Source organism: Idiomarina sp. ST20R2A10 (genome assembly GCF_051842345.1).
Classification (GTDB): domain Bacteria; phylum Pseudomonadota; class Gammaproteobacteria; order Enterobacterales; family Alteromonadaceae; genus Idiomarina; species Idiomarina loihiensis.
In genome coordinates, this window is sequence record NZ_JBNIEY010000005.1 from 172,772 (window position 1) to 230,442 (window position 57,671).

Genomic DNA, 57,671 nt, shown 5'->3' on the forward strand with positions numbered 1-57,671 from the left:
GAAGTGGCTATGAATAACGTTCACGACATGCCGGGATTACAAGAGCAACGTTATGGTCGTCTGCCATTGTATGGTAAGTGTTTAACTCAGGCTGATATGAACCCGCTTATTGGGGCAGCCGAGCAGGCTGGCCGTGGTGATGTTGCACAACAATTCCAAAGCCGAGTCGGTAATTGCGAGGGTTTTGCTACATCTACTGCCTGGGGTTACCGCACTCGCTTCCAGTTTGAATATTCAAACGTTTGGCAGGGCTGGGGTTTAAACCCAACTATTCAGTTTAACCATGACGTAAACGGCTACTCAACTAACAGTAACTTTATTGAAGGTCGTAAGTCATTAGGTTTGAATTTGGTAGCCGACTACCTGTCAACCTACAAGGTTAGCTTAGGTTACACCATGTATTCTGATGAAGAACTCGATCCGCTTTCTGACCGCGATTATGCGTCAGTCAGCTTCTCATACGCGTTCTAATACATTGATTCACACCGTGAATCACGATAAAACCGTCTCTACTGAGGCGGTTTTTTTATTATGTAGCCTGACATTTATGTCAGGAACAATATCTCACCTGACATAAATGTCAGGCTACATCACGGCAGGTTACATTTTCCGGGAGAACAACAATGAAAAAATGGATAATAACAGCGGCGGCGCTGATGCTTTCGGGCACAGCGGTAGCCCAGGAAAAACTCCAGTTAGAAGACATCTTTACGCTGGAATACGCATCATCACCGACTATTCACCCCAGCGGCGAATGGACGGTATTTGTCCGCCAGTCTATGGACATAAACAACGACCGCAAAGTGGGGCGCTTATGGGCCAGCCTGCCTGACGGCGATATTCGGCCGTTAACCGGTAGTCAGGGCAGTGAAAGCCAGCCGGTCTGGTCACCCAGTGGTGACCGCTTAGCGTACGTCTCAACCGAAACCGGCTCCCCGCAAGTGCATATTTACTGGGTCGATTCCGGTGACAGCGCGGCAGTTACTCAGCTAACACAAGCGCCGTCTGGCTTAAGCTGGTCACCCGACGGCAGCCAAATTGCGTTTTCCATGTTTACACCTAAATCGCAACCGGCACCGGTCAGCTTACCGGGCAAACCCGAAGGTGCCGACTGGACTGCTGCGCCTAAGTATATCGATAAAGGCAACTACCGTTATGACGGCGGTGGTTATGCCAAAGACGGACACCAGCAAATCTATGTTATTCCGGCGACCGGTGGCTCTCCGCGTCAGCTAACAGACGAAGAATTTAATCACGGTGGGCAACTATCGTGGTCGCCGGACAGTAAGCATATTTTCTTTTCGGCAAACCGCCGTGACGACGCTTTTCGCCAGCCGGTTAACAGCGAAATTTATCGTTTAACGCTGAATAATAAAGGAATCACTGCTATTACTGACCGCGACGGCCCCGATGGTTCGCCAAAAGTTTCACCTAATGGTGAACGTATTGCGTTTACCGGTTATGACGACACTAAAATGAGCTTTCAGGCCTCTAATTTGTATGTCATGGACTTAGACGGTTCCGACGTAGAACTGCTGACTGAAGACTTAGACCGTGATGTTACAGGGTTTGAGTGGGACAGCGATAGCGAAGGCATTTACTTTTCCTACGACAACAATGGGATCGGACAGCTGGCGCGAACCGACTTAGACGGAGATCATACCCAACTGACCAACAGAGTCGGCGGTCTGTCTTATGCCCGTCCTTATGGAGGCGGCGACTTCAGCGTAGCCAAAAACGACCGTATCGCTTTTACTATTTCAAACCCAATGCGCCCGGCTGAACTGGCCTTGTGGAATGACGGTAATGTGCAGCAGTTAACACGCTTGAACGAGGACGCACTGGCGCATAAAGAACTCGCTAAAGTGGAAGAAATTAACTATAAGTCCAGCGTCGATGGACTCGACTTACAAGGTTGGATTGCTTATCCACCGGGTTTCGATAAAGACAAAGACTACCCGTTAATGTTGGAAATTCATGGCGGTCCGCACACCAACTATGGCCCACGCTTTGCCGCTGAGATTCAGTTGTTTGCTGCGGCTGGCTACGTTGTGTTGTATGCCAACCCGCGCGGCAGCACCAGCTATGGTTCTGACTTTGCTAATGAAATTCACCACAACTACCCAAGTAATGACTACAACGACTTAATGGACGGAGTTATTAACAAAGGCTTTATCGATAAAGATGAGCTTTACGTTACCGGCGGTAGTGGTGGCGGCGTGTTAACCGCGTGGATAGTCGGCCATACTGACCGTTTCAAAGCGGCAGTGGTAGCGAAGCCGGTTATTAACTGGTACAGCTTTGTGCTAACAGCCGACATGTACAATTTCTTCTATCAGTACTGGTTCCCGGGTCTGCCGTGGGACAATATGGAACATTACATGAAGTATTCGCCTATCAGCTACGTCGGCAATGTGACGACGCCAACCATGCTACTGACCGGTGAAAACGACTACAGAACGCCAATGTCAGAAACCGAGCAGTACTATCAGGCACTGAAATTGAAAGGTGTGGACACCGCCATGGTTCGTATTCAGGACTCAGGCCACGGTATTTACGCGCGGCCCAGTAACCTGATGAACAAAGTAGCTTATATTCTGCATTGGTTTGAAAAATACAAAGGAAAGACAAAGTAGCCTGACATTCATGTCAGGTGGAATGCCGTTCCTGACGTAAACGTCAGGCTACGCGTCTGATAATATTATTCAGAAAAAATGACTACCGGAGGCTCATTGCAGGTTGTTCTGTAGTGAGCCTCTTAACTACCCATCAATTGCGTCGCTAGCAAAAACCGTGTTTAATACGCATATATTTTCCATATCCTTTTCTGCGTACACACAGCTTAAAAGTGTATCCAAAAACACTCATCTATAAAGAAAAAGCATTGCATGAATTACAAAACCTTTTTGATTAATTTAGATCGCTCTAGGCAACGGCTGTCCGACGCTAAAGCACAGCTTGATGCTTTAAATATTCCATTTGAACGTGTCAGTGCCGCTGATGGAAGTAAACTGACGGAATCTGAGCGAGCCTGTTTTGATAAATCAACGGCTCAGCAGCGTTATCATTATGATCTGACATGGGGCGAAGTCGGTTGTTATTTAAGCCATATTCGCTGTTGGCAGAAAATTGTCGATGAGAAGCTCGATTACGCCGTCATTTTGGAAGATGATCTGCATCTCAATGAGGATTTCGTTAAAATCCATGGCGTTTTGGAACAACTGGAATACCCCTGGTCATTTATTAAACTAGGCAATCCGTTTAAGTCTCGACAGGAAACCCCCGTTGAAAAGCAGGGCGGATTTAGTCTGGTGAGTTACGACAAAGCGCCATCCGGAACGTGCGCCCAAGTGGTCAGCTATGAAGCCGCCAAACGTTTGCTGGCTTCAAGATCAAATTTCTTCCGTCCCGTCGACGTGGATTTACAATGGCAATGGGAAGTACCGATTAAAGTGCTGGGACTAACCCCTTATGTTGCAGGGCATAATCTAAGTTTCGCAAGCGAAATTCAGCAAATTGAGCAACGTAAAGACAAGCAAAAAAGGCGCTGGGTGCGCCTGCGAGAGCAATTGAGATTTTATTACCATTCAAAATTACGCGGAGAATAGTATGCAGGCTCTTATTCATGTTATCCCTACATTAAGTAGTGGAGGAGCGGAAAAGGTTTGTATGCGCTTACACCAAACCGCGCTTGAACAGGGGTATTCGTCGCACTTAATCGTGCTAAGTGAAATTTGTACATATGATATTAAGGACATACCCAATATTCATCGTTTACCGTTGAGTAACGCAAAAAACCTTGATTTTATTTGGAAGCAAAAAAAAGCTCTGCGACTGTTATCCTCACGAATTCAACGTATTGAGCAGGAAGAAGGGGTTTTGGCTGTATTCGGTCACCTAGACGAAGCTAGTATGTTACTTCAGAAACTCGCTATTGATGCCCCCGTTTTACATATCATCCATACATCAATCGCGAAAGAATTGGCCAGTTACCGTCGTATGAGCTGGTTGAAATTTATACGTCTCAAGCGCAAGAAAAAAGCTCTTGTCGGCCAGCACCTCATTACGGTTTCACCGTCGTTAAAAGCTGAAACAGAACAAGAATCATGGCTTAAGCCATTGAGTATAAAGGCTATATTTAATCCTTTTGATATTCAAGAAATTCGCTCTCTTGCGAAAGTGGATAAAAAGCCACCCGTAGCTGAGCCCTATATTATTCATGTAGGTCGATACGCTAAGGCTAAGCGCCATGATATTTTGTTTGATGCATTCCAACTGATTTTACGTAAAACCCCGAGCCTGAAGTTAGTGCTGTTATGCCGTGTGTCAAAAAAGTTAAAAAAGGAATTGGCACGCCGTGATCTCACAGATAATGTCATTCTTCCCGGACAGGTAGACAACCCGTATTACTGGATGAAACATGCCAAATTACTTTTACTGAGTTCCGACTATGAAGGGTTATCAAATGTGCTTGTTGAAGCGTTAGCCTGTGAAACTCCCGTTGTGTCAACGGACTGCCCTTCAGGGCCAAGTGATGTTTTACTGGGGTTTCATGAAGATTGGTTAGTGCCTTGCCGCGATGCTACTTCATTAGCCGAACGCGCCAATGAGCTCATTGAGACTGCTCCGGAAGTTGATTTACAGGCTTGGCCATTACGTGAGGAAATAGAGCCCAAACGGGTACTGGAGCACTATATTGCAGCCGCAAAGACAGCAGGGGCTAGCGTATGAAAATAGTACATGCCATTTTGACACACAGCTTCGCTGGTAGTGAACGGCATGCGGTAGAACTGGCTAATCTGCAGGCGGAGGTCGGGCATGATGTCAGTATGATCTTGCATCGCCGGGGTACTGAGCAACGCGACAATGCCATTATCCAGCATATTAATAAGAACGTTACTATTCATGTAGTGAGTGGTTGGCGTTGGTTGGCAACCTATCGGTGCCGTCAGCTCATAAAAAAGATTAGCCCCGACGTTGCACATGCGCATTTAAGTGCGGCCTGTAAAGCATTGAAAGGTCTGCAAAGCCGGTGCTTAAGGGTTTCAACCTTACATATTCACTATAAGCCTCAACAACACGCTCATCTAGATGCTCTTATTGCTATTGCACCCTGGCAACTTGAGGCGATTCCTACAACTTTGCGACAGCATTGCACCCAGATAGATAACTGGAGCAAGCCCGTGGCCGCCAGCGTTGATGCACGCCAGCGGTTGCGCAGAGAGCACGGCATCGCCGATGATGCGATAGTTTTTGGTGCGCTAGGCCGTGTTGTCGCCAGTAAAGGACACGAAACGCTAGTTGATGCTTTTAACTTAGCTGAGGTGCCTAATAGCCGTCTGGTAATTGTTGGTGATGGAAAAAACTGGCAGTCTATTAGAGATAAAGCTGACGATAGCATTATTATGCCGGGGTTTTCTCAACAGCCGCAGGACTGGCTGGCGTGTTTTGATGTCTTTGTGAGTGCAGCCAACAGCGAACCTTTCGGATTGGTTTTCCTTGAGGCAATGCATGCTGAGCTTCCGGTTGTCGCAACCGCTTCAGAGGGCGGAAAGTATTTACAATCATATTTCGGCTATCCGTTAAGTGAAATTGGTAACGTGCAACAACTGGCAACTCAAATGCGTCAGGCGGCTGAGAACTCTTCTCCGGTAAGCTATGATATGAGTAATTTCGAACCGCAGGCTAAATGTGCAGAAGTTATTAGCTTTTATCAGCAGCAGTTGAAGCGGTTAGTACAACATCGGTAAGTTAGTTAGAATAAATAACACCAGTTATCAAGCGGACGGCTATGTCACAAATTTTAGTTACCGGAGGCGCGGGTTATATTGGTTCTCATACCGTGGCTGAATTACTCACTGCAGGGCACCAGGTGGTTGTGCTGGATAACTTAGTTAACAGCTCTGAGCAGAGTCTGAGGCGAGTGCAGGAAATTACGGGCAAGCCGCTGACCTTTATTCAGGGCGATGTGCGCGATACCGTTAAAGTAGCGGAAATTTTAGCAACTCACGAAATCGACAGCGTTATCCATTTTGCCGGACTAAAAGCCGTAGCCGAGAGCGTGAACAAGCCTCTGGAGTACTACGATACGAATGTAAACGGAACTTTGTCTTTATGTTCGGCAATGCATAAGTCTGGAGTGAAAAGCATCATTTTTAGTTCATCAGCAACGGTTTATGGCGCTGAAGCGCCTGTGCCTTATGTTGAATCTATGCCGCGAGGCAGTACGTCCAACCCTTATGGGGAGAGCAAAGCCATAGTGGAGCGTATACTCACCGACTTAGCTCATGCAGACCCGGACTGGTCGGTCAGCTTACTTCGCTATTTTAATCCTATTGGCGCGCACCCCAGCGGACTCATTGGTGAAGACCCAAAAGGTATTCCTAATAATTTGTTGCCCTTTATCACACAGGTAGCCATAGGGCGAAGAGACAAGTTATCCATTTTTGGAAACGACTACCCGACCGAGGATGGTACCTGCGAGCGTGATTATCTTCATGTAGTCGATTTAGCTAAAGGCCACCAGGTGGCTGCTGAGAAATGTGCGCAGCACTCGGGAGTACATACCTACAATTTAGGAACCGGTCAGCCAGTGTCGGTGCTGAACATGGTTAAGGCCTTCGAGAAGGCGAATAATGTGTCAGTACCTTTTACCTTTGAAACGAGAAGACAGGGTGACTTAGCGGCATTCTGGGCAGATACCGCGAAAATTCAGCAAGAACTAAACTGGACGGCACAACACAGCCTGGAAGATATGGTGAGAGACGCGTGGCGGTGGCAACGCCAAAACCCTAATGGTTATGAAACGTAATTAATTGTAGCCTGACACAAAACAAAGGAATAGGACCATGCCCTGGAGCACTCTTTTAGCCGAAGAAAAGCAGAAGCCTTATTTTCAGCAACTGTGGCAGCGCGTAGAGCAAGCGCGGCAGGAAACCGTGGTGTACCCGCCCAAAGAAGACGTATTCAACGCGCTTAAGCTGACCGACCCGGAAAACATTAAAGTGGTTATTCTGGGGCAGGACCCATACCACGGCCCCGGTCAGGCGCATGGTTTGAGTTTTTCGGTACCCGAAGGCGTAAAGTTTCCGCCGTCGCTGCGCAACATGTTTAAAGCCATAGCCACAGACTACCCCGACACCGTCTTACCGCAGCATGGCGATTTAACCGAATGGGCTCAGCAAGGCGTGCTCCTATTGAATACGGTACTTACCGTAGAGCAGGGCAATGCACACAGTCATGCCAGCTGGGGTTGGGAAACCTTCACTGATACGGTTATCAGCAAGGTGTCAGCGGCTACCGATCATGTGGTGTTTTTGCTCTGGGGGGCGCACGCGCAGAAGAAGATACCGCTTATTGACGGCAACAAGCATTGCATACTGACTGCTCCGCACCCATCGCCGCTGTCAGCGCATCGCGGTTTTTTCGACGCTAACCATTTCCGCAAAACCAACGATTACTTGCAGGAACACGGGCGTCAGCCCATTCGGTGGGTGTAGCTCACGTAACATTAAACAAACCGCTGCAGCAGCTTGGCGACCATGGGGTGTTCGAACGGGCGCTTCAGGGTTATGGCGTAAAAATGCTCGAACACATTGGGCAGGGTTAAATAGCGTTTCAACTGCCCGCTGGTCAGCTCGTCCCGCACCACAACGTCCGGAATCACCGCCAGTGCGCCGGTATCCCTGGCTAACAGGCGCAGCATCGCCATATCGTCGGCCTCGGCCAGCACCCGTGGCTGCCAGTTGTATTCCGCACTGAGCATATCGAATGCCGCCCGCAGCGGCATATTCTCCGGCGGCAACACCCAGTTATTATTACGTAAAGCCACATCGGTTAACTGCTCAATGCCACGCCCGGGCGGTCCAATAACAGACACCGGCTGCCGCGCCAGTAAACGGCTCTGCCACAGCTGCTTGTCGCTGCCGCGCACACTGGTATTGGCCAGCGCAATATCAATTTGATGATCCGCCAGCTCATTGAATAGCTGGTCCGGCGTCATCGAATGCAGCCGGTACTGAACATCCTGCTGGTGTATCAGCTCATGAATAAAAGCTTCCACAAAGTTACGCGACATAGTCGAGGCATGACCAATACGCACAACCAAATCACTGCCGTCCATGCCTTGTTTTAGCTGGTTAACCAGGTTTTCACCTTCGTGAAAAATGCGGTCGGCATACTGGCGCGCAATGTATCCGGCCTGAGTCAGCACTAACTTACGCCCTGTGCGCTCAAACAGTGGGGTACCCAGCCACTCTTCCAATTGTTTTATTTGCGCCGACAACGCCGACTGCGACACATGAAGCTTCTGCGCGGTTTGGGTTAAATGCCCGTTTTCTGCCACGTGCCAAAAATAATAAAGGTGTTTATAATTCATCGGGCTTACCAACCGTTCACTTAAAACGAATGAAATTATAGTTTATATCTATTTTACTTAACATCAAGCCAGCCTCCATAATTACTCCAAATAAGACACACGAGGCGCATTCATGGCAGAATGGTTGACACTATCGGGCATACGACCGGTTTTACTGGTGCTGGTTGCAGTATTAGCGTGGGTCGTTACGCGCTACGCCTTCAGAAATTTCCGGCTGGATCCGCGCCGCCGCTCATTCGTCACCAAGCTGGTTGGCTGCCTTACAGCGGTCTTCATTCTTATTGTCAGCAATAACCTTATTGTCTTTTTCGCCGCCTGGATGGCAATAAGCCTGCAGTTGCACAGCCTGCTTATGTTCTACCCTGAACGCGACCGCGCCGTACTGGCTGCGCACAAAAAATTCATTCTGGCACGCTGCTCCGAAACCTTTCTGGGCACGGCGTTTATTATTATGTACTTAACCACCGGCAGTCTGCAGCTGGACACGGTTTTGCAGCAGTTCGGCACTGCCCCCACGCACCTTTCTCAGCACATTGCCGCGTTGTGTCTGGTTATGGCGGCTCTCATTAAATGCGCCCAGCTACCCTTGCACGGCTGGCTCATTCAGGTGGTTGAAGCACCAACCCCGGTTTCTGCTTTACTGCATGCCGGCATTATTAACCTGGGCGGTTTTTTGCTGCTGGCAACCGTACCACTATGGAGTAACAGCGCGCCGGCCGTATGGCTGCTGTGTCTGGTGTCGGCGGCGTCGTGCTGCTTTGCCGCCCTTATTATGGCCACCCGCATTAGCATAAAAGTGCGTTTAGCCTGGTCTACCAGCGCGCAAATGGGGCTTATGCTGCTGGAAATTGGTCTGGGTTATTATGACTTAGCCCTACTGCACCTGGTGGCGCACTCAGTGTATAAAGCCCATGCGTTTTTGTCGGTAAGCGAGGTCGCAATAATAAAGCAGCCTCAGGCCCGGTCGTTGTGGCGTATTGGTGTTGTCTTTATAGCGTTTCAGGGAATTATTGCCGCCGCCTGCTGGTGGTTTCTCGGTAACCCTAAATGGCTTCCGTCGGCGTTACTCGCCATGGCGCTAACTACCTTATGGATGAACCTGCATCAGAAGCTGCTGCGAATTGCGGTGTCGGCGTTAACTGTCGTAGTTTACCTTTTGCTGGGTGCGTTGGCGCATCAGATTATTGAGCCGCAGCCACCATTCAGTAACGTCTGGCTGGAACCCGCGGTAACCCTTATGTTTAACGCCTTCGCCTTTACCTACTGGCTGGTGCATCACACGCCGTCGCACCGGCTTAGCCAGCGCTGGTTCATTACCTTAAACGCCGGGTTGTATCTAGACGAATGGTTAACGCGGCTGGTGCTGTGGCTCTGGCCCAGTCACCCCATTCACTATTACCAGCGGCAGGGTCGCATTCAGCAGGAGAAACACTCATGAGCGCAGCGAATCGTTTAGCGACTATTGCCGAACAAGTGAGTAAAGCCATTGCGCCGCAGTGGCCGTTGTCTCAGTGGATAGCGGTTAACCCCTTCTGGCATTACCGCCAACAGCCGGTAGCCGGTGTTGCTGCGCACTGGCGTTACAGCGCCGGAACGCGTTTGCTCATGAGCCCGGACTTTTACTGGCAACAATGGCAGCAAAACCGAATAGACGCAGCGCTGGTCACCAACAAAATGGTAAACGAGCTGGAGCAGCGGTCCCTGCTAAAAGCGCAACTGCCGCAGTGGCGTAACCTAAGCCAGTTGGTGGACAAATACACGCGGCGTCGCCGCAAAATGCGCTGGAACGACGAGGTGGTGCTGCAAATTAGCCAAACCTGTGGCTTATTTATGCAGTTTCCAACCCGCTTTCAGCAGGCCGGTAAAGACAGCTCGTTGTATCAGCATTGGCTGACTATTTCGCGTGCCGATCGCGGCATTGAAACCTTAATGGACGAGGCTGAACTCACCGAATTGTTCGCACAATTGCCGGATGACCCACACAAGCTTATTCAAGTGTGCCATGACAACTTTTTAAGTGACGCGTCAGATTACGCTCTACGCTGTTACAGCCAGGCGCTTATCAGTGACTTATGGGGTTGGGCTGCCGCATTTGCGTATCAGGACGCCCGTCAGGACAGCCAGTGGGTATTCGAGTTGTTGTGCATTCGGCTGGCCTGGGAATATATTCTGTGGCAGCTGGCCGAGCGCACCAATACTAAGGTTTACCAGCAGCTGCAGCAGGCTTTAAGCGCACAAATTGAAAATTGTGAAGGGCAGGTGGCTCATATTGAGCAGCACAATAGCTTATTGTGGCAGTGGCAGGCAGCTTACGAACGCTCGCAGCTAAGCAGGTTGCAGTTTAAACCCGACACGGCAGAAGAGAACAACACGCCGGACGTGCAAGCGGTGTTCTGCATTGATGTGCGCTCAGAGCGTTACCGCCGTGCGCTTGAGCAGGCCGGAAAAAGCCTGGGTAGCTACGTACAAAGTAAAGGCTTTGCCGGATTCTTCGGTGTGCCGCTGGCCATTCAGCGCAAAGGCCGCGATGTTCCTCATGTACCGGGGTTACTGCAACCGGCGTACTACATTAAAGCACCAGCGCGTAAGCAATCGGTTGGTTCCTTATTAAGCAATATGTTCAATGCGCCGGTCTCCATGTTCAGCGGCGTTGAAGCACTGGGCTTAAGTAAACTGAAGTCCTTACTCACCGGAGTGCCCGGACAACTGGCTACAGCTAATAATGCGTACATTGCCGATGGCAGCATTTGTGAGCACAGCGGTGAAGCGTCAATAGAATCGCTGGTGAATATATGTCAGCAGGCTCTGGCGGGAATGCAGTTTGAGCGTTTTGCGCAGCATATTGTGCTGGTCGGGCATGGCTCGCATCACAGCAACAATGCTCAACGAGCAGGACTTAACTGTGGCGCCTGCGGTGGTCAAACCGGTGCGTTAAGTGCCCGGGTGCTAGTACGGCTGCTTAATAATCAGAATATTCGTGAGCATTTACGCGAGCAGGGCGTTGCTATTCCTGAAGCTACCCAGTTTCATTCCGCTCTGCACGAAACCGTCACCGACAAGGTTATCTGGTTATCTAATAACGTGCCGGACAGCGTCAAACAAGTGTTCCGCGCAGCAACAGAAAAGCTAACCCAGGCCTGCGGCGAGTCAGAAAAAGACCGTAAAAAACGTTCCGGCCATTGGGCTGAACTACGCCCGGAGTGGGGGCTGGCTGACAACAATATCTTATTTTTCGGACAGGCTGAGCGGCTAACCTCTGCTGAAACTATCGGCAGTAACTTTCTGCACGACTACAACAGTATCAATGACCCTGACGGAGAGCTGCTGGCTCAGCTCATGAGCGCGCCGGGGCTGGTCGCTAACTGGATAAACTGGCAGTACTACTGCTCAGTAACCGAGCCCAAACAACTGGGTAGCGGTAATAAGTTGCTGCATAACCGGGTAGCTAACGACATTGGCGTTTTTGAAGGCAACGGTGGCGACTTGCGCCAGGGGCTGGCCTGGCAGTCGGTGCATAACGGTAGTGATTTTGTGCACCGGCCCATGCGCCTGCAGGTTATTGTCGAAGCCGACGAAGCCACCATTCAGCGGGCGCTGGCCAAGGCTGTCGCTTTTAACGAACTTTTTGAACAACAGTGGATCAATCTGCATCGACTGAACGCGCGAGGTGAACTATGTCCAGTGACAACACCAATAACAGCAAAATGACAGCGACAACCTGCCATACCCTGAAAGCCTTTTATGACTGCGTGCGCTCGCGACCGTTTAACCAGCCCTTCGCCCTGCGCTACAACGACGGCAGCATCGACCAGGGGCTAAACTCCGAAGAAGCCGCCAAAGAAAGCCTCCGCGCCCACCACAACCCCTACCTCGAACAACCCGTTGTTGTTGAGTGGTAATAGCCTGGCATGTCTATCCTATTACCAATGCCGACTTATCTATGGAGTATATTAAAACGTAAATTTTAAAATTTGCGTTTTCTTTGTTTTTTTACTATATTTAAATTCAATTGTTCGCTTTGGATAACAGTAATGGCAAGGGTTAGAGTACCACCTTCTATGGAAAAACTATTTTCAGAATTTCCACCTGAGGCGGTTTTTAAAGCAATGAAAACTTATAGTATCACCAACTCGAAAGGTGAGTACTTACCGTGGGACAAATTCAAGTGGCGGGTTAAAAAAAGCGATAACGCAGAGCTCGCATGGTTAGCAACCAAAATTGCCAGAACCAATGTGAGTCGCAATTTGCTAGAATTATGCATTATCAATGACGCATCTTGCTTTAAAGCCTGTATCCCCGACTCTCTACAGGCAAAACTCCATTATATTGATAAGCTGACCGGAGGTTCGCAAAGCGTTTCCGATCATCCTTTCTTCGGAAAGCAGGAAAAGAATGCCTATTTAGTCCAAAGTTTATTGATGGAAGAGGCTATTACGTCTTCGCAACTGGAAGGAGCGTCGACAACGCGCAAAGTTGCGAAAGAGATGCTTGAATCGGAGCGTCAGCCACAGAACAAATCCGAACAAATGATCGCTAATAACTATCGTTTAATGAAGCGGGCGGTCAGTCTGAAAAGTGATGAATTAAACATTCCTCTTATTTTGGAGTTACATGAGATAGCGACCCATAATGCTATCGATAATGACGCGGTTCCGGGTGAGTTCAGAACGAGCGACGATATTGATATACGCGACCAATATAACGACGTAGCGCATGTGCCGCCGAAAGCGAGTAGCCTACAGGAACGTATGGAAAAGCTGTGTCAGTTTGCCAATGAAGAGCACGGACAACTTAACTCGGATAATTTCATTCATCCTTTAGTCAAAGCTATCATTCTGCACTTTATGGTGGCCTATATTCACCCGTTTGGCGATGGCAACGGACGTACTGCAAGAGCTTTGTTTTATTGGTTTATGCTGAAGTCGGGCTACTGGCTGTTCGAGTATGTGTCCATTAGTAAACTGATTCAGGAAAAACGTACCGACTATGATCAGGCGTTTTTATACACCGAAACTGACGATAATGACCTAACGTACTTTCTGTATCATCAGGTCGGCATTGTGGTGAAGGCCGTTGATGCGCTACGCGACTACATAGAGCGCAAACAAAAAGAAATATTCGAGTTCATGAATTGGGTTGAAAAAAGCTCTGTTGCCAAAGCTCTAAAAAGGGGGCAACTGGACATATTAAAAGAAGCGGTGAAGAACCCGGGGCGGGTATTCACCGTGAAAACCGTGGCAAACAACCTTGGATGTAATGAGAATACCGCACGGACCTATTTAAACGACCTCGCCAAGCGAGACTTGCTATTGGTGGGTAAAGCCAGCAAAGGCAAAGCCATGCGTTACATTGCGCCCGCTGATCTTGCCGAACGGCTGTAGTCGTACTCCTGACGTAATTACGTCAGGTGCGGTATCTATTCAACAAAGTAGCTAACAGGAAGGTTAAAATATCCGGCAAAGCCTTTCGCTTGGTTTAGGTTGACAGTGCGCTTGCCGTTTAATAGCTCGCTTATTACGCTTTGAGGCGCTATATTCGCTAAGTCTTTTTGCTTTATAGAGCGCGCTTTCATAAGCATTTTTAGCTTATCGGCAACTGGAACCGTAGGCATTTCCATTTGATTTTCAAATTCTTCGATGCGATCAGAAATTGCGTTAGCAAACACTAGCACAATATCGTTTTCGTGCTGAGCCAAATCCATTAAGTAGTCCATAACAGCGGCTCTATCAATAAGCTCTTTTTCAGACTGAATGGGTGTATAAGTGTAATGAAAAAGTTCAACGGCAGTTCCAGCAAACTCCGTTGCTGTAGCACTTATTGCAGAAGCTACTTGCCCTAGTGCGACCATTTCGTCCTGTTGAGCGTTCATAGTCATTACCTTTTTAATTTGGTTGTAAGAATGCGCATTAAGAGAGCTTTGACTAAAAATATGACACCATAAATCTAACCCTGCTTGCCACTGAGGGTATTGAAGCATGGCATTTTTTACTCGCTTCTTTGTGATAATTCTCAAAATGCATCCTATGCTGATAAAAATATCGCATTTTGCGATATTTAGCAACTTAAAGTGAAACTAAGATTTCGGTGAACCAAGTAACAAGGCTACACAAGCCGGTATGGGAAAAGAATCAGACAAAGCATACTGTGCTGTATGAAAAAGCCATGCGCTACATTGCGCCCGCTGATCTCGCCGAGCGGTTGTAGCTGATCTTATTTACATTCGTTTTAAAATTCATTCGTTCAAATGAATTTTGGATTTAAAAACTCGGGTATTGTCTATTTTCATTCTTTCGAGTGAATTATGTTGATTTTCTGCATTCTTAGATCTATATTCACTCAATCTAATGAATTAAGAACCGCACCTGATGCAATAGCATCAGGCTACAAGGCTTTCGCATCGGGTTGCACGGTGCATGTAGCCTGACGTTATTACGTCAGGTGCGGTCCAGAAAAGGAGCACCCATGTTGCTGGAAGCAAAAGACACAAAAACCATCGGGCGCATTGCAAAAATCGTGCGGCAGCAACAAGAGCTGGATCAGACAACAGCTGGCGCTTTTGCAGGCTGTGGCATTAATTTTGTGAGTCAATTCGAAAATGGCAAGCCAACAGTGCAACTGGAAAAAGCCCTAAATGTACTGAATGCGCTTGGCATAAGAGTCTACCTAGACATTCCTGACAGTGTTTCAAGTAACAAGCTCACAGAATTAACCGGACAGTCCAATCATGAGTAGTTCACTTGTCGAAGAGCGAAAACTCGACGTTTACATTAACGACAAGCCTGTTGGGCAGCTAAAAGAGCACAACGGGCTTTGGGTTTTCGAGTACACGCAAAGTTGGCTAAAAGACCCCAAAAGTTTTGCTTTAACGCCCTCGCTAATCCTAAACAAAAAAGAGCACATAGATACCGGAACGCAACGTCCCGTACAGTGGTTTTTTGACAACCTTCTGCCAGAGGAAAAAGCTCGGGAGGTTCTGGCAAAAGACTACGACTTAGACAAAGAAGACGCGTTTGCTCTGTTAGAAGCAATAGGCGGAGAGTCTGCCGGAGCTATTACATTATTAAACCCCGGAGAGGCTTTACCGCCGGGTGACCTGTTCCCGTTAACCGACGGTGACATTAGCCGTCGTATTCATACGCTTCCGAAAGGACAAATGAATAGCAAACAGCGCAAGCGTATGTCGCTGGCTGGCGCTCAGCATAAAATGTTGTTGGTTATTAACGACGAAGGCCGGTTCGAACCCAGCGGAGAAACACCCTCTACCCACATTTTAAAACCAGAGCATACCCAACCCGAATTTTACTGGTTTACCGTTCGTAACGAATATTTCGTGATGACGCTGGCACAGCGGTGCCAGCTAATTGTGCCTAAAGTTTCTATAGATTACGTGCCAGAACCCATATACATCGTTGAGCGTTTTGATCGCGCAGGCACTTACCCAAATACCCAGCGTTTACACGTTCTTGATGGCTGCCAAATGCTGGATATTTCAGCATCTGCGAAATATCGTGCAAGCAACGTAACAGCGTTAAAACGCTTGGTCGATATGACCCGGGCACCAGCACAAACGGCTTTTCGACTGTTTCGTTGGGCGCTGTTTAATTTTCTTGTCGGCAATGGCGATGCGCACCTTAAAAATTTAACGTTTCGCTACAGCGTAAATGACTGTCAGTTAATGCCTCATTATGATTTGCTCTCTACAGCGGTATACGCTGACGCAAGAGATCATGTCAACGAAGAGCTGTCGCAACCCATTGGCGACGCTCATCATTTTGGGCAGGTGACACGACAATCTGTTTTAGCGTTCGCAGAGGACTTAGGGCTTAACAAGTTCGTCGCAGAGCGAGAAATAGAGCGGCTGTGCAGAAGCATTCAGCAAGAAGCCGACAAACTTATCACCGAGCTTGAGCAACAGCCCAATTTTGAGTCAAAAGCCAGCGAGTTGCAGCTGTTGCGCAATATACGATACCGCTGTATTGGTGAATTCGCGAGCCAACTCAGCTGACGACTATCCCATACCGATCTTTTATTTTCGCAGCCAACGGCAAACGCGCGTCGGGCTCTCCGTGAATTAAGCGTATGCGCTTCACCGGCTCTTCGGTGGCGTCTATAAAGTCTAAAAGCTCTTGTTGGTCGGCGTGAGCGGAGTAGCCGCCTAAGGTGTAAATGCCCGCCTTTATGTAAACACGCTCGTGGTCTAAGTCGACATAACCACCGCGCGGACCGTAGGTTTGTATATCGCGCCCCGGGGTTCCGGCGGCCTGGTAGCCCACAAACAACACATCGGTGCGCGAATCGGGCAGCAAGGCTTTTAAGTAATTGAGCATACGTCCGCCGGTGCACATACCGCTGGCGGCAATAACAATGCAGGGGTCGCCGCTGCTTTTTAAATAATTCACTACGCGCTCATGGTCACTGTGGTCGTCTACCGTCATCATACGGTCGAAGTTTAACGGATGTCGGTCTTCGTCAACCCGTGCCAATGCCTCTTCGTCCCACAACGCCTTCATGGCTCGGTACTGTTTGGTAAATTGCGCGGCCAGTGGCGAATCTAAAATAACCGTCATTTTGTGCCATACGGCATCCGCTACCCCAGTCTCCGCTTCCTTAGCCCTTGCTTTATGAATAATGTCTTCTAACTCGTACAAAAGCTCTTGCGTACGGCCAATACTAAACGCCGGAATTAAAATAGTGCCTTTGTTCTCCACACAACGCTCAACCACCGACTTCAGGTGTTGCTCGCGGTCAAGGCGCGACTCATGGTTCTTGTCGCCGTAAGTGCTTTCCAGCAACAGAAAGTCGGCGCGCTCCAGCGGGGTAGGGTCGGGCAACAGCGGCGTATTTTTACAACCTAAGTCACCCGAGACCACCACACGGTAGTGAGTGTTCACATTCTCAATTTCTACATAAGACGACCCCAGAATATGACCCGCCTGGCGAAAGCGCAGTTTAAAGCGCTCAGTAGCAAAGTCGGCAGGTAGCTCAAGCCAATCATCGTACTCCACCGGTTGTAGCTGGCGCTGCAAACGAGTCACCACGGCATCAATAATATCGGCGTTGCGGGTTAGGCCTACTTTTAACGCGTCTTCAATAACTAGCGGCAACAAATGCGCCGTAGCTTTCGTGCAGTAAATAGGGCCGGTAAAACCGGCAATCAACAACCAGGGAATGCGCCCAACGTGGTCAATGTGGCAGTGGGTCACTACCAGCGTTTGCACCTTGGTAATATCAAAGTCAATTTCTTGGGTGTTTGAGTTCGCGCCCGAACCCGAGGTTTCAGCCCCCTGAAACAACCCGCAGTCAATTAAAAGTGAGTGGTCACTGTCTAACAACAGTTCGTGGCAAGAGCCTGTAACGCCCTCGAACGCGCCGTGATGAATAACATCCATGTGTAGGTTCCGTCTCGTTTAAAACAACCAGATTACAAAAACCAACGGAAAAGCGCTATCGGACAAAAGGGTGATATTGGATCATTCCAAATAACCGAGGTCTTTAAGTTTACAGTAGGTTATCTTTTTTGATAACTAATTGTAGACCTAATTGGTTGCTTGGTGTACGCTAGGTTATTAAGTTTATTAACCTAATGTGAACCTATGAGCACACATCAGTTGAAAGGTAAGTTACATGCGTTGCAAAAATATACACATCATGCGCTTGTATCTATGCCACAATTTAAGATGTTAATGCCAGAATATTCAAACGATGCACTAAAAGTCCGTCTAAATTACCTGGTAAAAAAAGGCGTCCTTCAAAAGATTTGTCGGGGAGTATGGGCTTTTCCTGAAAGCCACTATTACCACTCGACGAGTATTTTTCACTTACCGCATTTGGTGCGGCCATCAAGCCTTAATTACCTCAGTTTGGAATCTGTACTCAGCAAATATAGCGTTATTAGTCAGCAGATGTTTGATTATGCCACTGTAATGACAACGGGGCGGAATGGAATATTCAAAACTCCGCTTGGGACGCTCGAGCTTACACATACTAAGCGTGACCCAATGGCAATCACTAATGAGACGTATCCATTAGATGATTACCCATTGAGAGAAGCGACAATAAAGAGAGCGTACTTAGATTTGAAAAACGTCGGACGAAATCTCGAATTGGTTGACCAGGATGCTTTAAGTGAAGCGATTACAAGACAAGGAAGTGATAACTATGAACATTAAATCTCTTGCGCAAAAAATTTGTGCTGATTCGTCTGAGTTAGCGGGTCTTACAACAACAGTTGAAAAAGAGCTGCTCCATTATGAAGTACTAGCTTCAATGGCAAAGCACGGTTTTCTTAAACAACTTACCTTTCAAGGTGGTACCTGTCTGCGAATGATGTATGGATCGAGTAGGCTATCGGAAGATTTGGATTTTGTCGGCGGCGCAGATTTTGACTTTGATCAGCTAGCTCATCTTCGTGATTGCCTACATGAAGACCTGTCGCAAAGGCACAATCTTAAAGTCAATGTGACTGAACCTAATTATGGAAAGTTATCGAATAAAGAGGCGATTCAGGTAGGCCGTTGGAAAATATCTATTGAAACCGAGCCTGATAAGAAAAGCCTGCCATGGCAGAAAGTGAAATTGGAAGTTGCAACAGTTATTGCCCATACGCAAGTTCTAAGGCCGCTTGTAAAAACCTATCCTAGTGTTCCCGATGCCTACGTAAGCATTCTTCTCAACTGTGAAACTCTCGAAGAAATTGCTGCTGACAAGTTTGTTGCTCTAGCCCTGCGCCGTTCGATTAAAGCACGAGATGTTTGGGATATTGCTTGGCTAAATCAGCGTAATGTACAGGTAGATGCGGAGTTAGTCCGAACCAAGTTTCAGGACTATCATCAACCTGCCGGTTTTGAAGCGCTTTCCGGGCGGTTACAAGAACTACCTTCTTATATGGCTTCAGGTGATTTTCAGCAGGAAATGCGACGCTTTCTACACTCATCAACGGTCGCTAATAGTATCGAGCAGGATGGTTTTATCGACTATCTTACCGATACCGTGATCCGAATGGGCGACCAGTTGTTACGAGAGCAAGGTAGTGACTCGCCAAAATTTAAGATGTGAGTCGAGTAGCAGGAACAGATTAGCGTTACAGTTATGTTCAAAACCAAGTTTAATGCGACAGTTATGTCAAATTAATAATCGACAGATTCGTCAGTACCGGTTTACTCCGCCGGTAATGTAATCCGGCAACTGAACTAACCGCTTAAAATATCATCAATTACTAACAATAAAGCCGTTGTAGGAAAAGGGCTGCATACGGTATGATACCCGCTTGATCAAAATTCAGAATAATACGAATAAATTACATAATTACCTGCACCACCGGCCTATGGGAACCGCAACCCATGGGCGGTAGCGTGCCTGAAGGCCCAATAATGACAAACGATACTCATAACTACGACCCTCAACGGCATTCGGATTACCAAGACGACGAAATTGACCTGCGCGAGCTGTTTGGCATTATCTGGCAGGGCAAATGGTGGATTATTGCCATTACTTTTGTGTTCGCCGTGGGCTCGGTTATTTACTCGCTAAGCCTGCCGAATATTTATAAGTCAGAGGCAACCTTGGCGCCGACGGAAGAAGCTAGTGGTGGCGGACTCTCGCAAATGGCGGGGCAATTGGGTGGTCTGGCAAGCTTAGCTGGCGTTAATCTCGGTGGTGGTAATACCGACAAAACCACAATCGCCCTCGAAATTTTAAAGTCTCGCGCCTTCATAAAAGGCTTTGTCGAAAAGTACGACATTTTGCCAGAGCTTATGGCGGTAGAGGAATGGAACCGAGGCAGCGGTGTTGTCTTTAACAACGAGCTGTATAACCCGGACACCAAAGAATGGGTCAGAGAAGTCGAGCCACCTAAACAGCCGGAACCGTCTAGCTGGGAGTACGTAAAAGTTTTCAGAGAGAGTGTACTGGAAGTTAGCAAGGACGACACAACCGGTCTCGTAACAATAGCAGTAAACCATCAGTCACCCGAAGTAGCTGAACAGTGGGTAGTTTGGCTTATTGAAGAAATAAACAACCACATGCGTGAGCGTGACATTCAGGAAGCCCAGCGAAGCCTTGAATATTTAGATAAAGAACTGCAAAGCACATCGTTAAGTGACATGCAGCAGGTATTCTATCAGCTAATAGAAAAGCAAACACAAACAATTATGCTGGCGAATGTGCGCCCAGAGTACATTTTCCAAACGCTAGACCCAGCCGTAGTGCCAGAACAAAAAGCCAAACCATCGCGTGCGTTAATATGCATTATTGGCACCTTCTTAGGCGGCTTTTTAAGCGTCGGCTTTGTGTTAGTCAGAAACATATTCAGAAAAGAAGACGAAAAATAAAAAATGAAGGGATGCAATTTTGCAATAGACGGACCTATTACAAAATATTTAGTTTAACCTTTAATAATCAATGGTTTATATTTTTAATTTAAACTGAAGTTTAGTCCCAGTCATTACGAAATTTGTCTTTCCCTTAAAAAATCCTGAGTTTTAATGCCGAAAATTTTCGGCATTTTTTCGCTAGAATTCCAATTTTATAAGAAGCAAAAAGCTAACAACCTATGAAAATTCTTGTAACCGGTGGTGCCGGATTTATCGGATCAGCCGTTATTCGACATATCATCAATGATACCGACCACAGTGTTGTGAATGTTGATAAGTTAACCTACGCAGGCAACTTAGAAAGCCTGGCATCCGTCAGTGATAGTAACCGTTATGCATTCGAGCAAGTCGATATTTGCGACGCAAACGAAACAAACCGCGTATTCGAGCAGCATCAGCCTGACGTTGTCATGCATCTGGCTGCTGAATCACATGTGGACCGCTCCATCGATGGTCCTGGCGAATTCATGCAAACCAACATTATGGGTACCTACACGCTATTAGAGCAGACAAGAGTGTATTGGCAAAACCTGCCGGAAAGCAAAAAGGCCGCGTTTAAATTTCATCATATATCGACCGACGAGGTGTATGGTGACTTACCTCACCCAGATACGCATGAAGGCGAACTACCGTTATTCACAGAAACCACGGCCTACAAGCCCAGCTCACCGTACAGCGCTTCAAAAGCCAGCAGTGATCATTTAGTTAGAGCCTGGCATCGTACTTACGGATTGCCAACGGTTATTACTAACTGCTCGAACAATTACGGGCCATATCACTTCCCAGAAAAACTCATTCCATTAATGATTTTAAATGCTCTAGACGGTAAACCGTTACCGGTTTACGGCAAAGGTAACCAAATACGAGACTGGCTGTATGTGGAAGACCACGCTCGAGCATTAGTCAAAGTAGCAACAGACGGCAAAGTTGGCGAAACTTACAACATTGGTGGTCATAACGAAAAGCAAAACATTGAAGTTGTCACCACTATTTGCGACATACTCGATGAGTTAGTACCCACTAACAGCTCGTATAACGATTTAATAACGTACGTTGAAGACCGCCCTGGCCATGACATGCGCTACGCCATTGACTCAACCAAAATTAAAAAGGATTTAGGCTGGGTGCCCGAAGAAACATTCGAGTCCGGTATACGTAAAACGGTTCAATGGTACTTAAACAACAAAAAATGGTGTCAGCGAGTGCTGGACGGCAGCTATCAGCGAGAGCGTTTAGGGGCTACTTCTTGACAATGAAAATTTTATTACTTGGTAGATCAGGTCAAGTCGGGTTTGAGCTTAAGCGAGCACTATCCCCTTTTGGTCAGATTGTCGTACCTGATAGACAGGAATTAGACTTGTCAAAGCTAGATGCCGTTGACGACTTTGTAAATAAAGCGAAACCCAATGTCATTGTGAATGCGGCCGCATGGACGAACGTAGACGGTGCAGAAATAGAGACAGAGTCAGCATACAGATTGAATGCTGAGCTTCCTAGGCTACTAGCGAGTTGCGCAAAAGCGACTAGTAGTAAGCTAGTTCATTATAGTAGCGATTACGTATACCCGGGTACAGGAAACCAAGAGTGGTCAGAAGAAAGCGAAACTAGCCCATCAAACTATTATGGATTAACCAAGCTTGAAGGTGACCAAGCAATAATAGAAAGTGGCGCAGACTACCTGATATTCAGAACGAGTTGGGTATACAGTGCGCGGCGAAACAACTTCATGAAAACGATGCTACGTTTAGCTGAATCAAAAAAAGAACTTAGTATTATTAATGATCAAATTGGCTCACCGACAACGGCCAGGCTCATAGCCCAAACAACGGTACTTGCGCTGCGCAGCCAACTCAAGACAGGTATTTATAACTTAGCAGCGCAAGGACATATTAGCTGGTATCGTTTTGCTGAAGCCATATTTAATAAAGCTGAGTTTTTTGACTTTAACTCCGCACTAGAAAAAATAAATTCTATTCCCACTAAAGAGTATCCAACGCCCGCTAAACGCCCGTTAAACTCAAGAATGAATGTTTCAAAGCTAGAAAGTGCTCTCAATATAACTATGCCCAGTTGGGAAGATGAATTAGCCGATACGCTAGAAGAATATTTGGAGAAAAAATGAAAGGTATTGTCTTAGCCGGAGGTTCCGGTACACGTTTGTATCCGATAACACGTGGTATTTCAAAACAACTATTACCTGTTTACGACAAACCGATGATCTACTATCCACTGTCAGTATTGATGTTAGCGGGCATTAAGGACATTCTTCTTATTACGACTCCAGAAGACCAAGATGGCTTCAAGCGCCTTCTAGGCGATGGAAGCCAGTGGGGACTTAATTTAGAATTCGCAGTACAGCCGAGTCCAGATGGCTTAGCTCAAGCGTTTATTATTGGTGAAGAGTTTATTGGTGATGATAGTGTTTGCTTAGTGCTTGGCGATAATATTTATTACGGTCAAGGCTTAAGCAAGTTATTACAAAAATCGGCGCAACGTGAGAGCGGCGCTACGGTGTTTGGTTATCAAGTAACAGACCCTGAGCGCTTTGGTGTTGTTGAATTTGATGATGAACAACGCGCTATTTCTATAGAAGAAAAGCCGGAAAAACCTAGGTCAGATTTTGCAGTAACTGGCCTTTATTTTTACGATAACGATGTTGTAGAAATTGCGAAGCAAGTCAAGCCATCTGAGCGAGGTGAATTAGAAATAACCAGTATAAACCAAGCATATTTAGAGCGCGGAGACTTAAACGTTGAGTTATTAGGTCGCGGTTATGCTTGGCTTGATACGGGGACTTTCGACTCGCTCCATGAAGCATCGAGCTTTATTGAAACATTAGAGAAGCGACAAGGTTTGAAAATAGCTTGCCTGGAAGAAATAGCTTACCGTATGAGTTTTATCGGAAAAGACAAGCTACTTGAAGAAGCTGAAAACCTTAAAAAGAATAGCTACGGTGCATACCTTAAAAAACTCATCATTAGAGAATAGGCGGATTTTATGAAAGTTATTGATACTAGAATTCCTGACGTAAAAATAATAGAGCCTAAAGTTTTTCAGGATGAAAGAGGTTTTTTTTATGAAAGTTTTAATCAAAATGAATTTAATAAAGCTATTAACTCACCGGTGATATTTGTTCAAGACAACCATAGTAGCTCAGAGAAAAATACACTTCGAGGTTTACATTATCAGGTTGCACCTTATGCTCAGGGGAAACTAGTTCGTGTAACTTTAGGAGAAGTATTTGATGTAGCTGTTGATATCAGAAAAAACTCATCAACCTTTGGTCATTGGGTTGGTGAGTTTTTGACTGCGGATAATAGGAAGCAACTGTGGATACCTCCTGGTTTCGCACATGGCTTTTTGACTTTAAGTGACGTAGCAGAGTTTCAGTATAAGTGTACAAACTTCTACGTACCAGAAGCCGAAGGTAGTATTCGTTGGGATGATGCCGATATAGCTATTAAATGGCCTTTGAATAGGCGCCCTTTACTGTCTGAAAAGGACGACTTAGCACCAAATTTAGATAATATAAAAATCTAGAAAGTACCTCCGTAGTTATCTTTTACTAGTATAAGAGCAAGAAACGTAATGGGAATTTCTACTTATAGTAAAATATCAAAAATTCAGTGTGCTAATAATATCTGAGTTCAGGAAACGAATAATTACCCTATGATAAAAAACTATAGAATTATTAAAACTATCCATATCTTAAAAACTTATCTATATAGCAACTTAAGAAATTCATGTCGTTAAAAGAAAAAGCTATGCGAGGCCTTTTTTGGAGCCTAGCAGATAAAATTTTTAATAGGTTAGGATTTCTAGCTGTTACATTATATATTGCAAAAGAGATTGGCCCTGAAGCATTTGGTTTAGTAGGAATGCTAACTATATTTATATTAATAGCAGATAGTGCCGTAAATAATGGATTCTCACAAGCTTTAGTACAAAGAAGTAATTCACTGACAGAAGCAGATACATCAACTACCTTTTATATAAACCTGCTTTGGGGACTAGTAATATATTTAATTTTATACTTTTCCGCCCCCCTAATTTCAGAGTTTTATAATGAGCAAAGATTAGTAGATATTTCACGTGTACTGTTTTTGATTATTGTTATAAATTCTCTATCAGTTGTTGTTCGAGCAAAGCTCCTTATAAAAGTAGATTTTAAAACTCAAACACTTGCAAGCTTCATTTCTGTTGTATTAAGCTCAATATGCGCTATAGCTCTAACAGCTAAGGACTATGGGTATTGGGCTTATGTATCCTTATTGTTGCTAAATTCGATATTCTTAACTTTGACACTTTGGTTTTTTGTACGCTGGCATCCAAAGTTCATTTTTAATAAAAGCTCTTTTAAAAAAATATTTTCTTTCGGATCAAACCTAATGCTAGCTGGTTTTATATCAACTTTATCAAATAATCTTTATATAGTTATAGTAGGCCGTTACTTTAATTCAAGTAGCGTCGGATATTTTAACCAAGCTAATAATTTAACGAACTTTCTGCACACACTTGTGTCGTCAACCGTACAAAACGTAACATATCCACTGTTGACCTCACTTAAAGAAGAACAAGAACGATTGCTACAATTTTATCGTCAGCTAATATCTTTTACCGCTTATGTATCTCTACCCGTATTCTTGGGGTTCTCGGTAATATCTGACACTTTTGTGCTCTTATTTCTTGGAGAGGCGTGGTTACCTGTATCACCGATACTTCAGATTTTATGTTTTGCTAAGGCAGTCCTACCTATTACCGCATTAAACATGAATATAATAAATGCTATTGGAAGATCTGATCTCTTTCTTAAAGTTGATATAATTAAATTTCCTTTAACCTTAGCTGGTCTATTTATTGGCGTTAATTTCGGGCTAAAAGGAGTTGCAATGGCTGTCTTAATAGTTAGTATTATATCTTATTTTATAAATTCATATTTCCCCGGAAAGGTTATTGGTATAGGTGCAGTTCAGCAGTTCAAATTGATACAGAAATATCTTTATTCCTCATTGGCTATGGTCGTAATTGTTTCTTTTATTAAAATTGATGCTCTTTGGCTAGATCTAATTTTTAGTATTGTTAGTGGTGCTTGTGTGTATATTTTAATTTTGTTTTTTATGAAAGATAATGTTACGAGATTAATGTTTTATGAAGTCAAAAGAAAATTTAAAAGTGGCATTTAACCTTTATGCGAACTAATACAATGCTTTTAATAAAATATCTAAAAATAATGAGTAAGTAAATTTTTGATGCATTTAAATTTTCTTCTGATTTTATTTGCTTTAGTTTTTATCGCTGAGGTATCTCTTGGAGGAAGTGGCGTTTGGAGCGAGTATCTTTTTGGATTTAATTTAAGAAAAGTAGTTTTTTCACTTTTTTATTTCTCTATTTTTACAAAAGTAATGCTAAATTTAGATTATAAATTTGTTCTTTATGCTGTTTTTGTTTCAGTTTTTTTTTTGATTTGGACTGCTTTTATACCAATCATTAAGGGTAATTTGATAAACTCTTTATCAGATTCTTCTTCCTTAATTGCTATTGTACTGTTATTTCCAATATCAAGAATTATACCCGCGAAAAACTTGAAAAAAATCGTATTATTCGCTGGTAAAATTTCGTTAACTCTCGCTTTTATCCATATCGGTATTTCATTGGCTCTTTATCTAAACTGGGTTTCTCCAACAATTATAAGACAAGCGTTATTAGCTTTTTTTATTCGAGAAGGTGAGATTGCAATTTTTAGTATTGAACCAAATTTACGAATATTCTGGGCTAGTAGCTCGTTTATGCTTATAGGTTATGCAATATTCTTTTTCAAAGCTGTTAACGAAAGAAAGAATAAGATGGCTTTCTTTTGTTTATTTATTCACTGCATCGCAATCTTGATCACTGATACGCGTGCATTTCAAATGTTTTTGATTTTAGTCCCTATTTTATATTTTTTATTATTAAGCATTCATGGAAGCAGAAGGGATACAGAGAAAAAATATATTATTACTTATATATTACTACTTGTTTTGGTTGAACTCCTTTTTGTAGTTATGATTAATCCTTCTTTCTTGCAGATTGTTGGGTTATTGAAGCCGGGCGAGGACGCATCTGTGAGACTCGGACAAGTAATCCCCTTACTTAAAGGCTTTTTGGAACACCTTTCTTTTGGTCAGGGTTTTGGAGCCAGTGCGAAAGATCTGGTACGATCCGAATCTTCACCTTGGACATATGAGCTATCTATTCTTGCTTTACTGATGAAGCTAGGACTTATAGGAACACTGAGCTTATTGGTGGTACTATTTATGTCACTTTATTTACCCTTTAGTGAGTGTGTTGAAAATAATAATAATCAGAAACTTTATAGAAAACAGATGTCTCTTCTGGGGGCTGTGGGACTTGCTTATCTACTGGTAGCAAGTTCAAACCCATTTCTATTTAGTCTAGTCGGAGTGGCTTTAATGTTAACTATTTACTCTTGGTATGTGTTAAATGTTAAATATAGGCAATCTATATGATTAAATGCGGTGCTGTGATGGCAATAATTATTGCTTATAATCCAGATAATGAGAAGCTTAAAAAAATTCTAATTGAGTTAAATGCGCAAGGCTGTGAAAAAATTATTGTATATAAAAATTCAAAAATAAATTATTCGATTATATCAGAGTGTCAGTTTTGTGATTTTATAGGTGAGGAAGAGAATATAGGGTTGGGCAAAGCAATAAATTTTTCATTTCAATACTTAAAGACCTCTTACGATGGAGTAGAATTTTCGGCTTTTACTTTTGATCAAGATACCGAAATACCAAAAGACTTTGTCTGTACGATGATTAAATATAAAGAAGAATTGGTGGCGGAGAAAGCCTGTGTATCGGCGGTTGTTCCTAGGATTTTCGATAGCAGAAGTGATGACTATGAGTATAAGCTGCGTGAAAGGCCATCTTCAGGAAAGCATAAACTATTGGCTGTAGGACTTCAGTCAGGTATGCTTATTGACTATCGCACTTGGTTTAAGCATCAATTTAATGAAGAATTATTTATTGAGTTTGTAGATACTGAATGGTGTCATCGAACTGCAAATAATGGCAAATATCTTCATTTATGTTCGAGCGCTTATATATTGCATGAGGTCTCTGATGAGAAACCCAAAGAAATTTTGGGGATGAAACTGCTTAAATATAGCCCGGTAAGACGATATTACTTTTATCGAAATTCAATTTTTATGTTAAGAAGCAAGGATGTCCCTCTTATTTCGAAGTACCTTATTTTTCGGGGAGCGGTAAATAGAATGTTGTCGATTTTACTTCTAGAGGAGTCAAAGAAAGCATCTTTTAAGATGTCAATACGTGGACTTTTTGACGGCTTAAAATCAAGGTTCGGTAAAATCTCAGGATTGTAAAGATTATGAAAAAGGTTTTGATCGTTAGTAATAATGCTTTGTCTTCTTCGTATAATAATGGACGAACATTGAATGCTATTTTTTCAGATTTTAAGAAAGGCTCTATATCTCAAATATTTTTTAATGACGAACGACCTGAGTCTAACGTTGCTGAATCTTTTTATAGAATAACAGGTCGAGAACAGTTTGTTTCATTTTTTAAAAAAGATAGGTATTCGGCTGGTCATACAGTTGAAAGAAAAAGTAACGTGGAAAGTGAAAAAAAAGCCCAATCTCTAGTTTCAAGACTGACTCATTTCGTCAATTCTTACCTAGGGTACAGCAAACTATTTTTGAGGGATTTTTTGTATTCTTTCGGTATTAGAAAAAATCAAAAACTATATGAATGGGCGGTAGATCAAAATCCAGAGATGTTGTTTTTTGTCGTCGGGAATTCGAAGTTTTCTATAAATTTTTCAATCGATTTGGCGAGTAAGCTGAATATTCCGATTTTCGTGTATATAACAGATGACTACGTCATTCATAATAGGCCGGTGAAGAGCATAATTGGAAAGCTTTATCATAGTTCGTTATTCTCAAGCTATGAGAGACTCTTTGACTTATCAAAAGGGAATTTTTTTATTGGTCAGTATATGAAAGAGGAGTTTAATAGAGTTTTTGGCGTAACTGGTGAATGCTTGATTAACTGTAACCTAGTAGAGGGTAGCCGTAAAACGAAGTTTGCTACCAACAGGAAGGTAAAAGTAGTTTATGCGGGTGGACTACATCTAGGTAGGACAAAAAGCTTACTGATTTTTGCAGATATTATGAAATCAATTTGCTCCGTTAATAACTATGATTTCTCATTAGAAGTATACACTAATGAAAATCCTAAAGCCCTTTTATCCAGTAAGGCTAAAGGTCTTAATGTAAACTATCGAGGGAGTCTTCCTTGGAATGAGTTACAGCACAAACTGATAGACGCAGACTTTTTGCTGCATGTTGAGAGTTTCGAACCAAAAGTCAGAAAGAAAACTCAGCTTTCATTATCGACCAAGATACCAGAATATATGTCTACAGGTACATGCATACTCGCATTTGGTCCGAAAGAAATAGCATCTATTAAACTTTTTTTAGATGAGCCTGTAGGAGTTGCTGTAGTACCCAACGACCAAGAGTGTTTAGAGCGACTTGAGCGCGCGTTGACTGATATTTTTTTCAGAGAGGAAATCTCAGTAAATGCCTTAAGGTATTCAGAAAAAGCTTTTTCGCCGAGAGTTATACAATCCAGACTAATAGCCAAATTATCGGAGGTTTAGAGTGTTTTCCAGTAAAGTTCTTTTAATAACGGGCGGCACCGGCTCCTTCGGTAACGCAGTTCTTCGTCGTTTTCTTGATACGGAAATCGCTGAAATACGTATTTTTAGCCGAGACGAAAAAAAGCAAGATGATATGCGTAAGGCATATAACCATCCCAAGTTGAAGTTTTACATTGGTGATGTTCGAGACTATCAAAGCGTTTTAAACGCAAGTCGTGGCGTTGATTTTATCTATCATGCGGCAGCTTTAAAGCAAGTTCCGTCTTGCGAGTTTCACCCAATGGAAGCAGTAAAGACCAATGTTGTAGGTACTGAAAATGTTCTTGAAGCTGCCATTCAAAACGAAGTAAAGCGAGTTGTCTGTTTAGGTACCGATAAGGCTGTCTACCCTATTAACGCAATGGGCATATCAAAAGCCATGATGGAAAAAGTCATGGTAGCTAAATCGCGTAACGTAGATGAGAATAAGACCGTTATTTGCGGGACTCGTTATGGAAACGTTATGGCCTCACGTGGCTCAGTAATTCCTCTTTTTGTTGACCAAATTAGGAATGGGAAGCCGATTACGATTACAGACCCGAATATGACCCGTTTCATGATGACTCTAGATGATGCCGTCGATCTTGTTTTATACGCATTTGAACACGGTACCAACGGAGATATCTTCGTCCAGAAAGCACCTGCTGCGACTATTGAAACTTTAGCGAAAGCGATTTTGTCCTTTGTTCGTAAACATGAGCATAAAATTGAAGTTTTGGGTACGCGTCATGGTGAAAAGCTTTTCGAGGCACTTTTATCAAGAGAAGAGATGGTTTGCGCAGAGGATATGGGTGACTATTACCGTGTACCGCCAGATCTTCGCGACCTCAACTACTCTAAATATGTTGACCAAGGCGATAATAGAGTAGAGCAGGTTGAAGACTATAACTCCCATAATACTGAACGATTAGATGTTGAGGGAATGAAACAGCTGTTGAATAAACTTCCTTTCATGCGTGCATTCGCAAACGGCGAATATATTAATCCAGAAGGTTAGCTATGAAGTTATTGATTACTGGCGCCAACGGCTTTGTCGGTAAAAACCTAACTGCTCATATCGATGAAATGGAAGATATTGAGTATGTTAAGTTTACGAAAGACCATAAAGTATCTGAACTGAACGAGTTGCTAAAAGGTGTTGACTGCGTTATTCATTTGGCAGGTGTGAATAGACCTGAAAATGAAAGTGAATTCTTTGAGGGAAATACTGACCTTACAAAAGAGTTACTAAATGCATTAAGTGAGCAGCCCAAACCCTTACCGGTTATTTGTAGTTCGTCTATTCAGGCTGAACGTGATAATGCTTATGGTAAAAGTAAGCGACAAGCAGAAGAATTAGTCAAAAGTTACGGAGAGGCTAATGGCACACCTACTAAGGTTTACAGGCTAGCTAATGTATTTGGTAAGTGGTGCAAACCAAATTACAACTCAATGGTGGCAACCTTTTGTCACAATGTTGCTCGCGACCTTCCTATACAAGTCAACGATGCCGACGCCAAAGTTAAACTTGTTTATATTGATGATGTAGTAAAGGAGTTCATAGGAGTGGCACGCGCCCTAGTTTCCGGTAAGAATAAAAATGAACAAAACGAGAAGCTAAGTGAAGTGCTTCCTGTTTATGAGCAAACAGTAGGTGGCATTGCCGAGCAGCTGCGTTTATTCAAAAACAGTCGCGACACTCTTGTTACAGAAAAGGTTGGCGATGGTTTTATCCGGAAACTGTATTCAACTTACGTCAGCTATTTACCTAAAGAGCGCTTCTCATACGAAGTACCTAAACATGGCGACGAGCGCGGTGTTTTTGTTGAAATGTTAAAAACTAAGGACTCGGGACAGTTTTCATTCTTTACTGCTCACCCAGGGGTTACAAGAGGTGGGCATTACCACCATACAAAAAATGAAAAATTCCTGGTTATAAAGGGAAAGGCTCATTTTGGTTTTCGCCATATGGTCACCAATGAGTACCATGAACTTTTTACAAGTGGTGATAAACCCGAAATTGTTGAAACCGCCCCGGGCTGGAGCCATGACATTACCAATGTCGGCGATGACGAAATGGTTGTTATGCTCTGGGCGAACGAGATATTTGACCGCGATAACCCTGACACTTACTACGCACAGGTAAAGCTTTCATGAAAAAATTAAAAGTAATGACAATTCTGGGTACACGCCCGGAAATAATACGTCTGTCTCGCGTTATGGCTGCACTAGACCAAGTCGTTGACCATAAAATTGTTCACACGGGTCAAAATTACGACTATGAATTGAATGACGTTTTCTTTGAAGAGCTCGGTGTGCGTCACCCCGATCACTTTCTAAATGTGGACACCTCCTCTTTAGGTAAAAGCCTTGGCGAAATTTTGATAAAAACCGAGCAGGTCATTCTTGAAGAGAAACCAGATGCAGTCTTGGTTCTTGGTGATACAAACAGTGCTGTAGCCACAATGATGGCGAAACGAATGAAGGTACCTACTTACCATATGGAAGCTGGTAACCGAAGTTTTGACGCTAATGTACCAGAAGAGATTAATCGTAAGTTGGTGGATCATTTAGCTGATTTCAACCTGGTTTATACAGAACATGCGAGACGACACCTTCTGAGTGAAGGGCTATCTCATCGTTTTATCTATTTGACAGGCTCACCAATGCGTGAAGTCTTAGAGCATGTATTACCGTCAATTCAAAAGTCCAATATTTTAGAAAATTTAGAGCTTGAAAAGAATAAATACTTTATTGTCAGCGTTCACAGAGAAGAGAATGTGGATAGTAAAGAGAACCTCAAGAGAGTCGTTGAGTGCTTAAGCACTCTATATGAAACCTATGGTTACCCCGTTGTTGTCTCTACACACCCTAGAACGCGAAATAGGCTAGAAAAGCTCGGGTTGACTGAGGACTTAGAAGGTATCCAGTTCTTAAAGCCCTTTGGTTTTTTTGATTACAACAAGCTTCAAATGGACGCATTCTGCGCTATTTCTGACAGTGGCACTATTAGCGAAGAGTCTTCAATTTTAAACTTCCCTGCGGTAACGTTACGCCGCTCCATTGAGCGTCCTGAAGCTCTTGATACAGGTGCTATCGCATTAACAGGTTTGGACAAACAAATGCTAATCGATGGAGTTCGAATAGCTACAAGCTCTCGTGAGGTTTTCTCTGGTGTAGAGCGGGAAGTTCCTGAAGAATATAAAATAAGGAATACGTCAGAGCGGGTTGTTCGTTTAATCACTGGCACAGCAAAATTAACTTCGCATTGGAAAAACATGGACTCGTTTAGTCGTTATGACTGGTAAAAGGATTTTAGCGGTACACCGCTACTTTTATCCGGATACTGCCCCTTATGCAACGATACTCAAAAGTATTGTTGAAAAATGGATAGGGCAGGGGCATCAGGTCGAAGTGCTATCCTCGAAGCCGAGCTACGGAACACTTCTGAACGATAACCTGAAAGGGGACATTAGCGGGTACACAGTAACTCGGCTTAACCTTAAAGCAGAGCGGAAGAAGCCTTTAACGAGATTGCTTAATGCAATCAAGCTTTGTGCAGCCCTTTCAAAAAAGGTTTTATTTTCTAAAAAATATGATGTCGTTATGATATCTACAGTTCCGCCAGTTATTGGAGCTTGGGTTGCTGCAGTTTGTTGCAAACTCAGGGGCACTAGATTTATTTATCACGTGATGGATGTTCATCCTGAAATTGGCGCTATCTCGGGTGAGTTTAAAAAGCCTATCGTTTTTAAACTACTGTCGGCTATGGATAGCTTTTCTTGTCGTGTTGCGACTCCAGTTGTCGTGCTTTCTAATGATATGAAAGCCTCGATAGAAAAGAGAGGTGTTGATGGCGTTGAAGTAATTCCAAATTTTGAGATTGGAGTTGCTGCTAATGAAAGCTCGTTACCTTATAAGCCAAAAAAAGAGTCTGTTTCCGTTTTATTTGCAGGAAATATGGGGCGGTTTCAAGGGCTTGATAAGCTTATTCTTGGCTTAGCTGAATGCGAGACTGATGTAAAAAAACACATTGAGCTAATTTTCATGGGAGAGGGTACGGAGAAAGAAAAGCTTATTTCTATAGCATCAGAGAAAGAGCTTGATGAATCTGTAACTTTTTTGGAGCCTCAGCCCATCGAGGTGGCAAAAAGAATGATGCAAGCATCTGATTTTGGTTTCGTGAGCTTAGTAGGTGATATATACCGTTATGCATATCCGAGCAAGGTGAGCACATACTTAGCTCAAGGGTTACCTGTGTGGGCACACGTAGAAGCAAATAGCGAATTAGCAAGAAATATTCAAAGAAATGGAATTGGTGTCGTTTCTGACTCACGACGGGAAGAGTCCCTACAAGAGGGCTTTAAAAAGCTTTTAAGCCTGGCTTCTGACTCAGAGATTAGTCGGGATAGTGTTCGTGAATACTCCGAAAAAGAACTCTCTAAAAGTAAAATTTTAGCGGGTTGGGCTGAACTGATAGATAAGGACTAAAAACAAGGATGCAAGAAGTAGTTATTATAGGTGCGCCACGCTCAGGGACTAACATGTTGAGAGATGTTCTTTGTTCTTTGCCAGATATAGCGACATGGCCTTGTGACGAAATAAATTATTTATGGCGCCATGGAAATGCATCTTATCCTTCAGATGAAATTCCCAAAGGGCAAATCAACGAAAAAGTAAAAGCAAAGGTGAAGAAAAGCTTTGACTGGGTATCTCAAGAATACAATTCCGACTACGTTGTAGAGAAAACCTGTGCGAACTCTTTGCGTGTGCCTTTTGTTAATGAAGTTATACCTAACGCGAAATACGTCTTTATAGTTCGAGACGGAATTGATGCGACAGGGTCTGCCAAACTGCGCTGGACTGCCAAATTAGATATTCCTTACATTCTGGAAAAAGTTCGTTTTGTGCCCAAAGCCGACTTACCTTATTACGCAGGGCGCTATTTCTGGAGTCGTATTTATCGTACTTTTTCACGAGAAAAACGTTTAGCGTTTTGGGGACCCGCTCTCAATGATATGCAGTCTATTTTAAGAGAGCATACTCTCAATGAAGTATGTGCTATTCAATGGCAGCAATGCGTTGACAAAGCGAATCAGGCTTTAATGTCCATGCCTGAAGATAAGTACATAAAAGTAACGTACGAAGACTTTGTTCAGAAACCGGCTGAAGAGCTTAGAAGAATTTTAGTCTTTTTGGGTTATAAAGAGCTGGATGAAGATTTGATTGCTTCTTCAGTTGCGAGGGTATCCTCTAAAAGTATAGGAAAAGGAAGAGCTGAGTTGGATGATAGCGAAGTAAGAAGCTTAGAAGCTCTTGTGAGTGAAACTTTAAAAGCTCACAAGTACTTATAGAGCGGATTGGTATTATGATTAAGCGTTTATTCGACTTTTTTCTTGCGTTGTTCGGTTTATTAGCCACATGGTGGCTAATTATATTAGCCTGGTTAGCCGCATCTATAGACACCCGGTCAAATGGCTTTTTTATTCAAACTCGAGTGGGAAAGGGCGGGAAGCTATTCAAAGTTATCAAAATTAAAACAATGCGGCCGACAAAGCAGCCAGGAACAACCGTGACTAAGCGAGGCGATCCGAGAATTACTAGACTAGGCGCTTTTTTTCGTCGCACCAAAATTGATGAACTGCCACAGCTATGGAACGTATTGATCGGACAAATGAGCTTTGTTGGCCCTCGGCCTGATGTTCCGGGTTTTGCAGATAAATTGACTGGTGAAGAGCGAGACGTCTTGAAGCTTCGCCCTGGTATTACAGGCCCTGCGACATTGAAGTACAGAGACGAAGAAGAGCTATTAGCCGGCCAAAGTGACCCTGAAGAGTATAACAGAGAAGTAATATTCCCAGATAAAGTAAGGATAAACCTTGATTACATGCGAAACTGGTCTCTTAGAAAAGATATCAGTTATATCTGGCAAACCGTTTTTAAATAAGCAGAGAGCAGTATGTTAAATACCCCATTTTCCCCTTGGCCTTCTTTTTCTCAGGAAGAGGCTGATGCCGCATCACAAGTCATACTATCTAACAAAGTTAATTATTGGACAGGTCAGGAGGGGCGAAACTTCGAGAAGGAATTTGCCAACTTTGTTGACTCTAAATATGCCGTTGCGCTAGGCAATGGTACTCAGGCGTTAGATTTAGCGTTAGTTGCATTAGATATTGGTGCTGGTGACGAAGTTATAGTGACGCCTCGTACCTTTTTGGCGTCGGTATCGTCGGTAGTAACAGCCGGAGCGCAACCGGTATTTGTAGACGTAGACCGTGAAAGTCAAAACATTGAAGCCTCGACTATAAAAAACGCTATTACGGAAAAAACCAAAGCAGTTATTGTGGTGCACTTGGCTGGCCGACCTGCGGATATGGAGCCAATAATGGAATTGGCACAGCAACACGACTTTTATGTCATTGAGGATTGCGCACAGGCTCATGGAGCAAAGTATAAAGGGAAGTCTGTTGGAAGTATTGGACATATAGGTGCCTGGTCATTCTGTCAGGACAAAATTATGACCACTGGCGGCGAAGGCGGTATGGTTACGACAAATGACGAAGCTTTGTGGCGCAAAATGTGGTCATATAAAGACCATGGTAAAAGCTATGAAGCGGTTTATGAGCGAGAACATCCACCGGGTTTCCGTTGGTTACATGAAAGCTTTGGCACGAATTGGCGAATGACAGAAGTTCAGGCTGCTATTGGTCGTATACAGCTGACTCGTATGCCTGAATGGACAGAAAAGCGTCAAAGGAATGCTGCAGCCATTGCCGAGGCATGCAGCGAATTCACTTGTGTTAGAACACCGAGAGTTCCGGATTACATGGAGCACGCTTGTTATAAACATTATTGTTTTGTGGAGCCTGAACACTTAGCAGAGGGGTGGACACGAGATCGCATCGTTGATGGGATAGTTGAGCGAGGTGTGCCTTGCATGCAGGGCTCTTGCTCAGAGGTGTATTTAGAAAAAGCATTTGATGGTACAGACTTTCGCCCAAATTATAGGCTTCCGGTTGCTAAAGAGCTTGGTGAAACCAGTTTTATGTTTTTGCTGCATCCAACGTTGACGGAACGTGAAATGCAGAAAACTTGCGAGGTAATACACGAAGTATTACTACAGGCGCAGAAATAATTTGGTTAGAAATTTACGCTTAGACAAGATGGGAAACCAATGATCAGCGAAGAGAAGTTAACGCACTTAAAAGCGTTAGAGTATGAATCGATTCATATTTTCCGCGAAGTAGCGGCAGAGTTCGATAACCCGGTTATGTTGTACTCGGTGGGTAAAGACTCTTCCGTGCTACTGCATTTGGCACGTAAAGCATTTGCGCCGGGTAAAATTCCGTTTCCGCTAATGCACGTGAACACCACCTGGAAGTTCCGCGAAATGATAGAGTTTCGTGACCGTATGGCCGAGAAGTATGACTTCGAACTGCTTGAGCACATTAATGCAGAAGGTGTTGAACAAGGTATTGGACCTTTCAGCCACGGCAGCGCGTTGCATACCGATGTTATGAAAACTCAGGCGTTAAAACAGGCGTTAAATAAATACCAGTTTGACGCTGCTTTCGGCGGCGCCCGTCGTGACGAAGAGAAGTCTCGCGCGAAAGAGCGTGTGTACTCCTTCCGTGACAAAAACCACCGCTGGGACCCGAAAAACCAACGCCCGGAGCTTTGGAACATTTTCAATGGCAAAGTGAATAAAGGCGAAAGCATTCGTGTTTTCCCTTTGTCGAACTGGACGGAACTGGACATTTGGCAGTACATCTTTTTAGAAAATATCGATATTCCTGAACTGTATTTTGCTAAAGAACGGCCTGTCGTTAAGCGTGATGGCACCTTAATTATGGTCGATGACGACCGCATGCCGTTAGAAGATGGTGAAACACCGGAAATGAAAATGGTGCGCTTCCGTACACTGGGTTGTTACCCACTAACCGGTGCTATTGAGTCGGAAGCAGCGACTCTGCCGGAAATTATCCAGGAAATGCTGCTGACAACCACATCTGAGCGTCAGGGCCGAGTGATTGACCACGACAGTGCCGGGTCTATGGAAAAGAAAAAAATGGAGGGCTACTTTTAATGTCACACGCCAGCCCATTAATTGAACAAGATATACTTGCTTATTTAAAACAGCACGAGAATAAAGAGCTGCTGCGCTTTATTACTTGCGGCAGTGTCGATGACGGCAAAAGTACCTTAATTGGTCGCTTGTTGCACGACAGTAAAATGATTTTTGAAGACCAGCTGGCGGCTATTACTGCTGACAGTAAAAAAATGGGTACCACCGGTGACGAGGTTGACTTAGCGTTATTGGTTGACGGCTTACAGTCTGAGCGTGAGCAGGGTATTACCATAGACGTAGCCTACCGTTACTTCTCGACCGACAAACGTAAGTTCATTATTGCGGATACCCCGGGCCACGAGCAGTACACCCGTAACATGGCTACAGGCGCATCAACCTGTGACGTAGCGGTTATTCTTATTGATGCCAGCAAAGGTGTGCAAACACAAACGCGCCGCCATAGCTTCATTTGCTCGCTGTTGGGTATTAAGCACGTGGTGGTTGCGGTGAATAAAATGGACTTAGTCGATTATTCACAAGACGTTTATAAGCAAATACAAGCTGACTACCTGGACATGGCTGGCTCGCTGGACATTCCTGATATTCGCTTTGTGCCTATTTCGGCACTTAAAGGCGATAACGTGGTAAATACCAGTGAAAAGCTCAGCTGGTTCCGTGGCTCGACCTTAATGCGGTACCTGGAAACCATGGAAGTACAGCGCGGCGCGAACAACTCTGAGTTTCGCTTCCCGGTTCAGTATGTGAACCGTCCAAACTCGGACTTCCGCGGTTTTGCCGGTACTATTGCCTCTGGTGAAATTGCGGTAGGCGACACGGTACGGGTATTACCATCGGGTAAAATTTCGACCATTAAGTCGATAGTTACCTTTGAAGGTGAGCACAAGTCAATTAAGGCACCTGCGGCGGTAACGCTGACGCTGAACGATGAAATCGACATTAGTCGTGGCGACATGATTGTCAAAAAAGACGAGTTGCCGAATGTGTCGTCGCGTTTCCGTGCCAAGTTGGTGTGGATGAACGAAGACGCTATGCAAACGCATCGCGAGTACTACTTGAAGTTCAACAGTAAGCTAACGACCGGTGAAGTTGAGAATATTCAGCATCGCATTGACGTAAACACCTTTGACGAGCACAAAGCCGGTGAGCTGGCGCTGAACGAAATTGGCCAGGTCGATGTGCGTGTGACTGAAAAAGTCATGTTCGACGACTATCAAAGCAACCCGAAAACCGGCGCTTTTATTGTCATTGATCGCATGACCAATATGACCGTTGGCGCGGGCATGATAGAGCAGGCGTTGTCGGACTCGGGTGACAGCGATGCAGTGACACACGAGTACAGTGAGTTCGAACTGGAGCTGAATGCCCTCATTCGCAAACACTTCCCGCATTGGGAAACGAAAGACTTGCTGAAGTAGCCTGTCGCTATGACGCCGGGGATATTACTGGCAGGGCTGATGTTGCTCATGGTGGTGTTGCTTATACGCTACCAGGAGCGCTCTGCCATGATTTTCTCCGGCGCTATGCTTGTTACAGTGGCCAGTGGCTGGGTGTCGCAAGACGCACTACTGTCGAACGCAGCCAACCCGGGTCTGGCAACACTGGTTATGCTGGTGCTTATTTCTTTTGCGCTAGAGAAAACCAGTTTACTGAGAACCCTGTCGCGTTACCTGTTTAGTCGCTCAAATGCCTTGACCACTTGGCGCGTCATGGGGTTAAGTGCTTTAGCCTCTTCGATACTGAATAATACCGCGGTGGTTGCGGCGCTTCTTAACGCTGTGCGACGCAATCGCTACATTCCTGCCTCCAAACTGCTTATTCCTCTGTCGTACGCCGCTATTATGGGCGGCACACTGACGCTTATTGGTACCTCTACCAACCTTATTGTTAACAGCCTATTTACTGAAACCGGCCACAGCGGCTTTGCATTTTTCGATTTCACGCTGGTGGGTGCCGGTGTTCTCGGTGCTGGGCTATTGGTGCTGTTTGTGGTGAGCCGTTTTTTACCGAGCTTCACCGAAGCCGACGAAGGTGGGCGAGAGTACTTTGTGGAAGCCGAACTTGAGGATAACTCTCCTTTAGTAGGCCAAACCGTTGAAGCGGCTGGCTTACGTCATTTAGAAGACTTGTTTTTAGCCGAGCTGCACCGCGACGGAGAAATAAAGCGTCCGGTGACACGTTACGACGTGTTGCAGGCCGGTGATAAACTCATTTTCTCGGGTGACGTTGGCAAGGTGAAGGTACTGAATCAGTTCCCGGGCCTGTCACTTTTTGCTGAGCAAAAAGGGCTGGAAACGCATGAGTTGACAGAGGTGGTGATAAAGTCCGAGTCGGTATTGTGCGGACAAACATTAAAAGAAAGTGGCTTCCGGGCTCGCTTTGATGCCGCGGTGGTGGCGATACGCCGAGAAGGCGAACGCATTAATGGTCGACTGGGTTATGTGTGCTTGCGGGCCGGTGACATTTTGTTGCTGGCGACGGGCCCCGACTTCGCCGCCCGCACAAACTTAACCAAAAACTTCTTCGTGCTAAGCGGTGTACGACCGGAAAACATGCTTAGTGGCTGGCGTGAAAAACTGACTCTGTGGGGTTTTGTTGCCATGATAGGTGTAACCGTCGCTACGGGCTCTTCTTTGTTTTTAGGCGTGTTGTTTTTGTTGGCGGCATTGGTTGCAACGGGCTGCTTGCGACTGAATGAAATTAAGCGCCGCTTTCCGGTTGAAATATGGCTGATAGTAACCAGCGCGCTGTGCCTGGCTACTGCGATGCAGAGCACGGGGGTTGCGGATGCCATCGGTGACTTTGCAGCAACGTCACTGGCGGGCAACGGCGTGTATTTAACCTTTGCCGGCGTCTTTTTGCTGACGTACCTACTGACAGAGCTGGTCACTAACAATGCCGCTGCTGCTCTGATGTTCCCTGTCGCGTACTCTCTGGCATTGGGTATGGGTGTCGACCCTTTTCCTATGGTGATGGGCGTTGCTTTTGCTGCCTCCGCCAGCTTTATTACCCCATATGGCTACCAGACTAACCTAATGGTCTTTAACGCGACCCATTACCGGCTTAAGCACTTCCTGCTTGCAGGCCTGCCTGTTTCGGCTACTTACATTGCCATGAGTCTGTGGCTTATTCCTTTAGTGTTTCCGTTTTAAGAACCCTAGGGTACAATTTTTCCATAACTGACAAGATGACAAACCGATGACAGAAAATATTGTCTGGCATGATGCCGCCGTTTCGCACAATGATCGGGTGGCGCAGAAACAACACCAACCCGCATTGCTTTGGTATACCGGCCTAAGTGGCTCCGGTAAGTCAACCATTGCTAATGCGGTTGACCGTAAATTGTTTGAGTTGGGTTGCCACACCTACCTGTTAGATGGCGATAACGTTCGCCATGGCCTGAATAAAGATTTGGGCTTTAATGACACTGACCGAGTTGAGAACATTCGACGCATTACCGAAGTCAGTCGCTTGTTTTTGGATGCAGGCTTAATAGTCGGCACGGCGTTTATTTCCCCCTTTATTGCAGATAGGGCACAAGCGCGTGAATTAGCGGGTGAACATTTTATTGAGGTGTTTGTTGATACTCCGCTGGAAATCTGCGAGCAGAGAGACCCTAAAGGCCTCTATAAAAAAGCCCGTGCTGGAGACATTCCTCACTTTACGGGTATTTCGTCACCCTATGAGGCACCAGAGAAGCCGGAAGTGCATTTAAAAACTGATGAAATGACCATAGAGCAAGCAGCAGAGCAAGTGGTGCAGTATTTGAAAGGACAAGGGATTATCCATGCTTGAAGATATAATGAAAATAGCCCGTAATGCGGGTGAAGCTATTATGGCCATTTATGAAAGTGATGACTTTGACGTTCAGCTAAAAGGCGATGACAGCCCGCTGACGAAAGCCGACTTGGCCGCTCACAATGTCATCTGTGACGGCTTAAAAGTCTTAGATACGCAATACCCTATCCTTTCAGAAGAGTCAGCCGACATTAGCTGGGAGCAACGCAAACACTGGCACCGCTACTGGCTAGTCGACCCGCTGGATGGCACCAAAGAGTTCATCAAGCGAAACGGTGAGTTCACTGTGAATATCGCCTTGATTGAAAACGGCGAACCGATTTTAGGCGTGGTTTACGCACCGGTACTAGATGCCATGTACACCGGTGAGCGCGACAACGGTGCCTGGTTAAACGGTGACGCGATTCGTGTTGAAAATGAAGCGCCCGATACGTTACGTATCGTCGGTTCACGCTCACACGCCTCACAAGAGACCACCGATTGGCTTGAGAAGCTTGATAGGCCTTATGAAATGGTGCCTATGGGCAGTTCACTTAAGATTTGCCTGGTCGCTGAAGGCAAAGCCGATATCTATCCGCGTTTAGGACCAACCTGCGAGTGGGACACCGGCGCCGCTCACGCCGTGTTAAGTGCGGCCGGCGGCTCAATCACTACTGTTGAAGGCGAACCGTTGCTATACAATCGAAAGGAAAAATATCTTAACCCATACTTTATCGCAAGATGAGAGTAGTAAGGCTAGCGAGATTAATAAGCTAGATTTCAATTCACTGCGCGAAAAAGGAGTTTAAATTATGTGCGGTATTGTAGGAGCGACTTCAGAACGTCGCGTTAGTGACATTTTACTGGAAGGCTTAAAACGGCTGGAATATCGTGGCTATGATTCAGCGGGCCTTGCAGTTATTGATAAAAACCAAAAACTCCAAAGCACCCGCCGTACAGGAAAAGTACAGGAGCTGGTCAGTGCCTTTGAAGCTACTCCATTAGATGGCACTACTGGCATTGCTCATACGCGCTGGGCAACACATGGTGGTGTTACTGAGGCTAACGCCCATCCACACCTATCAGATAATGAAATTGCTGTTGTTCACAACGGTATTATTGAAAATCATGAGCCATTACGAGAACAGCTAAAGACGCTGGGCTATGTGTTTAACAGCCAAACCGACACCGAAGTGATTGCTCACTTAATTCATCATGAGCGCAAAACCAAACCAAGTTTAGTTGAGGCTGTGAAAGCAGCGACACGCCAACTTGAGGGCGCTTATGGCACGGTGGTTATCGATAAAAATGACCCAGAGCGGTTAGTGGTAGCACGCTCTGGCAGTCCGTTAGTCATAGGCGCGGGAATAGGTGAGAACTTTGTTGCCTCTGACCAACTGGCGCTGTTGCCCGTGACCCGGAAGTTTATCTACCTAGAAGAAGGGGATGTTGCCGATATTACGCGAACGTCTATCGATATTTTTGATGAAGACGGTCACGCCGTAGAGCGCAACGTTGTTGAGTCAGACAGTCAGTACGACGCGGGCGGTAAAGGCGACTACCGCCACTTTATGCTCAAAGAAATTTACGAGCAGCCGATTGCCGTTCGAAACACGCTGGAAGGACGAGTGTCGGACTCGACGGTGCTGGATGATGCTTTTGGTCAAGGTGCGAATGCGTTATTAAAAGAGATTGAGCACGTTAAAATTATTGCCTGCGGCACGAGCTACCATGCGGGGATGGTAGCAAGCTATTGGCTTGAGTCGTTAGCGAATGTGTCGTGTAGCGTTGAGATTGCGTCAGAGTTTCGGTACCGACAGTCGCATGTGAAACCCAACACACTGCTTGTCACGATTTCACAAAGTGGTGAAACAGCGGATACGCTTGCTGCTCTGCGACTGTCAAAAGAGCTTGGCTACAAAGGCAGCTTGACCATATGTAATGTTGAAACATCGTCTCTGGTTCGCGAATCGGACTTGGCGTTTATGACACGAGCCGGCACTGAAATTGGCGTGGCATCCACAAAAGCCTTTACCACGCAGTTAACCGGATTGTTGATGCTGACCGTTGCCATTGGTAAACACCGAGGAATGCCTTTAGAGCAGCAAAAGAGCCTGGTCCACTCGTTGCAAACACTGCCCGCCAAACTTGAAGAAGCGGTGTCACTTGCGGACGATATTGAGCAGTTGGCGTATGAGTTTACCCATAAAGAGCACAGCATTTTCTTAGGGCGCGGCAACCAATATCCTATCGCCATGGAAGGTGCACTAAAACTGAAGGAAATTTCATACATTCATGCAGAAGCTTACGCCTCTGGTGAGCTAAAGCACGGTCCTTTGGCGCTTATCGACGATGAAATGCCGGTGATTGTTGTTGCGCCGGACAATGAGCTTCTTGAAAAGCTTAAGTCGAACGTCGAAGAAGTCCGGGCTCGTGGTGGTGTGATGTATGTCTTCGCCGATAAAAACGCACAGTTCAAGACCGATGAGACGATGAATGTCTTAAGCGTTGGTCATTGTGACGATGTTATTGCGCCTATTGTGTATACCGTCCCGCTGCAGTTGTTATCGTACTATGTCGCGCTGGTAAAAGGGACCGATGTCGACCAGCCTCGTAACCTCGCAAAATCGGTCACGGTCGAATAATTACGTATGAAAATACTGGCAAACCGGAATAGCAGGGTTTATCGGTTTTCATACCGTGCTAAAGCTGCTTAAATAAGGCCACTAAAGCCGATGTAATTGTCTCGAATCGTATGGCACCAGAGCTTCAGGATGTGGCTGGTAAAGTCTATACGCGAGATCTATTCGGAAACGACTGAATAGATATTAGGGTAAACAGCTGCGCTGCAAGCTTGCAGCGCAATTGATATCGGGATTAATTGGGTGCTTCCGTGTTAACTACCGGCACACCTCTAACCGCTTCTAAAGCGTTTTTCGAAAATCCGACAAGACTTTCCCGGCTCCCACTTCATACTGAGCAAGCGCTTCCATAATTGATACAAGGCAGTTGTCTCTTAACTGCTCAAGCTCTTTTACGCTTCGGTTCGCCGCCTGCTCCTGGGTCCCCTCAACCATTCGGTCAATTAAGGTATTGGTGAGATCAGGTGCTTCCAGCTTGGTCCATGGAAGCTTTAACGCCGGACCAAATTGCTTGAGCATGTGACGCATACCCGTATCCCCACCGGCCAGATGATAGGTCAAATTGGTGCCCATCAACGCCCAGCGTAAGCCGGGGCCGTAAGTAATGGCATCATCCAACTCGCCTGTTGTGGCAATACCGTCATTCACTAAATGCAGGTTCTCCCGCCACAAAGCCTCTAATAATCTGTCCGACAAATGTCCGTCAATTTCCTTGCGAACATGCAGCGGGTGCATACCTAAACCTTTGTAGATGGCCTGCGCCTTCTGAATCGTTTCAGCTGCGGTTTGCTTACCACCGACCACTTCCACCAGCGGCAATAAATACACCGGGTTAAACGGATGTGTGACGATCACGCGCTCTGGCAGGGGGACGTTTTCCTGCAAGAGGCTGGGCTTAAAGCCTGACGTCGATGAACCAATAATTGCATCAGTCGGCGCGCATTCGCCAATTTGCGCTAAGAGTGAGCATTTTAACTCAACCACTTCCGGCGCACTTTCCTGAATAATGTCCGCATCTTCGCAGGCATCGACCAGAGTGTTGCAAAATTCCAAATTGTCGATACTCGCCCCGTCTTTTAACCCAAGCTTTTCAAGCGAGGGCCAGGCGTTTCTCACACTCCGCTCTAATTTCTCGCGGGCATTTTCACCTGGGTCCCAGGCTTTGACGCGATACCCATTGGCAAGATAACGCGCGGCCCAGCCGGCACCAATGACACCTGTTCCAATAATGGCTGCAGTTGGTAACGTCATTTAGCCCACCTTTATCAAGTTAAGTTTCTCTCGCGTCTGCTGCGGCGTCATAGGCTGAGCACCTAAGTTATCAAGCAGTTGCACCGATTTTTCCACTAATTGCTCGTTGCTGGCAAGCTCGCCTTTTCGTAAATACAGATTGTCTTCCAGTCCAATCCGAATGTTTCCGCCTAAAATTGCTGCTTGTGCCGCCATAGGGAACTGATGACGGCCAATACCGAAACCGGCCCAAACCGCATCATCAGGCAGGCTGTCGACCATGGCTTTCATGGTGGTGGTGTCTGCAGGGGCGCCCCACGGAATGCCCAGACACAGCTGAAACAATGCCGGTGAGTCCAATAACCCTTCTTTTTGCATTTGCTTTGCAAAGGCCAGGTTACCGGTGTCGAAAATTTCAAGTTCAGGTTTCACACCAAGTTCCTGAACGCGCTTAGCGCCTTTACGTAGCATTTCAGGGCTTGAGACATACACTAGATTTTCATCACCAAAGTTCAGTGAGCCGCAATCGAGTGTGCAAATCTCCGGCTTTAATTCTTCAATATGAACCAAGCGCTCTTCCGCTCCTACTAAGTCGGTGTCGGCGGTGAATTGCGTTGGGTCGCTGTCCGGCCCCAAAAGCAGGTCGCCGCCCATGCCTGCGGTTAAATTGAGCACGATATCGGTGTTGCTGCTGCGAACACGATCAACTACTTCACGATAAAGCGCTACATCGCGGCTGGGCTTACCTGTTTCTGGGTCACGCACATGAATGTGTGCAACGGACGCGCCGGCTTTTGCGGCGGCAATAGTCGACTCGGCAATTTCTTTCGGCGTTACGGGTACGGCGGGGTTCTTTTCTGTGGTGTCGCCTGCGCCGGTTATGGCGCATGTTACAATCACGTTGTTGTTCATAAGTTCACCTCAAGCAGAGAAAGTTTTCCACTATGCTAGCGGTTTTGTGATGCTGAACTATTGGGAATACGAGAGCAGCTTATGATTTTTCGACAGAATGTCGTTTTTTAAGGTGCCTGCAACAGCCCTCTGTCTTTACTGGGCTGAATACCAAACTCTTGTTTGTAAATTGCGCTTAAATAAGCGGCCGAGGAAAAACCACAGGCAATAGAGACCTCCAATACTGACAGCTCCGTTTGATGGAGTAGCTGCCTGGCGTGCTCAAGGCGTAGCTTGCGATAATACTTCTTCGGTGTGGTACTCAGTTCTTTGACAAAAAGCCGCTCTAACTCTCGCTGTGAGACTAGCGATTGCTCAGCAATATCTCTGATTGAAAGGTTACTGGTGAGGTTCTCTTCCATAAGGGATACGGCCTTGATGAGTTTTCGGTTGGTGGTCATTAAGCGGTTGCGCAGCTTCATGCGCTGAGAGTCGTTCGCACCTAAAATGCGATGGTACATAAACTGCTCGGCAACATCGGCAGCGAGCTCGTAGCTGTGGCTGGCCCAGATAATGTTGAGCATCATGTCCAGACTGCTTAGTCCGCCCGATGATGATATGCGATTTTCGGCAATGAGAAACCGCTCTGGAACGACTTGCACCGTGGGGTGTCCTTCTTTAAAACTACTGGCAGCTTCCCAGTGCATGGTGGCGCGTTGACCGCCCATGACACCGGCTTTTATGAGTAGTTGAGAGCCGGTATCAACCCCTCCCAAACTATAGCCATTGGCGGCTAGCCGGCGTAATTCTGCGTATAAATGGCCGGACGCATGCTCGTAAGGATCAAAGCCAGATACGACAATCAAGGTTTGGTAGTCAGTTGGGCAGGTGTCAATGCGATAATCGACGTCTATTGTCATGCCATTACTGGCTGCTGCCGGTTTACCGGTATCTGTAATAAATGAAAATTGAAAAAGCTTTTTGTCAGCGAGCCGATTTGCAACCCGCAAAGGCTCTGAAATACAGGCCAGCGCAAACAGCGAAAACTGATTTACTAAAATGAATGCAATGTGGATGGTGTCGCTGTCACCAAACTTCGGAGGCAGAAAATTATCGCTGAAATTGTATTCACACTGATTAGAGTCCATAAGAGAAAAACCTAAATAAAGTGTCGTATAACCTAAAGTTTAATCTTACCTGAGTTATAGCATACTTAACACATACGAAATACTTCTTGCCGTTCAAGGCACTCAATCTGGGAATATCAGGTAAGAAAAAATAAGGATCAGGATGAAAACGTTATCAGAATTTAAATTATCAGCCGTTGCGCTAACCATTAGTACGCTAATGATTCCAACGACGTCGTTTGCACAAGACAATCAAGACGAAAAAGAAGCTGAGGACGAACAATACGAAACTATTACGGTGACCTCGAACCGTCGTTCAAAAAGCTTAAACGAGGTGCCGATGGCGGTAACCGCTATTGGCTCAATGACTATCGAGCGTGCCAATGTGCTGGATATTGAAGATGTTGCGGGAATGACTCCGGGCTTTTCGATTTCAACCTATAACCCGGTGACACCTCAACCATACATTCGCGGTGTGGGGACAAACTCAAGCTCAGTTGGTGATGATGCCTCGGTCGGGGTATTTATCGACGATGTTTATGCAGGCCGTGCTGGTGGATTTCGCTCGGATATGTTTGATATTCAGCGGGTGGAGGTTTTAAGAGGCCCCCAGGGCTCTTTATATGGGCGTAATGTTGCCGGTGGTGCAATTAGCGTTATAACCAAAGATCCAACCGATTTTTTTGAAGGAAAAGTAAAAGGCACTCTTGGCAGTTATAACCTGATGGAGTTGCAAGGTATGGTCAGTGGCCCAGTTGCTGATGATGTTAACGGTCGCTTTGCTGGCTCAATTCGTCAACGTGATGGCTGGGTCGATAATGTGTATACCGGCTCTGAATTACGCGATCAGGACAACAAGTCTTTCCGGGGAAAACTTGATTTCAACTTGTCCCAATCTGCTGATCTGATGGTGATTGCGGATTATGCGAAAGATACTTTAAATGGGCCTGGGGCACGGTCGGCTACTCACTATGACGAGGTTTATGGCTCGCCTTATCCGACGCAAGGTGAGGTGGATAAAGTCGACCTGTACAAAGATGGTTCAACGGATCGAGAAATTTATGGTCTGTCGGCAAATTTAAGCGTTGATCTCGATGACTACTTATTCACTTCAATTACTGCTTACCGTAAGCAGGACTACTACTTTTTTGATGATTTAACCGGGCGCTATTTGCGTGACTCGGGTACGTCGTTAATGAACGATGCCAGCGAAACGTCAGAGCAGATCACGCAAGAGTTCCGCTTACAGAACCTGACTAATGGTCCTTTTGAATGGACAGCGGGTGTGTATTTGTTTAATGAAGACATTGAGCGCCTCGAAGCTTGGGACTCAACTAAGATGTACGAGTTACAAGGGGTAAACAATACGAGTTCGCGTGGTGCCTGGGATGCGGCGAACGAGACTGACAGTTACGCGATTTTTGGTGAGGGAAGTTATCGCCTGAACGATCATTGGGGGTTAACCGTTGGTGGTCGTTATACCTACGATAAGAAAGACTTCTCGGTCACCGCAAGCGGCGCGCCGGATTTATTAGGTTTCTTGCAGGAGAATTACGAAGTTGCTGAGGAAAAAAGCTGGAACAGCTTTACCCCGAAACTGACAGTGAACTACTTCACCGATCAGGGTGACATGCTCTACTTGACCCTGTCGGAAGGTTATAAAGCCGGAGGTTATAACGGCATTGCCGCGACCGAGCAAGCCGCGAGTGTGCCGTTTGATCAAGAAAAGGCAAAAAACTATGAGCTTGGCTTTAAAGCTCGCTTTTTCGATAGGGCGCTGTCATTGAACGGTGCTGCCTACTTTCTTGATTATACGGATTTGCAGAACTTTACTACCGACATTGAAACGGGCGAAGTTCGTACTGCAACGGGAGACGCTGAAATTAAAGGGATCGAGCTCGACGCGAATGCATTCTTGACCGATGGGCTGCGCATGTTTGCCACTTATGCGTTTACGGATTCGGAATTCACCTCTTTTGAGAGTGACCCAAGTGTTATCGGCAATGCGTTGGCTCGTACACCTGAGCACAGTGGTTCAGTCGGCTTTAATTATCAGTGGTTGCTGGATAATGGGCAGAATCTGGACTGGCGGACCGATGTGACTTACCAAGATGAGATGTTTTTCAGTGTCAGTAATGAAGAGACGGCGAAAACGGACAGCTACGCATTAGTGAACTCCAATGTTACTTGGGAAACGAGGGATGGATGGGAATTCTCTATCTATGGCAAAAACTTAACGGATAAAGAGTATATTGTTCATTCTTTTTCACTGACAGGAGTTGGCTTCGCTATTCAAGGAGAGCCTCGTACGTTCGGAATTAGCGTCGCTAAATCGTTCTAATGAAACAGTCAAAACTGGACGTCGCCGTTTTTACTCCGGCGTTTATCATAGCAGCTGCTGTAGCAGCTGCGTTGATCCTTGCACCGGCGCAATCTCAAGCATGGGCGAACCAAGCAATGTCGGCTATTACCGAGAACTTTGGTTGGCTGCTGATGTTATTCGGTTTCGGTTCCTTTGTTTTTGCACTGTGGCTGGCCTTTGGCCGCTACGGGCAAGTGAAGCTAGCCAGAGAGCATGTTGAGAAGGAGTATTCGGAGGTTAGCTGGGCAGCGATGATGTTTTCCGCCGGTATCGGCATAGGTTTAATGAGTTGGTCTTTTGTTGAGCCAATTTATTATTTGTCGACACCGCCACTGGGCATCGAGCCGCATTCCACCTCAGCTTATAACTGGGGCCACATGTATACGCTGTTTCACTGGAGCTTTGTGCCCTGGACGCTTTATGCGATCCCGGCAGTCGCGGTTGCTTACCGTTTGTATGTGCGTAATCGTCCCTTTTTACGAATTTCTGAAGCGTGTCGTCCCATTTTTAACAAACAAAGTGACGGCGTTTTAGGGGCTGTAACCGATACTTTGATCCTGCTCGGTTTACTGGGTGGGGCAGGGACATCGTTGGGCTTGGGTGTACCGCTTGTCTCCGAGTTGGTGAGCCATCTGTTCGACGTAGAAGACTCTATTGGGATGCGCTTAGGCGTTATCGGCTTTTGGGCGTTGTTGTTTGGCGGTAGTGCGTATCGGGGATTAAAGCAGGGGATCCGCTGGCTGAGCGACATTAACATTGTGCTGGCGATCATCGTGGTGCTGTTTGTGTTATTTGCCGGGCCAACGGTGTTCATTTTGTCGTTAACCGTGAACAGTTTAGGGCTGCTGCTTGATAGTTTTGCTCAAATTAGCTTTTGGCTGGCTCCAATAACTGGCGATAGCTTTCCGGATAACTGGACGCTGTTTTATTGGGCATGGTGGATAGCGTATGCCCCGCTAATGGGTTTATTTATTGGCCGAATTTCTAAAGGTCGCACGATAAAAAGTCTGGTGCTTGGCACACTCAGCTGGGGCAGCTTAGGCTGCATGACCTTCCTTGCAGTATGTGGTGCGTATGCGCAGCACCTTCAGTTGACCGGCGCATTGGATGTTTCGTCCATATTGGGCACGTCGGGTATACCGACGACGGTGGTCGCAATATTAGAAACGCTACCGTTTAGTACTCTGGTGATTACGGTGTTTACCTTGCTGAGCTTTGTGTTCTTAGCGACAACACTGGACTCATCGGCGTATGTGCTTGCCAGTATCAGTACGAAGAACCTTGCGGGGGAAGAAGAGCCTGCCCGGTGGAACCGCGTTGCCTGGGCCGCTATTTTAGCCGCTCTTGCGGTGGGACTGTTGGTGATTGACGCTTTAGACACGGTAAAAGCATCGACCGTTATGTTGGCATTGCCGCTTATTCCGGTGCTGTTAGTGCTGTTCAAATCATTACTGAAGCAATTAAACGACGACTTTGGCCAACGACTCGCTAAACCAGAGCTGGTGGTATCGGTCAAAGAAGCGAATAACGAAGAAGGAGCGAAGAATGATAAATAAAACCATAGGCGCTGTACTATCGCTGAGCGCTGTGTTGATCATGAGTGGCTGCGCATCCGATGTGGGCGATAACCGGGCTAGTTTGGAAGACGCGGTTGATAATGGTATTCAGGAAGACTGGATCGCCAAAGCGCAACAACATGCCGAGCAAACGGTCTCACCTAAGCCATTGTCGCAGCTACAGGCGGAGCTATTGCCGCACGAAAACGTGTACTTGCCGGATGATGAAACCGCAGCACCTTACCCAACCCTTGTGTTCCTGCATGGGTGCAGTGGCTCAACGACAAGCCATGAAGAAGATTGGGCTGAACGTTTTAATGACTTGGGTGTGGCGGTAATTTCTGTTGATAGTTACAGCGGTCGCGACATTGATTGGAACGATGCTTGTAACTTCCAAAAGATGACGCCTTGGGAGCGCTCCGGCGATATTGTTGCAACGATAGAATCTTTGTCAGAGCGTGATGAATTTGATGAGGATAATGTCTATTTGGCCGGGTTTTCGCATGGTGCGGGAACCATATGGACGTTTTTGCGCCAACTGTCTGACGAAAAAGCGCCGCTAAGCCTGGCCAGCTGGCCGGAGACGGATTACGAAGCAGTGATTGATGGCGCCTTTATGTTTTACGGCACCTGCCGTGGACAATGGTCGGTTGATATCGACTCGCAAATGTTTCTTGGCAGCGACGATAGATATATTGACGAAGCGGAATGCGTGAACTATTCACACCCGAAAGATGCCGGGGACTTTGAGTACGTGGTGTACCCGGGCGCTACACACACGTTTGACCACGCTGAACCGAACCCGGCGAACGTTGAAGCCGGGAGTATTTACGATGAGCAGGCAACTCTAGATGCCTGGCAGCGCATGAAAGCGATGATAGAGGGTGACGGTAATGCCAAATAACGAGGCTATTACGAGCTTTCAAGGGGTTGTGCATCCTTGGTTGTGCGATGAAATGGGCCATTTGAACACCCGGCACTATGTCGGGATGTTCGATGATGCCATGCAACATTTTATGCGCCACCTTGGACATAACGCTGCAGAGGCGCGCAAGCAACACCTTGGCTGGGCAGATGTGCGTCATGAAATTGATTATGTCGCCGAGGTGCCTGTAGGCACTTTGGTGCATATTGATTGCGAGGTGGAGAAGCTGGGCAATAAGTCGATTCGCTATCGCCAAATCATGTACTTAAGTGACACCGGTGAGGTTGCGGCGGAGAACGTGGCGACCTCAGTGCTGTTTGACATGAAAGCACGAAAAGCCGTACCGCTGCCGGATGAGTTTCGGGTTTAAGAGATGGGCTAGTGAGTTCAAGTTTTGGTTTTACTCCTTTTCTGGTGAAATCCGTTTGTAAACATTAGAATAGGAAAACAACTTACCCATTATCCACGCGCGTCGACATACAGATCCCTGGATATGGGCGGGAAAACCGGCCTTAGGTCGGTTTTTTCATTTCAGGGATGACAGTATTGCGTACGCGAGTATACATCGACGGCTATAACTTATACTTCGGCAGCCAAGAAGGAACGCCTTACAAGTGGTTAAACCCTGTCTCTCTCGTTGAGAAACTTCTGAAACGTTCCGGCTCTTGCAATTCATTTCTAGACTCTTTATCAGTCAAATATTTTACCGCAGAAATTAATGCAAGGCAGCTACTGATCCTAGCTCACTAAATGATCAGCGTGCTTATCACCTTGCTTTAAATGACTTTTCCCCGCAAATTAGTCTCTCTAGTAGCGACTCACCGAGAAGCGTTGGTTATTGACGTTTATTTTCATACTAGGCATTTAACTGTTCGTTAGCGTTTTGCGTAGGCAGTTGACTAGCAATCGATTCGGCTTCTGCTCGCCAGTCATGGAATCGCTGTTGCTGCTCACGTGTTTTTTCTAATTGAACACTAAGCTCTTCAATTTGAATTATCAGTGCCTGATAATTTCCAAAGAACTGCGCTTTAAAGTCATCCGAATTGATAAGCTCGAGTAGCTCTCTCCGTTGCTTCTCAAACCCTTCAACCAACTCCCCGACAGAATTATTAAATGCTTCTTCACGTTGGTACCTGTCGTATGAGTCCCATGCTTCAATTGCTAAACTTAAGAAGGCTAAAGCACCGTTAGCGCCTTTCGCCAGCTTATCCGCTCCATAGGGCTTAAATTTTAGATATTTAGCGATGTCGACCCCAAGCGTTTTGGCAACGCTGACCACACCATCACGTGCCGCTAAAATTGTTTTATTATTAATGATATTGCTTTTAGCGGCTTGGTTAATACCTGACTTTCCCATCGAGCGTAAGGTTTTATCGAAATGACTGAGCTCATTATCAAAGCTGCTCTGCATTTTTTCTAATTGGAGGTTAATAGGCCCCATTTGACGGCTGAATTCATTGCGTAAGTTCGTTTCGATGATAATGCCTTCGTCACCAAATTCACGCTGAATAAACTCATTGATCGTTTCTAAGCTACAACCTTGAGCTTGCAAAATAAGATCAGAAAAGTAGTTGCTGATAAACTCGCGTAGGTTGATCCGTGTTTGCTCAATTTCATCGTTCGTCTGTGCTAACTGGTCGCTTAGACGACTGTGTAATTGTTGTAACTTCTCAACTTCTTCTGAAATGGTTTGGTCTGCTTCAATTGCTTCAGGCAGTTGTTTATGCAAAACATCCCGAACAACGCTGGTTTGCATCTCAAGAGCCAATGACTCATAACCGCCGCTGTTTTTAATTTTTTCATTGGTTGCTTGCTGAAGTAATTCGATGTGAGAAAGCTTTTTAAACTCGTGACTGCTCTGTAACCAATGCTCAACACCGAGATCAAATGGGTTTGCGGCAACTGCCACGATTGACAGTTGACTCGCCTCTGCTTCTGTTAAAGACAATATGTCCTGTAATCGAGTGGTAACGTTTTCCTGCTTGATGTGAAGGTTATTTTGATAGTCCTCTTCGTCTTCAATATCGGCAACTTCGTCAAACTGACTCAATACAAACACCGTTCTCGGTAAAATGTCGAGTGATTGAAATAACCAGTGCAAGTCGTCTTTATGGCTATCTTTTATCGGGTTCGTGGAGTTCATTACATACAAGACCAAGTGAGCGTCACTCACGTGTTTTTTAGTGATGTCTTTGTACTTCTCAATTTGCTGAGTATCTGAGTTCTCTTGCTCTTTGAACCCAAACAATCCCGGGGTATCAACCAGTACAAATTCTTCACCGATGTCATAGACTTTGACTTCATTCGATGACTCTTGATGACTGATTTTCATACTGGATTTATCGAGTTTTTCCATCCAGGCAGCTGCTATTGAAGTCTTACCCTCTGAAAAGCCTCCGACTAAGGCAACCTTAAGCTTTTCGTTACCCAGGTTTTTTGAGGCCTGGTTTACTTTATCGATTAGTGCTGGATCAATATCGATACCAACATCACTGCCTTGTCTTAAAAAAGTCTCAAGCCTTGCAAGCAAGCTCAGCGTTTTTGATTGCTGCTCTTTAAAACTGTTGAGAGTACTTTCCATTACATAACTCCTAATGCGTTAACTTGGTTAGACAATGTTTTTAGTCTGACACTGGCTTGCTGAATCATCTGATGACGTCTCTTTGCCTGTTTTGTTGGGTTTTCCAGGGCTTTGTCGAGATCTTCCACTATGCTTTTCATTTCAGGAATGGCGTTATCTAAGTTTTCCGTCAGGCTCTGCTTAAGTTGCTCCATGACTTTATGTAAGTTTTCGTCAGTAGATTTCCTTTGCTGAGACATCTTGTAGCTACTGCTGAAAAAGCTGGCTAAGGCTTTAGCGACCGATACGACGACTCCGGCGGCAGAAGCAATAACGAAGTAAAGGCCGGCCCCTCCGGTGAAAGGGGCTGATACAAGACCACCAATAACTGAAGCAACTAAACCGGTCACATTGATACCGTTATCTATTTTAATTTTTAGGTTCAGTTTCTCGTCCAGTTTTGACGAGCTAAGCTGCTCTGAAATATTGCTCAGCTCCTGTGTCTGCTCTTCAAATCGCTTAAGAATATCAGCGACGTCATCTTCAAAGCGCTTTATTTCGAGCTCCATCGCGTCGGGGAGCTTTTGATTTAAAACATCTTGCTCCGTTTTTATTGCTGTTTTTAATGCCTGCTTGAAAGCGTCATTACTAATGTCTTTCTCGATGGCTTCATAGGTCGACTGGCGAGCACGTCGTGAAAACCGCTGGAGCATTGATTCACCACGTGAATGAAGACGTTTTTGCAGCGCAGAGAAGCTTGTTTTTAATTGATGTTGGGAGCTGGTTTGAGTGCTGTTAAGTTCATCCGTAAGCGTGCTGAAAGTCTCTGCTAATAAATCCAGCGCATCAGTCGTGTTATCTACCGCTAATTTAGCTTTGTAGAAATTGGACTGCTGAATTTTAGCTTGGCTGTTAGGCAGAAGCTCAAGCTTTAATTTATCGATAAAGGCATGAATTTTTGATGCGTCAATAAGCTCACTTTCAGAAAACGCTTGTAGACACTTTTCTCGGCGCTTCTCATTTTCAGAGTTGGGCTCCAGGCAATTTGTCGAGGCAAGAAACGCAGGTAATGCAGTTAATGATATCGCGCTTTGGAAATGAGAGCCCAGGTGCTCACGCATAGTGTCTTCAAGTGTAAGGAGGCTTGCTTTCTCATCATCGGACAAAAGAGGTCGGTTTTTGAGTGTGTATTTCGGATTCGTGACTTTCTTGTTAAAGACTGTCCAAACTTCTGTTTGCGCTCCTAAATGCAGCTTGATCTTTTCGAGTGTGCCTTTTCGTTCATTGTCACCTGTTTGAGGAGGAGCCGGCTTATTGGTGACGTAAAATACGGCATGCGCGGTTTGCACAGCTTTTTCTATTTCATGAACCACTTGCCCTTCTTTACCCTCGATACCAGGCACATCCAGTAACGCGAAAGGTTGTCCATTGACGGTAAAGTCATAGCGTTGTGTGTGCTGTGTAAAGTCAGGCTGGCCATTTCCGATGATCTCCCCGTCAGCGGATTTGATCAATTCGGCGCGCTTTTCTTCAAGAGATGCTTCGAGCTGCCGCTCTTCATCAAGACAAGCCTGTTGTTGATCTTCTATAGCCGCTTTTTGGGTAAGTAACTGATTTTTAGCGTCTCTTATTTTACTTTGTAAATCGGCAAGCTTCTTAGCACGCTCCTGTTGAATTTGCTCACTCTTTGATTGCTGAGCCTTAAAATGTTGACGGGTAGCTTCGACTTGTTGAGTTGCCTCGGTCAGTTGATTTTGAAGCGACGTCAGCTCCACTTCTTCAGGTAGCTTTTTGAATAAAAGTATAAGCTTTTGCCAAAGTGATGCTTGTTGCCTTTTGTTGTGAATGGTTGATGTGAGCTGTTGTTCTTTTTGTGACAGTTCGCTAACTACCTGCTCTTTCGACTTGAGTGATGCGTTTAGTTTTTCAAGCCCTGATTGAATAGGCGTCTCAATTTCCTGAAACTCTGCTTCTAACTCACGCCGGCTCTTTTCATGGTTATCGTCAATTGCCTTTAGCTGCTCCTCCAGCTTATGCAGTTTGAGGGTGCTCTCTTCAAGGTCTTGTTGTAAATGAGTGAGGGCGGATTGCGCATCCACATAGCTACTATAAGTGGCTTCAAACACCTTTTGAGTCGCTTTTTTTGTTGGCTCTTCTAATAAAATTCTCAACGTTTCGATGAGAGTTGATTTTCCTGCGCCGGTTTCTCCATAAAAAGCGATGGTAAATGTATCCCACTCGGCATTACTTTGTAACTCAGAAAGCTGGTTCTCGAGTGAGTGCTGAAGCTCTTGAAGCTGTGAACGCGTCTTTTGGCTTACGTCTTTAAGCTCAGGCTCACTTGAGTCTGCTGAGGTTGAATCGATCACTTTTGTCAGCTCTTGGCTGATAGTGTCGTAAATAGCGCTAGGGGAAGAAAGTACGATTGCCTGTTCTTTTTGTTTGCCAGTCCCTTGCATGAATATCCTTTTCATTGAACTTTGGATACGCAATTAATCATAATGTCTTTTGTAACGCAAGTTCAAAAATAACGGCTTATTCTCATCAAGAGGCAGGGTGTTGCGAATCTATATTGTGGATTTTTTTGGGTTGGTTTGGTGTTAACTCTTGAAAACAAGGGTTTTAAAGAGTTAAAAGTGTCTAGTAAAGTCTGGGAAATCCAAAGAGAGCATCGTTCCGCTTATCTACAAATCGGTCCTTCGGAGCCACCAAATCACACAATTGAAAAACAATCTGCACATTGACACTTTCAATTAGACGGGCATTTGCTTTCAAATGGACGCGGGTTGGATTGCAATTGGAGGAAATTTTAGCGAAGGATTCATTAGATGGCCGATAACTTATTTCCACGAAATACAAAGCAAAATCTAATCGAAGCCATTGACGATACGCCGATCGTATTAATACATGGGTCGCGGCAGTGCGGTGAGTAGTCACAGTGACAAAATTGACCCGCCAAGAATTGTTCGGGTAGACCGAAAGCGGTGATCGGATTAAACCGAAATCATCTCAGCGACAATTATCTTGGCCGGACCGGCCACCGTAATTGCTGCTAAATACATCA

At 45.4% G+C, this 57,671-nt stretch carries 49 protein-coding genes (1 of these 49 cut by a window edge); 41 read left to right on the plus strand and 8 right to left on the minus strand.

Going from position 1 to position 57,671, the window contains the following annotated elements; genetic code table 11:
- The 7 genes from ACP7H9_RS09495 to ung all read left to right on the plus strand — a co-directional run.
- Window positions 1-471, plus strand: partial view of a DUF1302 domain-containing protein gene (locus tag ACP7H9_RS09495; protein WP_439222626.1) — the 3' end only. It extends 1,419 nt beyond the left edge of the window; 471 of the gene's 1,890 nt are visible here — the last part of the coding sequence; the start codon falls outside the window, past its left edge; the stop codon is at window positions 469-471.
- Between the two features lie 152 nt (window positions 472-623).
- Window positions 624-2,636 (plus strand): S9 family peptidase, encoded by a 2,013-nt coding sequence (locus ACP7H9_RS09500; protein WP_439222627.1) that lies wholly within the window; start codon window positions 624-626, stop codon window positions 2,634-2,636.
- A 252-nt stretch (window positions 2,637-2,888) separates the two neighbouring features.
- Window positions 2,889-3,608, plus strand: a complete 720-nt coding sequence (locus tag ACP7H9_RS09505; protein ID WP_439222628.1) for a glycosyltransferase family 25 protein — start codon at window positions 2,889-2,891, stop codon at window positions 3,606-3,608.
- Window position 3,609: 1 nt separating this feature from the next.
- On the plus strand, window positions 3,610-4,731 hold the full coding sequence (locus ACP7H9_RS09510; protein ID WP_439222629.1) for a glycosyltransferase: 1,122 nt from the start codon (window positions 3,610-3,612) through the stop codon (window positions 4,729-4,731).
- Window positions 4,728-5,750: a glycosyltransferase gene (locus ACP7H9_RS09515; RefSeq protein WP_439222630.1), complete on the plus strand. Its 1,023-nt coding sequence runs from the start codon at window positions 4,728-4,730 to the stop codon at window positions 5,748-5,750. The genes ACP7H9_RS09510 and ACP7H9_RS09515 overlap by 4 nt, the downstream gene beginning before the upstream one ends.
- A 41-nt stretch (window positions 5,751-5,791) precedes the next feature.
- Window positions 5,792-6,811 carry a UDP-glucose 4-epimerase GalE gene (galE, locus tag ACP7H9_RS09520; protein WP_286830227.1) on the plus strand — a complete coding sequence of 340 codons (1,020 nt, stop codon included), beginning with the start codon at window positions 5,792-5,794 and terminating at the stop codon, window positions 6,809-6,811.
- Window positions 6,812-6,848: 37 nt separating this feature from the next.
- Window positions 6,849-7,499 (plus strand): uracil-DNA glycosylase, encoded by a 651-nt coding sequence (gene ung, locus ACP7H9_RS09525; protein WP_439222631.1) that lies wholly within the window; start codon window positions 6,849-6,851, stop codon window positions 7,497-7,499.
- 11 nt (window positions 7,500-7,510) lie between these two features.
- Here the strand turns inward: ung and ACP7H9_RS09530 are convergent, their stop codons facing one another.
- On the minus strand, window positions 7,511-8,377 hold the full coding sequence (locus ACP7H9_RS09530) for a LysR family transcriptional regulator (RefSeq protein ID WP_439222632.1): 867 nt from the start codon (window positions 8,375-8,377) through the stop codon (window positions 7,511-7,513).
- A 112-nt stretch (window positions 8,378-8,489) separates the two neighbouring features.
- Between ACP7H9_RS09530 and ACP7H9_RS09535 the strand changes: the two genes are divergently transcribed.
- From ACP7H9_RS09535 to ACP7H9_RS09550, 4 genes are all read left to right on the plus strand, one after another.
- Entirely contained in the window at window positions 8,490-9,815 is a 1,326-nt protein-coding gene (locus ACP7H9_RS09535; RefSeq protein ID WP_110013623.1) for an NADH-quinone oxidoreductase subunit L, read from the plus strand.
- Complete coding sequence (locus ACP7H9_RS09540) at window positions 9,812-12,085, plus strand: putative inorganic carbon transporter subunit DabA (RefSeq protein WP_439222633.1); 2,274 nt, start codon at window positions 9,812-9,814, stop codon at window positions 12,083-12,085. The genes ACP7H9_RS09535 and ACP7H9_RS09540 overlap by 4 nt, the downstream gene beginning before the upstream one ends.
- Window positions 12,052-12,276 carry a hypothetical protein gene (locus tag ACP7H9_RS09545; RefSeq protein ID WP_439222634.1) on the plus strand — a complete coding sequence of 75 codons (225 nt, stop codon included), beginning with the start codon at window positions 12,052-12,054 and terminating at the stop codon, window positions 12,274-12,276. Before ACP7H9_RS09540 ends, ACP7H9_RS09545 begins: the two co-directional genes overlap by 34 nt.
- 207 nt (window positions 12,277-12,483) lie before the next feature.
- Window positions 12,484-13,758, plus strand: coding sequence for a Fic family protein (locus ACP7H9_RS09550; protein WP_439222635.1), 1,275 nt, complete (start codon window positions 12,484-12,486; stop codon window positions 13,756-13,758).
- 35 nt (window positions 13,759-13,793) lie between these two features.
- Here ACP7H9_RS09550 and ACP7H9_RS09555 read toward each other — a convergent pair whose 3' ends face one another.
- Entirely contained in the window at window positions 13,794-14,246 is a 453-nt protein-coding gene (locus tag ACP7H9_RS09555) for a helix-turn-helix domain-containing protein (RefSeq protein WP_439222636.1), read from the minus strand.
- A 593-nt stretch (window positions 14,247-14,839) separates the two neighbouring features.
- On the opposite strand from ACP7H9_RS09555, the gene ACP7H9_RS09560 reads away from it, so the two are divergent.
- Window positions 14,840-15,109 carry a Cro/Cl family transcriptional regulator gene (locus ACP7H9_RS09560; RefSeq protein WP_110013628.1) on the plus strand — a complete coding sequence of 90 codons (270 nt, stop codon included), beginning with the start codon at window positions 14,840-14,842 and terminating at the stop codon, window positions 15,107-15,109.
- Window positions 15,102-16,382 carry a HipA domain-containing protein gene (locus tag ACP7H9_RS09565; protein ID WP_110013629.1) on the plus strand — a complete coding sequence of 427 codons (1,281 nt, stop codon included), beginning with the start codon at window positions 15,102-15,104 and terminating at the stop codon, window positions 16,380-16,382. Before ACP7H9_RS09560 ends, ACP7H9_RS09565 begins: the two co-directional genes overlap by 8 nt.
- Here the strand turns inward: ACP7H9_RS09565 and ACP7H9_RS09570 are convergent.
- Complete coding sequence (locus ACP7H9_RS09570) at window positions 16,375-17,766, minus strand: MBL fold metallo-hydrolase RNA specificity domain-containing protein (RefSeq protein ID WP_439222637.1); 1,392 nt, start codon at window positions 17,764-17,766, stop codon at window positions 16,375-16,377. The genes ACP7H9_RS09565 and ACP7H9_RS09570 overlap by 8 nt on opposite strands.
- Window positions 17,767-17,970: 204 nt before the next feature.
- Here ACP7H9_RS09570 and abiEi point away from each other — a divergent pair, with 204 nt between their 5' ends.
- From abiEi to glmS, 24 genes are all read left to right on the plus strand, one after another.
- Window positions 17,971-18,546 (plus strand): type IV toxin-antitoxin system AbiEi family antitoxin, encoded by a 576-nt coding sequence (gene abiEi, locus ACP7H9_RS09575; protein ID WP_110013631.1) that lies wholly within the window; start codon window positions 17,971-17,973, stop codon window positions 18,544-18,546.
- Window positions 18,536-19,432, plus strand: coding sequence for a nucleotidyl transferase AbiEii/AbiGii toxin family protein (locus tag ACP7H9_RS09580; RefSeq protein WP_110013632.1), 897 nt, complete (start codon window positions 18,536-18,538; stop codon window positions 19,430-19,432). The genes abiEi and ACP7H9_RS09580 overlap by 11 nt, the downstream gene beginning before the upstream one ends.
- 314 nt (window positions 19,433-19,746) lie before the next feature.
- Complete coding sequence (locus tag ACP7H9_RS09585; protein ID WP_034818537.1) at window positions 19,747-20,706, plus strand: Wzz/FepE/Etk N-terminal domain-containing protein; 960 nt, start codon at window positions 19,747-19,749, stop codon at window positions 20,704-20,706.
- A gap of 221 nt (window positions 20,707-20,927) precedes the next feature.
- The gene (rfbB, locus tag ACP7H9_RS09590) at window positions 20,928-21,998 is read left to right on the plus strand and encodes a dTDP-glucose 4,6-dehydratase (protein ID WP_439222638.1); all 1,071 of its coding nucleotides are present in this window, start codon (window positions 20,928-20,930) and stop codon (window positions 21,996-21,998) included.
- Between the two features lie 2 nt (window positions 21,999-22,000).
- Window positions 22,001-22,870, plus strand: coding sequence for a dTDP-4-dehydrorhamnose reductase (gene rfbD, locus ACP7H9_RS09595; protein WP_439222639.1), 870 nt, complete (start codon window positions 22,001-22,003; stop codon window positions 22,868-22,870).
- Entirely contained in the window at window positions 22,867-23,736 is an 870-nt protein-coding gene (gene rfbA, locus ACP7H9_RS09600; RefSeq protein WP_439222640.1) for a glucose-1-phosphate thymidylyltransferase RfbA, read from the plus strand. The genes rfbD and rfbA overlap by 4 nt, the downstream gene beginning before the upstream one ends.
- 9 nt (window positions 23,737-23,745) lie before the next feature.
- The gene (gene rfbC / locus ACP7H9_RS09605) at window positions 23,746-24,288 is read left to right on the plus strand and encodes a dTDP-4-dehydrorhamnose 3,5-epimerase (protein ID WP_439222641.1); all 543 of its coding nucleotides are present in this window, start codon (window positions 23,746-23,748) and stop codon (window positions 24,286-24,288) included.
- 203 nt (window positions 24,289-24,491) lie between these two features.
- On the plus strand, window positions 24,492-25,931 hold the full coding sequence (locus ACP7H9_RS09610) for a lipopolysaccharide biosynthesis protein (protein ID WP_439222642.1): 1,440 nt from the start codon (window positions 24,492-24,494) through the stop codon (window positions 25,929-25,931).
- A gap of 63 nt (window positions 25,932-25,994) precedes the next feature.
- On the plus strand, window positions 25,995-27,254 hold the full coding sequence (locus ACP7H9_RS09615; protein WP_439222643.1) for a hypothetical protein: 1,260 nt from the start codon (window positions 25,995-25,997) through the stop codon (window positions 27,252-27,254).
- Between the two features lie 17 nt (window positions 27,255-27,271).
- Entirely contained in the window at window positions 27,272-28,135 is an 864-nt protein-coding gene (locus ACP7H9_RS09620) for a hypothetical protein (protein WP_439222644.1), read from the plus strand.
- Window positions 28,136-28,140: 5 nt separating this feature from the next.
- Window positions 28,141-29,433, plus strand: coding sequence for a hypothetical protein (locus ACP7H9_RS09625; protein ID WP_439222645.1), 1,293 nt, complete (start codon window positions 28,141-28,143; stop codon window positions 29,431-29,433).
- A 1-nt stretch (window position 29,434) separates the two neighbouring features.
- Window positions 29,435-30,469, plus strand: a complete 1,035-nt coding sequence (locus tag ACP7H9_RS09630) for a polysaccharide biosynthesis protein (protein WP_439222646.1) — start codon at window positions 29,435-29,437, stop codon at window positions 30,467-30,469.
- Window positions 30,470-30,471: 2 nt separating this feature from the next.
- On the plus strand, window positions 30,472-31,608 hold the full coding sequence (gene wbjC / locus ACP7H9_RS09635) for a UDP-2-acetamido-2,6-beta-L-arabino-hexul-4-ose reductase (protein ID WP_439222647.1): 1,137 nt from the start codon (window positions 30,472-30,474) through the stop codon (window positions 31,606-31,608).
- Window positions 31,605-32,759, plus strand: a complete 1,155-nt coding sequence (gene wecB, locus ACP7H9_RS09640; RefSeq protein ID WP_439222648.1) for a non-hydrolyzing UDP-N-acetylglucosamine 2-epimerase — start codon at window positions 31,605-31,607, stop codon at window positions 32,757-32,759. Before wbjC ends, wecB begins: the two co-directional genes overlap by 4 nt.
- Window positions 32,749-33,942 (plus strand): glycosyltransferase family 4 protein, encoded by a 1,194-nt coding sequence (locus ACP7H9_RS09645; protein ID WP_439222649.1) that lies wholly within the window; start codon window positions 32,749-32,751, stop codon window positions 33,940-33,942. Before wecB ends, ACP7H9_RS09645 begins: the two co-directional genes overlap by 11 nt.
- Before the next feature lie 8 nt (window positions 33,943-33,950).
- Window positions 33,951-34,805: a sulfotransferase family protein gene (locus tag ACP7H9_RS09650; protein ID WP_439222650.1), complete on the plus strand. Its 855-nt coding sequence runs from the start codon at window positions 33,951-33,953 to the stop codon at window positions 34,803-34,805.
- Between the two features lie 14 nt (window positions 34,806-34,819).
- Window positions 34,820-35,398 (plus strand): sugar transferase, encoded by a 579-nt coding sequence (locus ACP7H9_RS09655; protein WP_439222651.1) that lies wholly within the window; start codon window positions 34,820-34,822, stop codon window positions 35,396-35,398.
- Between the two features lie 12 nt (window positions 35,399-35,410).
- Entirely contained in the window at window positions 35,411-36,586 is a 1,176-nt protein-coding gene (locus ACP7H9_RS09660) for a DegT/DnrJ/EryC1/StrS family aminotransferase (RefSeq protein ID WP_439222652.1), read from the plus strand.
- A gap of 39 nt (window positions 36,587-36,625) precedes the next feature.
- The gene (cysD, locus tag ACP7H9_RS09665) at window positions 36,626-37,537 is read left to right on the plus strand and encodes a sulfate adenylyltransferase subunit CysD (protein ID WP_439222653.1); all 912 of its coding nucleotides are present in this window, start codon (window positions 36,626-36,628) and stop codon (window positions 37,535-37,537) included.
- Window positions 37,537-38,955, plus strand: coding sequence for a sulfate adenylyltransferase subunit CysN (gene cysN / locus ACP7H9_RS09670; RefSeq protein ID WP_439222654.1), 1,419 nt, complete (start codon window positions 37,537-37,539; stop codon window positions 38,953-38,955). Before cysD ends, cysN begins: the two co-directional genes overlap by 1 nt.
- Before the next feature lie 9 nt (window positions 38,956-38,964).
- Complete coding sequence (locus ACP7H9_RS09675) at window positions 38,965-40,689, plus strand: SLC13 family permease (protein WP_439222655.1); 1,725 nt, start codon at window positions 38,965-38,967, stop codon at window positions 40,687-40,689.
- A 46-nt stretch (window positions 40,690-40,735) separates the two neighbouring features.
- Entirely contained in the window at window positions 40,736-41,332 is a 597-nt protein-coding gene (cysC, locus tag ACP7H9_RS09680) for an adenylyl-sulfate kinase (protein ID WP_439222656.1), read from the plus strand.
- On the plus strand, window positions 41,325-42,059 hold the full coding sequence (gene cysQ, locus ACP7H9_RS09685) for a 3'(2'),5'-bisphosphate nucleotidase CysQ (RefSeq protein WP_439222657.1): 735 nt from the start codon (window positions 41,325-41,327) through the stop codon (window positions 42,057-42,059). The genes cysC and cysQ overlap by 8 nt, the downstream gene beginning before the upstream one ends.
- A gap of 67 nt (window positions 42,060-42,126) precedes the next feature.
- Window positions 42,127-43,959, plus strand: a complete 1,833-nt coding sequence (gene glmS, locus ACP7H9_RS09690; protein ID WP_439222658.1) for a glutamine--fructose-6-phosphate transaminase (isomerizing) — start codon at window positions 42,127-42,129, stop codon at window positions 43,957-43,959.
- 279 nt (window positions 43,960-44,238) lie between these two features.
- On the opposite strand, the gene ACP7H9_RS09695 is transcribed toward glmS, so the two are convergent.
- The 3 genes from ACP7H9_RS09695 to ACP7H9_RS09705 form a co-directional block, all read right to left on the minus strand.
- Complete coding sequence (locus tag ACP7H9_RS09695) at window positions 44,239-45,207, minus strand: L-carnitine dehydrogenase (protein ID WP_439222659.1); 969 nt, start codon at window positions 45,205-45,207, stop codon at window positions 44,239-44,241.
- Complete coding sequence (locus ACP7H9_RS09700) at window positions 45,208-46,098, minus strand: 3-keto-5-aminohexanoate cleavage protein (protein WP_439222660.1); 891 nt, start codon at window positions 46,096-46,098, stop codon at window positions 45,208-45,210. It lies immediately after the preceding gene.
- A 107-nt stretch (window positions 46,099-46,205) separates the two neighbouring features.
- Entirely contained in the window at window positions 46,206-47,225 is a 1,020-nt protein-coding gene (locus tag ACP7H9_RS09705) for a GlxA family transcriptional regulator (protein WP_439222661.1), read from the minus strand.
- 142 nt (window positions 47,226-47,367) lie between these two features.
- Between ACP7H9_RS09705 and ACP7H9_RS09710 the strand changes: the two genes are divergently transcribed.
- The 4 genes from ACP7H9_RS09710 to ACP7H9_RS09725 are packed head-to-tail and all read left to right on the plus strand — an operon-like array spanning window position 47,368 to window position 52,417.
- Complete coding sequence (locus tag ACP7H9_RS09710; RefSeq protein ID WP_439222662.1) at window positions 47,368-49,545, plus strand: TonB-dependent receptor; 2,178 nt, start codon at window positions 47,368-47,370, stop codon at window positions 49,543-49,545.
- Window positions 49,545-51,122: a BCCT family transporter gene (locus ACP7H9_RS09715; RefSeq protein WP_034818410.1), complete on the plus strand. Its 1,578-nt coding sequence runs from the start codon at window positions 49,545-49,547 to the stop codon at window positions 51,120-51,122. The genes ACP7H9_RS09710 and ACP7H9_RS09715 overlap by 1 nt, the downstream gene beginning before the upstream one ends.
- Window positions 51,112-52,026, plus strand: coding sequence for a dienelactone hydrolase family protein (locus tag ACP7H9_RS09720; protein WP_439222663.1), 915 nt, complete (start codon window positions 51,112-51,114; stop codon window positions 52,024-52,026). The genes ACP7H9_RS09715 and ACP7H9_RS09720 overlap by 11 nt, the downstream gene beginning before the upstream one ends.
- A complete protein-coding gene (locus tag ACP7H9_RS09725; protein WP_034818408.1) occupies window positions 52,016-52,417 on the plus strand; it encodes an acyl-CoA thioesterase in 402 nt (133 codons plus the stop codon). Before ACP7H9_RS09720 ends, ACP7H9_RS09725 begins: the two co-directional genes overlap by 11 nt.
- A 486-nt stretch (window positions 52,418-52,903) precedes the next feature.
- Here ACP7H9_RS09725 and ACP7H9_RS09730 read toward each other — a convergent pair whose 3' ends face one another.
- Both ACP7H9_RS09730 and ACP7H9_RS09735 read right to left on the minus strand, forming a co-directional pair.
- Window positions 52,904-54,628: a LeoA/HP0731 family dynamin-like GTPase gene (locus ACP7H9_RS09730; RefSeq protein WP_439222664.1), complete on the minus strand. Its 1,725-nt coding sequence runs from the start codon at window positions 54,626-54,628 to the stop codon at window positions 52,904-52,906.
- Window positions 54,628-57,066 carry a GTPase gene (locus ACP7H9_RS09735; protein WP_439222665.1) on the minus strand — a complete coding sequence of 813 codons (2,439 nt, stop codon included), beginning with the start codon at window positions 57,064-57,066 and terminating at the stop codon, window positions 54,628-54,630. The genes ACP7H9_RS09730 and ACP7H9_RS09735 overlap by 1 nt, the downstream gene beginning before the upstream one ends.
- Window positions 57,067-57,671: the final 605 nt, after the last annotated feature.

Excerpts from the sequence above, each read along its gene's own strand:
- ACP7H9_RS09500 (WP_439222627.1), top strand. The coding sequence starts at position 624 with ATGAAAAAATGGATAATAACAGCGGCGGCGCTGATGCTTTCGGGCACA.
- ACP7H9_RS09505 (WP_439222628.1), top strand. The coding sequence starts at position 2,889 with ATGAATTACAAAACCTTTTTGATTAATTTAGATCGCTCTAGGCAACGG.
- ACP7H9_RS09510 (WP_439222629.1), top strand. The coding sequence starts at position 3,610 with ATGCAGGCTCTTATTCATGTTATCCCTACATTAAGTAGTGGAGGAGCG.
- ACP7H9_RS09515 (WP_439222630.1), top strand. The coding sequence starts at position 4,728 with ATGAAAATAGTACATGCCATTTTGACACACAGCTTCGCTGGTAGTGAA.
- galE (WP_286830227.1), top strand. The coding sequence starts at position 5,792 with ATGTCACAAATTTTAGTTACCGGAGGCGCGGGTTATATTGGTTCTCAT.
- ung (WP_439222631.1), top strand. The coding sequence starts at position 6,849 with ATGCCCTGGAGCACTCTTTTAGCCGAAGAAAAGCAGAAGCCTTATTTT.
- ACP7H9_RS09530 (WP_439222632.1), bottom strand. The coding sequence starts at position 8,377 with ATGAATTATAAACACCTTTATTATTTTTGGCACGTGGCAGAAAACGGG.
- ACP7H9_RS09535 (WP_110013623.1), top strand. The coding sequence starts at position 8,490 with ATGGCAGAATGGTTGACACTATCGGGCATACGACCGGTTTTACTGGTG.
- ACP7H9_RS09540 (WP_439222633.1), top strand. The coding sequence starts at position 9,812 with ATGAGCGCAGCGAATCGTTTAGCGACTATTGCCGAACAAGTGAGTAAA.
- ACP7H9_RS09545 (WP_439222634.1), top strand. The coding sequence starts at position 12,052 with ATGTCCAGTGACAACACCAATAACAGCAAAATGACAGCGACAACCTGC.
- ACP7H9_RS09550 (WP_439222635.1), top strand. The coding sequence starts at position 12,484 with ATGAAAACTTATAGTATCACCAACTCGAAAGGTGAGTACTTACCGTGG.
- ACP7H9_RS09555 (WP_439222636.1), bottom strand. The coding sequence starts at position 14,246 with ATGAACGCTCAACAGGACGAAATGGTCGCACTAGGGCAAGTAGCTTCT.
- ACP7H9_RS09560 (WP_110013628.1), top strand. The coding sequence starts at position 14,840 with ATGTTGCTGGAAGCAAAAGACACAAAAACCATCGGGCGCATTGCAAAA.
- ACP7H9_RS09565 (WP_110013629.1), top strand. The coding sequence starts at position 15,102 with ATGAGTAGTTCACTTGTCGAAGAGCGAAAACTCGACGTTTACATTAAC.
- ACP7H9_RS09570 (WP_439222637.1), bottom strand. The coding sequence starts at position 17,766 with ATGGATGTTATTCATCACGGCGCGTTCGAGGGCGTTACAGGCTCTTGC.
- abiEi (WP_110013631.1), top strand. The coding sequence starts at position 17,971 with ATGAGCACACATCAGTTGAAAGGTAAGTTACATGCGTTGCAAAAATAT.
- ACP7H9_RS09580 (WP_110013632.1), top strand. The coding sequence starts at position 18,536 with ATGAACATTAAATCTCTTGCGCAAAAAATTTGTGCTGATTCGTCTGAG.
- ACP7H9_RS09585 (WP_034818537.1), top strand. The coding sequence starts at position 19,747 with ATGACAAACGATACTCATAACTACGACCCTCAACGGCATTCGGATTAC.
- rfbB (WP_439222638.1), top strand. The coding sequence starts at position 20,928 with ATGAAAATTCTTGTAACCGGTGGTGCCGGATTTATCGGATCAGCCGTT.
- rfbD (WP_439222639.1), top strand. The coding sequence starts at position 22,001 with ATGAAAATTTTATTACTTGGTAGATCAGGTCAAGTCGGGTTTGAGCTT.
- rfbA (WP_439222640.1), top strand. The coding sequence starts at position 22,867 with ATGAAAGGTATTGTCTTAGCCGGAGGTTCCGGTACACGTTTGTATCCG.
- rfbC (WP_439222641.1), top strand. The coding sequence starts at position 23,746 with ATGAAAGTTATTGATACTAGAATTCCTGACGTAAAAATAATAGAGCCT.
- ACP7H9_RS09610 (WP_439222642.1), top strand. The coding sequence starts at position 24,492 with ATGTCGTTAAAAGAAAAAGCTATGCGAGGCCTTTTTTGGAGCCTAGCA.
- ACP7H9_RS09620 (WP_439222644.1), top strand. The coding sequence starts at position 27,272 with ATGGCAATAATTATTGCTTATAATCCAGATAATGAGAAGCTTAAAAAA.
- ACP7H9_RS09625 (WP_439222645.1), top strand. The coding sequence starts at position 28,141 with ATGAAAAAGGTTTTGATCGTTAGTAATAATGCTTTGTCTTCTTCGTAT.
- wbjC (WP_439222647.1), top strand. The coding sequence starts at position 30,472 with ATGAAGTTATTGATTACTGGCGCCAACGGCTTTGTCGGTAAAAACCTA.
- wecB (WP_439222648.1), top strand. The coding sequence starts at position 31,605 with ATGAAAAAATTAAAAGTAATGACAATTCTGGGTACACGCCCGGAAATA.
- ACP7H9_RS09645 (WP_439222649.1), top strand. The coding sequence starts at position 32,749 with ATGACTGGTAAAAGGATTTTAGCGGTACACCGCTACTTTTATCCGGAT.
- ACP7H9_RS09650 (WP_439222650.1), top strand. The coding sequence starts at position 33,951 with ATGCAAGAAGTAGTTATTATAGGTGCGCCACGCTCAGGGACTAACATG.
- ACP7H9_RS09655 (WP_439222651.1), top strand. The coding sequence starts at position 34,820 with ATGATTAAGCGTTTATTCGACTTTTTTCTTGCGTTGTTCGGTTTATTA.
- ACP7H9_RS09660 (WP_439222652.1), top strand. The coding sequence starts at position 35,411 with ATGTTAAATACCCCATTTTCCCCTTGGCCTTCTTTTTCTCAGGAAGAG.
- cysD (WP_439222653.1), top strand. The coding sequence starts at position 36,626 with ATGATCAGCGAAGAGAAGTTAACGCACTTAAAAGCGTTAGAGTATGAA.
- cysN (WP_439222654.1), top strand. The coding sequence starts at position 37,537 with ATGTCACACGCCAGCCCATTAATTGAACAAGATATACTTGCTTATTTA.
- ACP7H9_RS09675 (WP_439222655.1), top strand. The coding sequence starts at position 38,965 with ATGACGCCGGGGATATTACTGGCAGGGCTGATGTTGCTCATGGTGGTG.
- cysC (WP_439222656.1), top strand. The coding sequence starts at position 40,736 with ATGACAGAAAATATTGTCTGGCATGATGCCGCCGTTTCGCACAATGAT.
- cysQ (WP_439222657.1), top strand. The coding sequence starts at position 41,325 with ATGCTTGAAGATATAATGAAAATAGCCCGTAATGCGGGTGAAGCTATT.
- glmS (WP_439222658.1), top strand. The coding sequence starts at position 42,127 with ATGTGCGGTATTGTAGGAGCGACTTCAGAACGTCGCGTTAGTGACATT.
- ACP7H9_RS09695 (WP_439222659.1), bottom strand. The coding sequence starts at position 45,207 with ATGACGTTACCAACTGCAGCCATTATTGGAACAGGTGTCATTGGTGCC.
- ACP7H9_RS09700 (WP_439222660.1), bottom strand. The coding sequence starts at position 46,098 with ATGAACAACAACGTGATTGTAACATGCGCCATAACCGGCGCAGGCGAC.
- ACP7H9_RS09705 (WP_439222661.1), bottom strand. The coding sequence starts at position 47,225 with ATGGACTCTAATCAGTGTGAATACAATTTCAGCGATAATTTTCTGCCT.
- ACP7H9_RS09710 (WP_439222662.1), top strand. The coding sequence starts at position 47,368 with ATGAAAACGTTATCAGAATTTAAATTATCAGCCGTTGCGCTAACCATT.
- ACP7H9_RS09715 (WP_034818410.1), top strand. The coding sequence starts at position 49,545 with ATGAAACAGTCAAAACTGGACGTCGCCGTTTTTACTCCGGCGTTTATC.
- ACP7H9_RS09720 (WP_439222663.1), top strand. The coding sequence starts at position 51,112 with ATGATAAATAAAACCATAGGCGCTGTACTATCGCTGAGCGCTGTGTTG.
- ACP7H9_RS09725 (WP_034818408.1), top strand. The coding sequence starts at position 52,016 with ATGCCAAATAACGAGGCTATTACGAGCTTTCAAGGGGTTGTGCATCCT.
- ACP7H9_RS09730 (WP_439222664.1), bottom strand. The coding sequence starts at position 54,628 with ATGGAAAGTACTCTCAACAGTTTTAAAGAGCAGCAATCAAAAACGCTG.
- ACP7H9_RS09735 (WP_439222665.1), bottom strand. The coding sequence starts at position 57,066 with ATGCAAGGGACTGGCAAACAAAAAGAACAGGCAATCGTACTTTCTTCC.